We start from the raw sequence: 55,523 nt of genomic DNA, 5'->3' as shown, positions 1-55,523 counted from the left end.
CGCTCTGGCTGTCGGAGGGGTTCGCCGACTGGGTGGGCTACCGCACCCCCGGCCGCACCCCGGACCAGGTCGCCCCGGAACTGGCCGACTCCGTGGCCTCCGGCCGGACGCCGCGCGCCCTGCCCCGCGACGACGACTTCCGCTTCGGCAGCGACCCGGACCGGCTCTCCCAGGCGTACGAACAGGGCTGGCTGGCCTGCCGTCTGATCGCCGACCGGTGGGGGCGGCGGAAGCTGGTGGAGTTCTACCGCGAGGTCGGCCAGGCGCCGCGGCGGTCCGGGGCGGTGGAATCCGCCCTGCGCCGGGTGCTGGACGTGGACCTGGCCGAGTTCACCGACCGGTGGCGCGGCTATGTGGTGAAGGAGCTGGGCTAGCCGGATCGAGCCGGTCCGGGGGCGCGGTACTGTCGGCGGCGATGGACAAGACCCTGCTCGTGACCAACGACTTCCCGCCCCGCCCCGGCGGCATCCAGGCGTTCCTGCACAACATGGCGCTGCGCCTGGATCCGGAGCGGATCGTCGTCTACGCCTCCACCTGGAAGCGCGGCCAGGAGGGTGCCGAGGCCACCGCCCGGTTCGACGCCGAGCAGCCGTACCGGGTCGTCCGCGACCGTACGACGATGCTGCTGCCCACCCCGCGCGTCACCCGCCGCGCCACCGCGCTGCTGCGGGAACACGGCTGCACCTCGGTGTGGTTCGGGGCCGCCGCGCCGCTGGGGCTGATGGCCCCGGCGCTGCGCAGGGCCGGGGCCCGGCGGCTGGTGGGGACCACACACGGGCACGAGGCCGCCTGGGCGCAGCTGCCCGCCTCCCGCGCGCTGCTGCGGCGGATCGGCGAGGGCACCGACACCCTCACGTACCTCGGCGAGTACACCCGCTCCCGGATCGCCGCCGCGGTCGGCCCCGGGCCCGCGTCCCGGATGGTCCAGCTGCCGCCCGGAGTGGACGAGAAGACCTTCCACCCGGGGTCGGGCGGGGACGCGGTCCGGGCCCGGCTGGGCCTGGCCGGCCGGCCCGTGGTGGTGTGCGTCTCCCGGCTCGTTCCGCGCAAGGGGCAGGACACGCTGATCGAGGCCATGCCGTCGGTCCTGCGGCGGGTGCCGGACGCCGTACTGCTGATCGTGGGCGGCGGTCCGTACGCCAAGGATCTGCGCCGGCTGGCGGAGACCACCGGGGTGGCGGGGTCGGTGCGCTTCACCGGCGCCGTGCCCTGGGAGGAGCTGCCCGCCCACTACGGCGCGGGCGATGTGTTCGCCATGCCCTGCCGCACCCGCCGCGGCGGACTGGACGTGGAAGGGCTCGGCATCGTCTACCTGGAGGCGTCCGCGACCGGACTGCCGGTGGTGGCCGGGGACTCCGGCGGCGCCCCGGACGCGGTGCTGGACGGCGAGACCGGCTGGGTGGTCCCCGGCGGCTCCGCCGAGAGCTGCGCGGAGCGGATCGTGGCCCTGCTGGAGGACCCGGAGCTGCGGCGCCGCATGGGGGAGCGGGGCCGGGAGTGGGTCGAGGAGCGCTGGCGCTGGGATCTGCTCGCCGAGCGGCTGACGTCGCTGCTGTGAGGCCCCGGGCCCGTGTCCGGGCCCGGTCCGCTCCGATCCGTTCTCAGGGCCGCCCCGCGGCCGTGAGAACAGAGCGCGCGCGGGCGCCTCAGCCGCGGTAGATGGCCTCGATGTCGGCTGCGAAGTCCTTGGCCACCACGTTCCGCTTGAGCTTCAGCGACGGGGTGACATGGCCGGAGTCCTCGGTGAACTGGGCCGGCAGGATGCGGAACTTGCGCACCGACTCCGCCTTGGACACCGCCGCGTTCCCGTCGTCCACCGCGGTCTGGATCTCGGCCAGCAGCTCCGGGTCGTCCCGCAGCTCGGCCACCGTGACGCCCTCCGGCTTGCCGTGCTCGGCGGCCCACCGGGGCAGGAACTCCTCGTCCACGGTGACCAGCGCGGCGACGAACGGACGGCCGTCGCCGACCACCATGCACTCGGCCACCAGCGCATGGGCGCGGATCCGGTCCTCGATCACCGCCGGGGCGACGTTCTTGCCGCCCGCGGTGATGATGATCTCCTTCTTGCGGCCGGTGATGGTGAGGTAGCCGTCCTCGTCGAGGGTGCCGACGTCCCCGGTGTGGAACCAGCCGTCGGACAGCGCCTCGGCGGTCGCGGCCTCGTTGTTCCAGTACTCGGTGAACAGGTGGTCGCCGTGGAGCAGCACCTCGCCGTCGTCCGCGATCCGCACCACCGACCCCGGCATCGGCTGGCCGACCGAGCCGATCTTCTGCCGGTCCCAGGGGTTGAAGGTGGTCGCGGCACATGTCTCGGTGAGGCCGTAGCCCTCCAGGACCGTGAAGCCGATGCCCCGGTAGAAGTGGCCCAGCCGCGCGCCCAGCGGGGCGCCGCCGGAGATCGCGTGGGTGGCCCGGCCGCCGAGGACGGCCCGCAGCTTGCTGTAGACGAGCCGGTCGAAGACCTTGTGGGTGAAGCGCAGCCGGAAGGACGGCCCGGAGGGGGTGTCCAGCGCCTTGCTGTAGGCGATGGCGGTCTCGGCGGCCCGGTCGAAGATCTTGCCCTTGCCCTCGGCCTGCGCCTTGGCCCGCGCCGAGTTGAAGACCTTCTCGAAGACCCGGGGCACACCCAGGACCAAGGTGGGCCGGAACCCCGCCAGTTCATCGGTGAGCGTCTTGATGTCCGGGACGTGGCCCAGCTTGATCGGGGCCAGCACCGCCGCGATCTCCACCAGCCGTCCGAAGACATGGGCCTCGGGGAGGAACAGCAGTACCGAGGACTCCCCGGTGTTGAAGATCGGCTTCAGCCGGGCGACCGCGTTGCCGCATTCGGCGAAGAAGCTGCGGTGCGAGAGCACACAGCCCTTGGGTCGGCCGGTGGTGCCCGAGGTGTAGACGATGGTGGCGGGGGAGTCCGCGTTCGCGAGCGAGCCGCGCTCGTCGACCACCTCGTCGGATACGTCCGCGCCCAGTTTGCGCAGCGTCTCGATGGCGTCGCCCTCGATCCGCCAGATGTTGTCCAGCGCGGGCAGCGAGTCCCGGACGGACTCCACGGCCGCCTCGTGGACCTCGGTCTCCACCAGTGCGGCGACCGCGCCGGAGTCGCTCAGGATCCACTGGACCTGCTCCGGTGAACTCGTCTCGTACACCGGCACGGTGACGCCGCCCGCGCTCCAGATGGCGAAGTCCAGCAGCGTCCACTCGTAGCGGGTGCGGGACATCAGCCCCACCCGGTCACCGGGCTGCACTCCGGCCGCGATCAGGCCCTTGGCGGCGGCGCGCACCTCGGCCAGGAACTCGGTCGCGGTGACGTCCTCCCACCGGCCGTCGACCTTGCGGCCGACCACGGCGACATCCGGATGCTGGGCGGCATTGCGTCGGATGAGGTCCGTCAGATTTCCGTCGGCCGGAACCTCGTACAGGGCCGGAAGGCTGAACTCGCGCAAGACTGCTGCTCCTCATGGGCGCCGACGCCGCTGCAGGGCAAGGGGGGTGTGGTTGGACGGCCCGGACGTTACCCATCGGTACGGGCTCCGGGATAGGGGTTTCTGCCCAGATGTTTTATGCGTCACACACCGCCCTCTTACTGTCCGCAGACTAGTCGACCGGAACGACGGCTGCTAAGTAACCGCAGGTAGACGCGGGGCGGCGGAGACAGAACACCTTACGGCCCCATGGCCGCAGGTCTTAGGGTGACACGCATGCGAGTCCACGTGGTGAGCGACGTGCATGGCAACAGTGAGGACCTGGGGAAGGCCGGTGCCGGAGCGGATGCCCTGATCTGCCTCGGTGACCTCGTCCTCTTCCTGGACTACGCGGACCACTCCCGCGGGATCTTCCCCGATCTGTTCGGCGTGGAGAACGCCGACCGGATCGTCGAGCTGCGCACTGCCCGCCGCTTCGAGGAGGCGCGGGAGTTCGGCAACCGGCTGTGGGACGGGATCGACCGTCGAACCGCCATCGAATCCGCGGTACGCCGCCAGTACGCCGAGCTGTTCGCCGCGTTTCCCACCCCGACGTACGCCACCTACGGCAATGTCGACATACCGTCCCTCTGGCCGGAGTACACCCGCCCTGGGCTCACCGTCCTCGACGGTGAGCGCGTGGAGATCGGCGGACTGGTCTTCGGCTTCGTCGGCGGCGGACTGCGCACCCCGATGCGCACGCCGTACGAGATCGACGACGAGACCTATGCCGCCAAGATCGCGGCGCTCGGCGACGAGGTGGACGTGGTGTGCACGCACATTCCGCCGGACGTCCCCGAGCTCTGCTACGACACCGTGGCCCGCCGTTTCGAACGGGGCAGTTCCGCCCTGCTGGAGGCGATCCACGCGATCCGTCCCACGTACGCCCTCTTCGGCCACGTCCACCAGCCGCTCGCGCGGAGGATGCGGATCGGGGCCACCGAGTGCGTCAACGTCGGACACTTCGCCTCCTCCGGCACCCCCTGGACCCTGGAGTGGTGAGCGGCGCGCGGTAGCCTTCAGCGGCAGACACCCCATGCGGCGGACCGGTACGGAGGAGCCACGGCGATGGCGGAACACACCAGCTCGAGCATCACGATCGATGCGGCACCGGCCGACGTGATGGAGGTGATCGCCGACTTCGACCGTTACCCCGAGTGGTCCGGAGAGGTGAAGGAGGCGGACATCCTCACCAAGGACGACCGCGGCCGGGCCGAGCAGGTGCGGATGGTCCTCGACGCCGGGGCGATCAAGGACGACTACACCCTGGCCTACTCCTGGACCGGCGATGACGAGGTGAGCTGGTCCCTGGTCAAGTCCCAGATGCTGCGCGCCCTCGACGGCTCCTACCGGCTGGCCCCGGTGGACGGCGGCAAGCGCACCGAGGTCACCTACCAGCTGACCGTCGACGTCAAGATCCCCATGCTCGGCATGATCAAGCGCAAGGCCGAGAAGGTCATCATCGACCGCGCCCTGGCGGGCCTGAAGAAGCGCGTCGAGACCGTCTGACACCGGCGGGACCGTCCGACACCGGCGGGACCGTCCGACACCGGCGGGGCCGCCCGGCACCGCACACCCCGCACCACCCCGCCCGCCGGGGCAACGGAGGCTTCTTTCATGCGTACGGTCCTCGTCACCGGTACCGGCGGCGCGGGCCGCACCACCGTGGCCGCCGCGACCGCCCTGGCCGCAGCCCACGAGGGGCGGCGGACGCTGCTGCTGACCGCCGATCCGGACGGCACCCCCGAGGCCCTGCTCGGCATCGGCGCGCTGCGCCCGGCCCAGGGCCCGGCCGCCGACCGGCTGCCGTGGTCCGTTCCGGTCCAGGTCACCCCGGGGCTGTGGGCCGCCCGGATCGTCACCGACCACTGGTTCCGCGACGAGCTGACCGCGCTCCAGGAGCGCGGCCGCGGCGCCCTGGACATGGTCGGCGCCACCCCGCTGGACGGTGAGGAGCTGGCCGCCCTCCCGGGCGTGGACTCCTTCGCGCTGCTGCGCGCCCTGCGGATGGCCCAGGCCGCCCCGCCCGGCACCGGCTGGGACGTGCTCGTCGTCGACATGCCGCCCGCCCCGGAGACCGTCGGACTGCTGGCCCTGCCCGGGCAGCTGCGGCGCTATCTGCGGCGGCTGCTGCCCGCCGAGCGGCAGGCGGCCCGTGCGCTGCGCCCGATGCTCGCCCAGCTCGCCGGGGTGCCGATGCCCACCCAGAAGCTCTACGAGACCGCCGAGCGCTGGGAGGGCGAGCTCGCGGCGGTCCAGGACGTGATCGATTCCGAGGCCACGACGGTCCGGCTGGTGGTGGACCCCGGTCCGCTCGCCGACCGCGCGCTGCGCACCGCCCGCGCCGGGCTCGCGCTGCACGGCTGCCGGGTGGAGGCGGTCATCGCCAACCGGCTGCTGCCCGCCGCCACCGCCGACCCCTGGCTCGCCGCCCTCTCCGGTCAGCAGCAGGACGCGCTGAAGGAGCTGTACGAGCAGTGGGCGCCCGCCGTCCCGGTGCGCGAGCTGCCGCATCTGGGCCGTGATCCGCAGGGTCTGGGCGACCGGCCCGCCGGTGACGCGGGCGGTGCGCCGGACTCGGAGGGCACGGGTGCCGCCCGGCCCGCCGGGCTGGACGCCCTGGCCGGGGCCGTCGGGGCGCCGCCGCCCCTCCCGGACCGGCCCGCGGCCGACCCCTGGACCGTGGAGGACCGGCTCGCCGACGACGGCATCCTGCTGTGGCGGCTGCCGCTGCCCGGCGCCGACCGCGACACCCTCGCCCTGGTCCGCCGCGGCGATGAACTGATCGTCACCGTCGGCGCCTTCCACCGGGTGCTGACGCTGCCCTCCGCGCTGCGCCGCTGCACCGTCTCCGGCGCCGGACTGCGCGACGGATCGCTCCAGGTGCGCTTCACCCCCGACCCGGATCTGTGGCCCCGGGGGTTCTGACCGGGCCCCGCACCCTGGGGCTCCGACCGGGCTCCGGCATTCCGGTAACGTCGGTGGCAAGCCCGGAGATACGCACCGGACCGCCAGCCTCCCCGCCGCAGGAGTTCGTCATGAGCGATGCCACCGAGCGCCCCGCAGACACTCCGGACACCGAGATCCCGGTCTCCGAGATCGATCCCGATGCCTGGGAGCGGGCCTGCGCCGAGGACCTCGCCGCCGAGCGGGCCCGCCGGGCCGGGGAGTCGGCCCAGGAGCCGGGCAGTGCCGCGGAGGAGCTGCGCAAGCTGGCCGAGGCGCTGGCCGACCGGTTCACCGGGACACAGTCCCCGCTCGCCGGAACCCCGGTTCATGGGGCCGTACAACAATTGATCGCACAGGCCAAGGCGGCCGTGGAGCCGGTCATTGAGCGCAATCCGGACGTATTTGACCATCTCGCCAGCGCCGGAACGGAGCTGCTCGCCGCCTATCGCGCCGCTGTTGCGGGCCAGGAGGAGCGCTGGACCAAGGGCACCGACAGTGGCGGCAAGGGTCGCGATGATGGAGGCGAGAGTTCGAGTAGTGAACACATCGACCTCGATTGAGCGCTCCTCCGGTACCGTTAGCCACGGCGGGGTTCGACCAAATAACTGAGGGACTCATGGGACTCACCATCGGCGTCGACATCGGCGGCACGAAAATCGCGGCTGGCGTGGTCGACGAAGAGGGCTCGATTCTCGAAACGAGCACGGTATCGACCCCACCGACGCCGGAGGGGGTCGTCGACGCCATCGCGGACGCGGTGCGCAAGGTGAGCAGCGGGCACGACGTCGAGGCCGTCGGCATCGGCGCGGCCGGTTACGTGGACGACAAGCGCGCCACGGTGCTCTTCGCGCCCAACATCAACTGGCGGCACGAGGCGCTCAAGGACAAGGTCGAGCAGCGCGTCGGACTGCCCGTGGTGGTGGAGAACGACGCGAACGCGGCTGCCTGGGGCGAGTACCGCTTCGGCGCCGGCGCCGGCCATGACGACGTCGTCTGCATCACGCTCGGCACCGGTCTGGGCGGTGGCATCATCATCGGCGGCAAGCTGCACCGCGGCCGGTTCGGCGTCGCCGCCGAGTTCGGCCACATCAGGGTCGTCCCCGACGGTCTGCTGTGCGGCTGCGGCTCCCAGGGCTGCTGGGAGCAGTACGCCTCCGGCCGCGCGCTGGTCCGCTACGCCAAGCAGCGCGCCGCCGCCACCCCGGAGAACGCCAAGGCGCTGCTCGGCCTCGGCGACGGCACCGCGGAGGGCATCCAGGGCAAGCACATCAGCGACGCCGCCCGCGAGGGCGACCCGGTCGCCATCGACTCCTTCCGCGAGCTCGCCCGCTGGGCCGGGGCCGGGCTGGCCGACCTCGCCTCGCTCTTCGACCCCTCGGCGTTCATCGTCGGCGGCGGTGTCTCCGACGAGGGCGACCTGGTCCTGGAGCCGATCCGCAAGTCCTTCCGCCGCTGGCTCGTCGGCAATCAGTGGCGCCCCCACGCCCAGGTGCTCGCCGCCCAGCTCGGTGGCAAGGCCGGGCTCGTCGGAGCCGCCGACCTGGCCCGCCAGGGCTGACCGGGCCCGCCGCCGTGGCCCTCGCGGACCTGCCCGGATCCACCACCGGCCCGGACGGGGCCGTGGTGCGCGTGCTCAGCTACAACATCCGCTCGCTGCGCGACGACCGCGAGGCGCTGGTCCGGGTGATCCGGGCCTGCGCCCCCGACGTGCTGTGCGTCCAGGAGGCGCCGCGCTTCTTCCGCTGGCGCAAGGCGGCCGCCTGGCTGGCCCGTGAGACCGGCCTCGTCTACACCACGGGCGGGGCCACCGCCACCGGCCCCATGATCCTCACCTCGCTGCGCGCCCATGTGGAGCGCACCGAGGACATCCTGCTGCCCCGGGTCCCCGGACTGCACCGGCGCGGCTTCGCCACCGCCGTACTGCGCTTCGGGGACGGGCACCGCGACCCCGGCGGGGTGCGGCTCGGTGTGGTCAGCTGCCATCTGAGCCTGGCCGCCGCCGAGCGCCACGACCAGGCCGGGATGCTGCTGGACCGGGTCGCGGCCCTCGGCGTCCCGTACGCGGTCGCCGCCGGGGACATCAACGACCGCCCGGACGGCCGGGCCTTCCGCAGGATCGCGGAGCGGCTGCGGGACGGCTGGGCCACCGAGCCCTGGGGGAGCGAGGTCACCTTCTCCGCGGACGATCCCCGCCGGCGGATCGACGCGGTCTTCGCCACCGAGGGCGTGGAGATCATCGGCTGTGGGGTCCCCGTCGGGCTGCCGGGCGTCAGCGACACGGACCTGAGGGCGGCCACGGACCACCTTCCGGTCCTGGCCGCCCTCAGACTCCCCCGTGCGGCCCCCGTCCGGGGAGGCTCCCCGGTCTCCCCGGACGAGGGCCGTCCGCCGGTCTAGTGCGCCTCGGCCCCGCTGCCGGGGCGCTGCTTGGCCCGGTCCACCACGGCGTAGTCCGCCAGATACGAACGCTGGACGTACGACGTCGCGCCCGAGGTGCGGACGTTGCGCATCCCCAGGTACTCATGGCTGCCCGGGGCGAAGATGAACACCGAGGACGACACCGGTCCCCCGTCGTAGGAGATGGCGATCCCCGCCCGCCCCTTGGCGTCCTTCTCGCCCGGGGTCGCCTTCACCCCCGGGATCTTGGCCAGTGCCTCGAAGGCGGCGGGGCGCAGCCCCTTGGGCATCACCGGCACCCGGGAGAGCAGCCCCGCCAGCCCGAACTCGATGTCGTCCCACTGGTCCTTCGTGACGGGCTTGTCGTAGTGCGGCTTCTTGTACATCCAGTCCCGGACGGCGATGAGCAGTTTGTCCGGGTCGGTGGGGAGGGCTTCGAGACGCGTCCAGTCCTGCGGCGGCCAGTACGACTCGTTGGGCTTGGCCGGATCCGCCCACCAGCCACGGCCGATCTCCATGATCCAGGAGCGCCGGGAGTCGTCCACCGACCGCCAGCTCTCATCCGTGTGGGTGGTGGTCTTCCCGGTCTGCCGTGAGGTCTCCTTGATGATCTCCTTCGTGTAGATGAACTGGTCGTCGCGCGGGGCCAGGTTCTTCTCCCGCTTGCGCTCCGCCACCGCCGCGCCGCGCAGCACGGTCGCCGCGCTCACGTTCGTCAGCCGGGTCCCCTCGGCGCCCGGCCGGGCCTGGGCGCCGCCGTCGGAGCCGTGGTCCGCGGCGACCAGCACCCCGGCGGTCGCCGCCGCAGCGAGGCACGCGGCCAGCGCGACCCGCAGCACCGGACGGCGGCGCGGCCGGAGGGCGGCGGGCACGGCCCTGGCCGGGCCGCTCGCCGACGGGTCCATCACCGCGAGAAGCCGGTCGCGGGCCCGGTCACGGGCCCCGTCGGACAGCGGGGGTTCGCCCGTGTCCCACTCCCGCAGCAGCTCGATGTCGTCCCTGGAATGGTCATTCATGGCCGGAGTCCTCCCGGAAGGCAGATGGATCGGATCCGCCCAGCGCTTCGCGTAGTGTGCTGCGAGCCCGGTGCAGCCGTGACCTGACCGTGCCGACGGGCACCCCCAGCGCCTGTGCCGCCTCCTCGTACCCGAGGTCGGCCCAGGCCACCAGCAGCAGGACGTCACGGTGGCGTGCGGAGAGCCGGACCAGTGCCGCGGCCAGCTCCCGGCGCACTCCCTGCGCGCTGACCCGCGCCGCGACCCGGTCCGCGACCGCCTCCTCGTGCTCGGCGGGCGCGGGCAGACTCGCCAGCGCCTTGAACCGCCGTGCCTCGGCACGGCGGTGCCGGCTGATGAGGTTGGTCGCGATGCCGAACAGCCACGGGCGGGCGTCCTCGTGCGCGAGGTCGTAGCCATGACGCCGCTGGAACGCGGTGGTGAAGGTCTCCGCCATCACATCGTCCGCCGCCTCGGCGCCCAGACGGCGGGCCGCGTAGCGGTGCACCGCCCCGGCATGGCGATCGAACAGCACGGCGAACGCGTCGGGCTCGTCCCGGGACCGTTCGATCAGCGAGGCGTCGGTGCTCCGCGGCAGGCCGGGCCGGCCGACGCGGACGCCCGGTTCGACGGTCATCGGGGCTCCTCTCGTTCCTACGAACTCTTCGAAGGTGTGGGCTTGTTGTTCACCCGTACTTCGCCGTTCGCGGGAATCGAGTTCCCTTTTGCCGCCCGCGGGGGCATCCGCCGAGGTCAGCGGGGGTCAGACGACCGCACCGCGCCCCGGGTCCTCGTCCTCCTCGTCATCGCTGTCCCGCATCCGCATCACCAGGGTGGCGAAGCCGCCCAGGAAGCCGCCGACCCCCAGCGTGGTGATCCACCAGGTCAGCTCGACCTGGAACATCACCACACCGATCAGCAGCAGCGGTCCGCCCAGCACTCCCAGCCACGCGAAGCGTGAGGTGGTGTCGGCCTCGGGCAGCGGAGGCGGCTCGGGCGGTACGAAATGGCCCTCGTCGGCGTCGTCGAAGTCGTCCTCGGAGGGCTCGTCGGCCTCCCAGTCGCGCGGGCCGACCCCCGGTGCGTAGACGATGAAGCTGCCGACCGGCTTGTCGCCGTCACCCGGGGCCCCGGTGACCGGCTTGGTGACGTCGTCCGCGGCCTTGCCGTCGGTGGCCGGGCCGTCCGCGCCCGACTCGCCCTCACCCGGAGCGTCCGGACCGCCGCCGGTGCGCTCGGGCGCCTCCGGGGCGCCGTCCTCGCGGACCGGATCCGCGGCCGCCGGCGCGGGCTCCCGCCCCCACTGCTCGACCAGGTTCTCCGCGACGGGCCAGCGCTCCGCCTCCGGCGGGTCCGGCGGTTCCTCCCCGTACGCCGCGACGATCTCGGCGAAGGCGGCGTCGTCGTCGCGCCGCGCGTCCGCCTCGTTCTCGTTCGAGTCGCGCTCAGCCACTGGCCGCCGCCCCCTCCCTTCCGGTTCCCGTCCCGGTGTCCTCTCCCATACCCGCCGTCAGGCGGGTGATGAACGCGACCGTCTCGTCGAAGATGAACTCCGCGTCGTAGTCCAGAGTCGCCACGTGGTAACTCCGCTCCAGAAGCCGTTCGGTGGTGTCCCGGGAGGACACCTGGCTCAGGATCCGCTCGGAGTCGGCGGGCGGCACCACATGGTCCTGCGCGCTGTGCATCACCAGCAGCGGCTGGGTGACCTGCGGCAGCTCGGCGTCGACCAGCCGGAGGAAGCGCCGCAGCGAGTACACCGCGTGCAGCGGGGTGCGGTCGTAGCCCAGTTCATGTGAACCGGGCTTGGCGATATCGCTCGCGATGCCCTTCACCGACGGCACCAGGTGCCGCATCACCGGCAGCGCCACCGCAAGCGGGTCATGGATCCTGTTCGCCGGGTTGACCAGGGCCAGCCCGCTGATTTCCGCACCGTGCTGGGCGGCCAGCCGCAGCGCCAGCGCCCCGCCCATCGACAGACCGCAGACGAAGACCCGCTCACAGCGCTCGGTCAGCGTCCGCAGCTCCCGCTCGACCTCGGCGTACCAGTCCTGCCAGCCGGTGACCGCGAGATCCTGCCAGCGGGTGCCGTGGCCGGGAAGGAGTGGCAGCGAGACGGTGTAGCCCCGCGCCGCGAGATGATCGGCCCAGGGCCGGACCGACTGCGGGGAACCGGTGAAGCCGTGCGAGACGAGGACGCCGATCCGCCCGCCGTCGTGGCGGAACGGCTCGGCTCCGGGAAGGAGCGGCACCACGGATCTCCGTTCGGGGGGTGAGTCGGGCAGGGGGAGGAACCGGTGTTCGGGGCCGGGCGGCCCGGCACCTCAGCGTACGCGGCGCGCCGCACACGGGGTAGGCAGGTTAAGGTCTCCTCGTCGGATACAGGAGGTTCTCGGTTGTTCTACGGTGCGATGAAGCTGTCGGTGGGCGGGTCACTGAAGCTCGCCTTCCGGCCCTGGGTGGAGGGACTGGAGCACATCCCCGCCGAGGGGCCGGCCATTCTGGCCAGCAACCACCTCTCGTTCTCCGACTCCTTCTTCCTGCCCGCGATGCTGGACCGCAAGGTCACCTTCATCGCCAAGCAGGAGTACTTCACCACCCCCGGGGTCAAGGGACGGCTGACGGCGGCCTTCTTCAAGGGCGTCGGCCAGCTGCCGGTGGACCGCTCGGGTTCGCGTGGCGCCGGTGAGGCCGCGATCAAGGCGGGCATCGACGTGATCAAGAGCGGTGAGCTCTTCGGTATCTACCCCGAGGGCACCCGCTCGCCCGACGGCCGCCTCTACCGCGGCAAGCCGGGCGGTCTGGCCCGGGTGGCGCTGGCCACCGGCGCGCCGGTGATCCCCGTCGCCATGATCGACACGGAGAAGATCCAGCCGCCCGGCAAGGTCATGCCCAAGCTGATGCGGCCCGGGATCAAGATCGGCAAGCCGCTGGACTTCAGCCGGTACCACGGGATGGACGGCGACCGCTTCATCCTGCGCTCGGTGACCGACGAGGTCATGTACGAGATCATGAAGCTGTCCGGCCAGGAGTACGTGGACATCTACGCGACCGCCGCCAAGCGGCAGATCGCGGACGCCGAGGCCGCCCGGAAGCAGGCGGAGAAGGCCGAGAAGGCGGAGCGGGCCGAGAGGGAGAAGCACAAGGACAGGGCCGGGGCGTAGAGCCGCTGCCGGCACGGGGGTGGGGGGAACGTGGCGCAGCAGCCCGAGCACACGGGTGCGCCGGGGGAGAGCGGGCACGCGCCGGACGGTTCCGGGCGCGGACGTGAGCGGCCCCGGCGCGAGCGCGTGGTGCGGATGTCCGTCGAGCAGCCGCTGTGGCAGGCGCTGACCGCCTACCGGGTGCTCACCCTGCTCTACGCCCTCACCCTCTACGTCCTCTCGTTCCACCACTACGACCATCCGCTGGGCGCGGGCGCCTACATGGTCGTGCTGACCGTGTGGACGGCGCTGACCTTCCGCATGGTCTCCTCGGCCGAGCGCTGCACCCGCCGCTTCCTGGTCGGCGACCTCAGCGTGGCGGTGGTGGGCATCCTGCTCACCCCGCTCGTCGACACCCACGACCGGATCGCCGAGGGCACGCCCACCCTGCCGTCCATATGGACCGCGGGCGCCGTCCTCGGGTTCGCGGTCAAGGGCGGCTGGCGCTGGGCCGCGTGGGCCTCGACCGTCGTCTGCGCGGCCAACATCATCGAGCGCGGCGGCTTCGCCCAGGACACCGTCCATATGCTGCTGCTCGTCTGGGTGGCCAGTGTGGCCATCGGCTACATCGTCGAGGTGGCCCGCGCCAGTGAGCGGACCCTCGCCCGCGCGCTGCGCATCGAGGCCGCCACCCGCGAACGCGAGCGGCTGGCCCGCGACATCCACGACAGCGTGCTCCAGGTGCTCGCCATGGTGCAGCGGCGCGGTGCCGCGATCGGGGGCGAGGCGGCCGAACTGGGCCGGATGGCGGGTGAACAGGAGATCGCGCTGCGCACCCTGGTCTCCACCGGTCTGGTCACCCCGCCGCGCACCGCCCCCGAGCAGGGCGCGACGGCCCTCGTCCCGGACGACGCCGCCGAGGACGCCGGTGCCGGACCGTGCGATCTGCGGGTCCTGCTGGCGCCGCACGCCGGATCCCGGATCACCTTCTCCGAACCCGGCGCCCCCGTGATCCTCCCGGCCCACGCGGCGGGGGAGTTGGCCGCCGCCGTCGGCGCCGCGCTGGACAACGTACGGGTCCACGCGGGCGAGGAGGCCCGCGCCTGGATCCTGGTCGAGGACGAACCGGACGCCGTGATGGTGACCGTGCGGGACGACGGCCCCGGGATCCCCGAGGGACGGCTCGCCGACGCCGAGCGCGAGGGGCGACTGGGGGTGGCCCTGTCCATCCGGGGACGGCTGCGTGACCTCGGCGGTACGGCAGAGTGGATCTCCGCGCCGGGCCAGGGCACCGAAGTGGAACTCACGGTCCCGAAGGCGGCCGCGCCGCCGGTGACTCCGGGCAGTGATGACGTGAACAGCGACGGGGGGAAGGCGGCACGATGACCGAGCACCACGAGGACCGGCCGGTGACGGTGATGGTGGTGGACGACCATCCGATGTGGCGGGACGCGGTGGCCCGCGATCTGTCCGAGGCCGGGTTCGACGTGGTGGCCACCGCCGGGGACGGTCCGCAGGCCGTCCGCCGGGCCAAGGCCGCCGAGCCCGACGTCCTGGTGCTCGACCTCAACCTCCCCGGGCTGCCCGGTGTCGAGGTCTGCAAGGAGGTCGTCGCCGCCCACCCCCGGCTGCGTGTGCTGGTGCTCTCCGCCAGCGGTGAGCACGCCGATGTCCTGGAGGCCGTGAAGTCCGGTGCCACCGGCTATCTGCTGAAGTCGGCCAGCACCGGGGAACTGCTCGACGCGGTGCGCCGCACCGCCGCCGGGGACCCGGTCTTCACCCCCGGTCTCGCGGGTCTGGTCCTCGGTGAGTACCGGCGGCTCGCCGGAGAGCCCGCCCCCACCGCCGCCGACCAGCCGGTCGCCCCGCAGCTGACCGAGCGGGAGACGGAGGTGCTGCGGCTGGTCGCCAAGGGGCTGTCGTACAAGCAGGTCGCCGAGCGGCTGGTGATCTCGCACCGCACCGTGCAGAACCATGTGCAGAACACCCTCGGCAAGCTCCAGCTGCACAACCGGGTGGAACTGGTGCGGTACGCCATCGAACGGGGTCTGGACGACGCCTGAGGTTTGACCGCGGCCCAGCCCCTCGTACGGGTGAAGTTGCCGCGCCAACTCCCTTGTGGTGCGCGGCAATCGATCCGGGCCCCATCGCCTGTGACCTGGATCACCGTTAGCGTTGCCCTCCTCACCGGGCCCGACCACGGGTTCTCCACGGGAGAAGGGAAGAAGCGATGCGGGTCGGAGTGCTGACCGGCGGCGGTGACTGCCCCGGGCTCAACGCGGTCATCCGCGCCGTCGTCCGCAAGGGCGTCCAGGAATACGGCTATGACTTCACCGGCTTCCGGGACGGCTGGCGCGGCCCTCTCGAGAACGACACCGTCCCCCTCGACATCCGCGCGGTGCGCGGGATCCTGCCACGCGGCGGCACCGTCCTCGGCTCGTCCCGCACCAACCCGCTCAAGAGCGAGGACGGCATCCGCCGGGTCAAGGACACCCTCGCCAAGCGGGAGGTCGACGCGCTGATCGCGATCGGCGGCGAGGACACCCTCGGCGTCGCCGCCCGGCTCTCCGGCGAGTACGGCATCCGCTGCGTCGGCGTCCCCAAGACCATCGACAACGACCTCTCCGCCACGGACTACACCTTCGGCTTCGACACCGCCGTCAACATCGCCACCGAGGCGATCGACCGGCTGCACACCACGGCCGAGTCCCATATGCGGGTCCTCGTCGTCGAGGTGATGGGCCGCCACGCGGGCTGGATCGCCCTGCACTCCGGTCTCGCGGGCGGTGCCAACGCCATCCTCATCCCCGAACAGCGCTTCGACGTCGACCAGGTCTGCGGCTGGGTCGAGTCCCGCTTCAAGATCCGCTACGCACCGATCGTGGTCGTCGCGGAGGGCGCCATGCCGAAGGGGGGCGACGCCGTGCTGAAGGACGACACGCTCGACTCCTTCGGACATGTCCGGCTCTCCGGTATCGGGGAGTGGCTGGCCAAGGAGATCGAGCGCCGTACGGGCAAGGAGGCCCGTACGACGGTCCTCGGCCATGTGCAGCGCGGCGGCACCCCCAGCGCGTTCGACCGCTGGCTCGCCACCCGGTTCGGACTGCACGCGATCGACGCCGTGCGGGACGAGGACTTCGGCACGATGGTCGCCCTGCGCGGCACCGACATCGTGCGTGTCCCGCTGGCCGACGCGACGGCCCGGCTGAAGACGGTGGATCCGTCGCTGTACAAGGAGGCCGGGGTCTTCTTCGGCTGAGGCCGGGACCGGTCACCGGCCGCCCGTCACCGCAGTGTTCACAGGAGGTGAGCACTGTGGGGCCGAGGCGCTCCGAGAGGCCCATGTTGTCCGTGGGACGTGATTCGTTGACGTCATGCGTATGTCACGTCCCACGTACCGGCGGTCCCTGACGGCGTCGGCCGGTCTGCTCGCCCTGGCACTGACCGGCTGCGGCGGCGGAGACGGCACGGAGGAGTCCGCCACGCCGCCACCGGAGAAGAGCGCGTCGTCCACCACCTCGCCGTCCCCGTCGTCCTCACCGGCCGAGGAGCTGACCCCGCCGGAGCCCGAGCCGCCATCCGCGACGGACGACTCGGACCGGCCCGCCGATGACTCTGGCGGGTTCGGCGAAGAGGACCTCAGCATCACCGGGCCACCGAAGCTCGCCGACGCCGAAGAGGTCCTGGTCGGCGTCGGCCCGGTGAAGGGGAGCCGGACGATCGAGGTGAAGCCGGTGGCTCTCAAGGGCGTGACATGGCAGCTGAACTGCCAGGGCGAGGGAACCATCTCCATCGCCGTCGAGCCCTTCAGCCCGGAGCAGGAGGGTCCTTGCCAGGCCGGTGAGGTCAGTTTCATGGGAGAGGGCGGGCACGGGCCCGACACCGAGACCCTCCGGTCCGTCGTCGTCAAAGCCCCCGCCACGGTCCGCTGGACCCTGACCGTCGCCCGGTCCGCCTGACCGCCGCCCGGCGATCACACCCGCACCGCCGCCAGCAGCTCCGCGACCATCCCCACCCCGTCCATCGTCAGCACCGACTCCGGGTGGAACTGCACGCCCGCGAACCCCGGCCCGCGCAGCGCGAACACATCGCCGCTCACCGCGTCGCGGCTCAGCTCCACCCGGTGCATCGCCAGCTCCGTCTCCACCGTCTCGTCGCAGCGCGCCGTGAACGTGTTGTAGAAGCCCACCGTCTCCTCGCGCCCGAAGAAGCCGATCCGCTCCTGCGCCCCCTGGAACGGCACGTCCTTCCGCGCGATCTCCAACCCCAGCTCGGCCGCGATCAGTTCATGTCCCAGGCACACCCCCAGCAGCCCGTGCCGGTGCCCCGCCACCAGCTCCGCCGTCAGCCCCCGCAGGAACCGCATCTTCGGATCGGCGGTGTCACCCGGATGGCCCGGCCCGGGACCCAGCACCACCGGCCCCTCGTGCGCGAGCGCGGCCTCCCGTACGCCCGGCTCGTCGTACCGCCGCACCGTCACCGTCAGCCCGGCCGTCCGCAGCAGATGGGCGAGCATCGCGGTGAAGGTGTCCTCGCCGTCGATCACCAGGGCGTGTCCCGGCACCCCGCCCTCCGCGGTGTCCTCCGTCCGCATCCGCAGCCAGAACGGCGCCAGGTCGGCCCGCCGCGCGTCCAGCGCCGCCCGCACCCGGGGATCGTCGGCCAGCCGGGGCCCCGCGGGCGCCTCGTCCCGCCCCTCCGGCCGCGGCAGCACCCCCAGCGCGCTCAGCACACCCGCGGCCTTGGCGTGGGTCTCCGCCACCTCGCCCCGGGGGTCCGAGTGCCGCACCAGCGTCGCGCCGACCGCGACCCCCAGCGCCCCCGACCCGTCGATGTCGGCGGTCCTGATCAGGATCGGTGAGTCCAGCGTCTGCGCCCCGCCGCCGTCCCGCCCGATGAGGGCCAGCGCCCCCGCGTAGTAGCCCCGGCCCCCGGGCTCGTGGCGCTCGATCACCCGGCAGGCGTTCTGCACCGGCGACCCGGTGACCGTCGCCGCGAACATCGTCTCCCGCAGCACCTCCCGCACGTCCAGCGAGGACCGGCCGCGCAGCTCGTACTCGGTGTGCGCCAGGTGCGCCATCTCCCGCAGCCGGGGGCCGACCACCACACCGCCCCGGTCGCCGACGGTGCACATCATCTTCAGCTCCTCGTCCACCACCATGGACAGCTCCTCCACCTCCTTGCGGTCGTGGAGGAAGGCCAGCAGCCCGTCGGCGTCGGCCCCGCCGGCCGGGTAGCGGTAGGTCCCGCTGATCGGGTTCATCACGACCGTCCCCCCGGACATCCGTACGTGCACCTCGGGGCTGGCCCCCACCAGCGTCCGCCCGTCCGCCAGCCGCACCACGTACGTCCAGTACGCGCCCCGCTCACCCGCCAGCAGCCGTCGGAAGAGCGCGAGCGCGTCGGTACTCCCGAAGTCCGGGATCTGCCCCCGGAAGGTCCGCCGGATCACGAAGTTGGCGCCCTCGCCGGAGCCGATCTCCTCCGCGATCACCCGCCGTACGGTCCGCGCGTACGCGTCGTCGTCCATGTCGAAGGCCCCGCCCTCGACATCCACCCGGTGCGCGGGCAGCGCCTCCAGCACCTCGGCGAGCGGCAGCGCGTAGCGCTCCTCCGGCCGCAGCACGGCCAGCGGGGTGCCGTCGTCCCGTACGTCGAACCCCCGCTCCCGGATCTGCCGGAACGGCACCAGTGCCAGCGCGTCCGCCACCGCCGTACCGCCCTCGGGGGCACCGGCCGGAAGCGGGATGTCGGTCAGCCGCTCCACCTCGCTCACCGGCCCGGTCAGCACCTCCACGGTGTCCTGGTCATGCCCGGGGGTACGGCGGTGGATCAGGGCGAACGGGGAGTCGGCGGAGAGCAGCCGCGCGATGACGTCGTGCGCCGCGGGGTGCGTGTCGTGTGTGTCGTTCCGCATGGCGGGGTGTTCCTTCCCGGAAGGAGGAACGGCCCGCGTCAACGCCGAAGGCCGCCCCTCGGGCGGCCTTCGCGTGGTGTCTGGATGTACGCGCGATCAGTGGGCCGCCGGATGAGCGGTCCACCACCAGTTCATGTTCTGTCGCGCGTGCATGGCGGAAACCCTACACGAGCGGTCATGAGCGGTCGCGGGTGTCACGGTTCGGTGAGAGAACCTTCACGGCGCGGTGATCAGCGGCCCCGGGATGTCCCGAGATCGTCGTTCTTATGCGGGATGGCCGCCCCGGACCGCGTTTTGCGCTGTCGGCGGGGCGGGCTAACTTTCAGGGCCGCACATCGAATTGATGTGCGGAACTCGCCATCGCAACGGGGGAATCTCGCCATGTCCACACTCAGCCGTCAGACCAAGGTCCGGATCATCGCGATCCCGCTGGCCCTGATCATCGCGGGTGTCTGGTACTACAACAGCCGCGGCAACACCACCGGCCCGGACCAGCAGCGGAAGGTGGCTGCCCAGACCATCGACGAGGGCGACTGCGTGCAGAACAAGGGCACCGAGAGCGACCCGGACCTGAAGAAGGTCGACTGCGGTGGTGCGGCGGCCGACTACAAGGTCAAGGAGCACTGGCCGCTGGACCACGAGTGCGAGCCGGGCCTGAGCACGTACCAGGTCACGCGGAAGGGCCGGGCGCAGTACACGCTCTGCATGGAGAAGGTGGCCGGTTAGTCAGAGCGTGCGGGCCGCCGCCGCGGAGACGAAGTCGGCGAAGGCGGTGGCGGAGACCAGCAGGGTGGGCCCGTGCGGATTCTTGGAATCCCGCACGGCCACCCGGTGGTTGGAGGCCTCCGTGACCTCGACGCACTGGCCCTGGTCGGCGCTGTAGCTGGACTTGCGCCACCGCGCGGCTATCGAAACAGCGTCATTGTCCATAGCGGTCCTCCATCACGCGAGCGATCAGGTTGGCCGAGTCCTGGATGGACAGTGCGGCGGCCTGGAGGTGAGCGTATCGGAGGGTGCGGGCGGTGACGTCCTGTGGATTGGCGGTCAAGTGGCCGACTTCGTAGTCCTCGTTATAGGCCAGGTCAGGGCCGTTCCGGAAGCGGAACAGGCTGAACGCGCCTAAGAATCCGGCGTGCGCACCAGCAGTGAATGGCAGCACTTGGAGGTGCACCGAAGTGTGATCTCGGAAGTCCAACAGGTGGACCAGTTGGCTTCGCATGATCGCCCGGTCACCGACGATCTGGTGCAACGCCGCCTCACCGAGAACCACCCAGATCAGCCCCGGGTTCTGTCGTTCCAGGATGAGTTGGCGATCCAACCGGTTCTCCAGCCGAGCATCAAGGTCGTCCTTGTCGAGGACGCCGAGCACCTCGCGTGCGTAGTCCCTGGTTTGGAGAAGTCCGTGCACTACTGATGGCTCGAAGAAGTACGCCTGGGTGGCATCGGACTCCAGATCGGCGATTCCCTTGGCCTGGAGCGGCACTTGGTGGCGCAGTGCCATCTGGAGCAGCCGCAGGAGCGCCCCGCCCGTGTCCAGCGTCGTATCCAGCCGCATGGCGAAGTCATGAGTCGGGATCTTCCGGGCCGTCTCGTACTGACCGATCAGCGACCCCGTGCAGTACACCTTCCCGCCCAGCTGGTCCTGCGTGAGACCGGCCGCCTCCCGGTACCGGCGCAGCTCCGCGCCGAGGTGGTGCATTGGTGACGTGGTCGGGTCCAGCTTTCGGATGTTCGGCATGACGGCCCCCAACTACCTGCCCGTTGTATTCACGGCGTAGCCGAGCGTAATCGACCGGATCCACCCTTGTGGCGTGAACAAAGACATCGCGTACCCCCCGCCGCAGTACCACCTCACCCTGGCCGCCATGTCCCCGCACGCCGTCCGGCACATCCGCCGGATCGTCCGCACCTATGCCCTGATGTGGGAGATGCCTCACATCGCCGAGGTGGCCGAGCTCGCTGTCAGTGAGCTCCTCGCCAATGTGGTCCGGCACGTGCCGGACCGCTCGTGCACCGTGCTGCTGATCGCGGAGGAGGGGCGGCTGAGGGTCGAGGTGGGGGACAACTGGCCGCCGTTACCGGCGAGGCGGACGGCCGGGCCGTGGGAGGAGAACGGGCGGGGGCTGGACCTGGTGGACCTGATCACGGACGCCTGGGGCGTCGACCGGACCCCGGCCCGCACCGGGAAGACGGTCTGGTTCGAACTCAAGGCGTGACGGAAGGTGTCTCACCCAGTGGGCGCCGGAATGGACCACCGCAGCGACCCCGTAACCTTGGCGGCGTGACCGTGAACGCTGAAACCCACGCCGGTGGCAACACCTGGCAGTCTCTTCCCGCGGCGCAGCAGCCTGACTGGCCGGACCAAGCGGCTCTGCGCGATGTGATCGCTGAGCTCGAGTCCTATCCGCCGCTCGTCTTCGCGGGCGAGTGCGACGCGCTGCGGCACCGCCTGGGGGCCGTGGCGCGGGGTGAGGCGTTCCTCCTCCAGGGCGGGGACTGCGCCGAGGCGTTCGACGCCGTGGGCGCCGACCAGATCCGCAACAAGCTGAAGACGCTCCTTCAGATGGGCGCCGTGCTGACCTACGCCGGGTCCGTCCCGGTGGTGAAGGTCGGCCGGATCGCCGGGCAGTACAGCAAGCCGCGCTCGAAGCCGACCGAGACCCGGGACGGGGTGACCCTGCCCACCTACCGGGGTGACTCGGTCAACGGCTTCGAGTTCACCGAGGCGGCGCGGATCCCCGATCCGCAGCGCCTCAAGCGCATGTACCAGGCGTCGGCCTCGACGCTGAACCTGGTGCGCGCCTTCACCACCGGTGGCTACGCGGACCTGCGCCAGGTGCACGCCTGGAACCAGGACTTCGTGAAGTCGTCGCCGTCGGGTCAGCGCTACGAGGCGCTGGCGCGCGAGATCGACCGGGCGCTGAACTTCATGAACGCCTGCGGGGTGGACCCGGAGGAGTTCAAGACGGTGGAGTTCTTCGCCTCGCACGAGGCGCTGGTCCTGGACTACGAGTCGGCGCTGACGCGTACCGACTCGCGGACCGGTGACCTGTACGACGTGTCCGGGCACATGGTGTGGATCGGTGAGCGCACCCGGCAGCTGGACGGGGCGCACATCGAGTTCGCGTCCAGGATCCGCAACCCGGTGGGCGTGAAGCTGGGCCCGACGACCACGCCGGAAGAGGCGCTGACGCTGATCGACCGGATCGACCCGGACCGCGAGCCGGGCCGGCTGACCTTCATCACGCGGATGGGCGCGGACAAGGTCCGCGACAAGCTCCCCAACCTGGTGGAGAAGGTGACCGCGTCCGGGGCGCAGGTCGTGTGGGTCTGCGACCCGATGCACGGCAACACCTTCGAGGCGGCCTCCGGGCACAAGACCCGTCGCTTCGACGATGTGCTGGACGAGGTCAAGGGCTTCTTCGAGGTCCACAAGGAGCTGGGCACCCACCCGGGCGGTATCCACGTGGAGCTGACCGGTGACGACGTCACGGAGTGCGTGGGCGGCGGCGACGAGATCTTCGTCGACGATCTGCACCAGCGCTACGAGACGGCCTGCGACCCGCGGCTGAACCGCAGCCAGTCGCTGGACCTGGCGTTCCTGGTGGCGGAGATGTACCGGGACCAGTGAGTCCTGTGAGGTCGGCGGGGCCCATGAGGGCACCGCAAGATCGCTGAGAACGTGAATGGGGCACGGATCACATGGATCCGTGCCCCTCGGCGTTGTGAGGTCCGGCCATGACAGGTAAGGTAAGGGTTACCTCACTGATCATGCTGGTCAACGCTGGAGAGTTCGCGTGTACGTCTGCTCATGCTTCGGTATCACCGAGAAGCAGGTGCGCGAGCACGCGGATACGGGTGCTTGCACACCACGCCAGATCGCCGGCGCCTGCAAGGCGGGCACCGACTGTGGCTCCTGTGTCCGCAAGATCCAGGCATTGCTGGGGCGTGGTTCCTGCCCGCGGCGGGAGAACCTCGATCCGGTGGTGCTGACCCCGGCGGCCGCTGAGGTGTCCGTCGTGGAGCTGCCCGCGGCCGAGGCCGCCTGAGTCCAGGGGATCAGTCGCCCGGCTGCTCGATCTGCTGGGCGATGTAGAGCGCCTCACCGAGCTTCTCGATCAGCCCGAGCTGGGTGTCGAGGTAGTCGATGTGCTCCTCCTCGTCGGCGAGGATGTCCTCGAAGATGTTGGCCGAGGTGATGTCGCCCTTGCTGCGCATCAGCTCGATGCCCCGCTTGAGCCGGTCGATGGCCTCGACCTCCACCTGACGGTCGGCCTGGAACATCTCGGTGACGGTCTGGCCCACCCGGACGTGGAACATCCGCTGGTAATTGGGGAGACCGTCGAGGAGCAGGATCCGGTCGGTGATGATCTCGGCGTGCTTCATCTCGTCGAACGACTCGGACCGGGTGTATTTGGCGAGCCGGGTCCAGCCAAAGTTGTCCTGCATCTTCGAGTGCAGGAAGTACTGATTGATCGCGGTCAGCTCACCGGTCAGCTGCTCGTTCAGGAACTCAAGGACCTCGGGGTCGCCCTGCATCGAAGGGGCTCCTTCCCATCAGTACGGGGAATGCCAGATGCGCGCATCGTCGCATCGTCGCTGGTGGGGCGTCCAGTAAGTGCACGCTTAGTGCGAGTTGCCCCTGCGGATGATCCCCTGGTCACGACCACCCCCGGCGGTCTGAGACCATGGAGTCCATGGGTCAGTCGGAAAGCCGCGAGGGGGAGCTCGCGCAGCTGCCTCCGGGTCAGCGACTGCAACGCGGTTGGCCGGTTACGCACTACGGGCCGGTGCCGAAGTTCAGGCCGGAGCGCTGGGAGTTCCGCGTCTTCGGTGCGACGGCGGACGGCGAGAAGCACTGCTGGACGCATGAGGAGTTCTCGGCGCTGCCGTACTCGACGGTCGTGGCCGACCTCCACTGCGTCACCAAATTCAGCATGCTGGGCGCCGAATGGGGCGGGGTCTCGACGGCGGCGATCGTGGATCTGGCGCCGCCCGCACCGGATGTCACTCATGTGATGGTGTGGGCGGAATACGGCTTCAGCTCGAATATGCGGTTGTCGGACTTCACCGCCTCGACATCGATTTTCGCCACACACAAGGACGGCGAACTGCTGACGGCCGAGCATGGATTTCCGGCGCGTCTGGTCGTTCCCCATCTCTACGCGTGGAAAGGGCCCAAATGGGTCCGGGGCGTGGAATACATGAGGGCCGACCGCCGGGGTTTCTGGGAGGAGCGGGGGTACCACAACCTCGGCGACCCCTGGAAGGAGCAGCGCTACTCCTACCAGGAGGAACTGGGCGACGGGCCCGAGCTCTGAGGGCCGGCGGAAGGCTCAGTGGTGCCGGTGCGCCACGGCGTGCCCCTTGCCGCGCGCGATCATCCACTTGTTCACCGGTGTGGTCACCAGGAACGCGACCGCGAACGACAGGGCCAGACTGAGCCAGAACAGCGCGTCCGACAGGGTCGCCTCCATCGCACCCGGGAAGAGCAGGATCGTGCCGTTGTCGGCCAGTTCCATCACCGCGATGGAGACGGTGTCGGCGGCCAGTGCCACCCGTACCGCCGCGCGCGGTCCCAGTCCGGACCGCAGCACGCCCCAGACGGTGAGCGCGTAGCCGAAGGTGAACGCCAGCACGATCGCCAGCGCCATGGTCGGGACGTCGTGCCAGGCGAGGGCGGTGCCGATGGCCATGCCCAGGATCTCGCCGATGGCGCAGCCGGTGAGGCAGTGCAGGGTGGCCCGTACGGCGGTGGGCCAGCCCGTCGCGGCGGGTGCGCCGTGGTGTTCCATCGGGATCCTCCTGGGGAGCGAGTGACCGGTGGTGGTCCGTCGCCTCGGGGAACGCTATACCCCGGGGGGGTATTCCCGGGGAAGGCTCACCCTCGCTCGCGCCACTCTCACACCGGCCCGCCGTCCCGGAGCTCCTTCAGCCGCGCCACGTCCGCCGCATGCCCCTCCGTACCGCCGGGGGTCTCGATCACCAGTGGCACCCCCTCCGTCGCCGGATGGCCGAACAGCTCGCGGAACGGCTCCGCGCCGATGTGCCCGGCACCGATGTTGGCGTGCCGGTCCTTGTGGGCGCCGACCACGTCCTTGGAGTCATTGGCGTGGATCAGCCTCAGCCGCCCCGGCCCGGTGACCGCCACCAGCTCGTCCAGGGTCTGCTTCATCCCGCCCGTGGCGGCGAGGTCATGGCCCGCGGCGAAGACATGGCAGGTGTCCAGGCAGACGCCCAGCCGCGGATGCCGGTCCAGCACCTCGAAATACGGTCCGAGGTCCTCCACCAGCGCACACAGCGAGGTGCCCTGTCCGGCGGTGGGCTCCAGCAGCAGCCATGGGTCGTCGTCGTGTGTCAGCTCGTCCAGCAGCGGCAGCATCCGCTCCCGCACCTGGGCGAGCGCCGTGCCGCGCTCCCGTCCGCCGGTGGCCGAACCGGTGTGGACCACGACGCCCCGCGCCCCGATCTCCCGTCCGCGGCGCAGTGAATGGCGCAGGGAGTCCACCGAACGCTCGGCGGTGGCCTCGGTGTGCGAGCCGAAGTTGATCAGGTACGGGGCATGGACGTAGGCCGGTATCGACCCCTCGGCGCAGCCGGAGCGGAACGCCTCGTCCTGGGCGGGGGTGCCGGTCGGGGTGGCCCAGCCGCGCGGATTGGCGACGAAGACCTGGACGGTCTCCGCGCCGATGTCCCGGGCGTGGGCGAGGCCGACGGTGGCCAGTCCGCCCGCGACGCGGATATGGCCGCCGACGGGGTTGCGGGTGCGGTGCGTACTCACGGGTCCAAGGGTCCCAGGCATGACGGACGCCCGGGACCGCCGGGGTCCCGGGCGCCGTGGGTGCTGTCGGCGGGGGTGTTTAGAAGACGCCCTCCACCTCGATGGTGATGGTGCTGCCCTTGGGCGCCTTGTCCCCGCCGTCCACCGACTGGTCCTTGATCGTGTCCCCGGCGAACAGCGGCTTGTCGACGTCGACCTCGAAGCCCGCGTCCTCCAGCTCGGTGGTGGCGTCGTCGATGCTCATGCCCTCGACGTCCGGCACCTCGATCATCTGCTGGCCCTTGGAGAGCGTCAGGGTCACGGTGTCGCCCTTGGCGCCCGTCGCGTCGCTCCCGGGGCTCTGCCGGGCGACGGCGCTCTTGTCCTCGTCGGAGAAGACCCGCTGCTTGGCGAGCTTCACCTTGAAGCCCTCGTCCTCCAGCGCGGAGGTGGCGTCGCCGATCGTGTCGCCGACGACATCCGGGATGTCGATCTCGGGCCCGTTGCTGACCACGATCGCCACCGGGGTGTTCGGGCGGCGTACGGAGCCCTCACGAGGGCTGGTGGACAGCACGGTCCCCTGCGGTGTCTCGTCGCTGAACCGCTTGGTGATCCGGCCCACCGAGAGCCCCTGGTCGGCGATCTTCTTCTTCGCCTCGGAGAGACGGGTGCCGACCACATTGGGCACCTCGGCCCGCTCCGGGCCCGCGGAGACGGTGATCGTCACGGTGCCGTTGTCACGGATGCGCGCGCCCACGCCGGGCTTGGTGCTGATGACGTGGTTCCGGTCGACCACATCGCTGTACTCGGTGACGACCTTCACCTCCAGACCGGCGCCGTCCAGCTTCTTCTCGGCCGCCGACCGGCTCATCTTCAGCACCGGCGGGACCTTGGTGAACTGACCGGAGTTGATGTACCAGACCCCGGCGCCGATCCCGAGGGCCAGCAGCACCGCGGCGACGATCGTCACGATCCCGCGCCGCGGCATCCGCCCGCCTCCCCGGCCGCCGCGGTTGCCCCGGCTGCCGCGTCCGCGCCGCCCGGGCGGGTCCTGCGGCAGGTCCAGCCGGCTGGTGCGGTGGAGCTGGTCCTGATCGGCCGCTCCGGCGGCGGGCCGCGGGATCACCGTCGTACGGTTCTCCGCACCGCTGTCCCCGCCCGCGTCCCTGGCCTCCGGCGGAACCGCGTCGAGCTGGGCATTGGTCAGTGCGGCACGGGCCGAGCGGGCCTGGCCGAGCAGCGCGACGGCGTCGGCGGGGCGCAGCGCGATCTCGCGCGCGGTGGCGGAGGCCACCAGGGCGTCCAGCTCGGACGCCACCTCGGGAGCGAGTACGGACGGCGGCGGGACGTCCTCGTTGAGGTGCTGGTAGAGGATCTGGGCCGGGGTGCTGCCGCCGTGCGGCTTGGAGCCGGTCAGCATCTCGTAGAGCACCACGCCACAGGCGTAGACATCGGCCCGCGGATCGGCGGTGCCGTTCTCTATCTGCTCGGGCGCGAGGTAGGAGACGGTGCCCAGGACGCTGCCGGTGGAGGCGCTGGTGTTGGTGTCCACCGCCCGCACCAGGCCGAAGTCGGCGACCTTGACCCGGCCGTCGTCCCCGATCAGCACGTTCTCGGGCTTCATGTCGCGGTGGACGAATCCGGCCCGGTGGGCCGCGCCGAGCGCGGCGAGCACCGGCTCCAGGATGTCGAGCGCGGCGCGCGGCTGGAGGGCCCCGCGCTCGCGCAGTACGTCGCGCAGCGTGCAGCCCGCGACGTACTCCATCGCCAGGTAGACGTGCACACCGTCGGTGCCCTGGTCGTACACGCCGACCACGTTGGAGTGCGCGAGTCTGGCGACGGATTTCGCCTCGCGGATGAAGCGCTCGACGAAGGCGGCGTCGGTGGCGAGGCTCTGGTGCATCACCTTCAGGGCGATGACACGGTCGAGCCGGGTGTCGACGGCGCGGTAGACCGTCGCCATCCCGCCCACGGCGATGCGGGCCTCCACGCGGTAGCGGCCGTCGAGCACCTGCCCGACAAGGGGGTCCTGGAGCGTCGTATCCACGAGAGAGCAGTTTACGGACCGTCCCGGGGCGGTCATCACGCCCACCTGGGGTGGGGCCCGGTTTGAAGCCGAACGGTGACACCTGTGGGTCAGTTGTGCGACGCGGCGGCCAGGGCGGCCAGCTCCTCCAGGGCCGAGGTCCAGGCCAGGGCGGCGTACTCGGCGTGCCGTGCCCTGGCCTCCTCGGACACGTCCAGGGCGCGGATCCCGGATTCCGTCAGGCGGAGCCGGGTGCCCTCGCCCTCCGGGGCGATCCGGAACTCCACCAGGGTGGCGTCGCCCGCCTCGGTGCCGGGGCGGTCCGGTTCCCGGGCCAGCCGGAAGCGGAAGAGGGCGTCCGGTACCGCCTTCTCCACCCGGCCGTGGAACTCGCCGTGCTCGTCCCAGCGGAAGCGGAGGATGCCGCCGGGGCGCAGCTCCAGTTCACAGCCCCCGAAGGCGTACCAGGCGCGGATGTGCTCGGGCGTCGTCAGCACCCGCCACACCCGGTCGACGGGCGCGGCGATGTACACCTCGCGCTCGATCTGGTCGGCCACGGTCACGGTCACGGCGACCACCTCCGGCTTCCACGGTAGGCGGGGCGCCGTGCCCATGACGCGACGAGCCGCCGGGGAGGGCCCGGCCGGGCCGTGTGGCTCGCTCCCGCCCCGGCGACGCGAGCCACACGGCCCGCCGTCGGCACCGACACCGCGGGGCCGACCCGGTCCGGTCCGCGTGACGCGGTAGCGGTGCCGCGTCAGCCGGGGTCCGTCCCGCTCGCCCGCCCTGGCACGGCTGCCCCCGGCTACCGCTGGGCGGTGCCGCTGTGGCGCGGCCGGTCCGGGCGGGTCCTTCCCCCGGACTCCGTCCGGGGGTGCCCCGCGCGGCAGGTCCGGCGGTCGCGGGCCCGGCCGCATCACGACGCCGGGGCCCGGCTCCCTAGAAGGCGGGCCGCTCCGGGTCCAGCGCGGCCCTGCCCTCCGCCGGGGACGACGCCTCCGCGAAGTGGCGGCGCGGGATCCGGCCCGCCCGGCGGGCCAGCCGCCCCGCCTCCACCGCGTGCCGCATCGCCGCCGCCATCAGGGCGGGCTCCCGGGCCCGTGTCACGGCCGAGGCGAGCATCACCGCGGCACAGCCCAGCTCCATCGCGAGCGAGGCGTCCGAGGCGGTGCCCGCGCCCGCGTCGAGGATCACCGGCACGGTGGCCCGCTCGACGATCAGCTCGAAGTTATGCGGATTGCGGATGCCGAGGCCGGAGCCGATGGGCGAGCCCAGCGGCATGATCGCGGCGCAGCCCACGTCCTCCAGCTTCCGGGCGAGCACCGGGTCGTCACTGGTGTACGGCAGCACCGTGAAACCGTCGTCCACCAGGGTCTCGGCGGCGTCCAGCAGCTCCACGGGGTCGGGGAGGAGGGTGCGCTCATCGGCCACCACCTCCAGCTTCACCCAGTCCGTGCCCAGCGCCTCCCGGGCCAGCCGCGCGGTCAGCACGGCCTCGCCCGAGGTGAAACAGCCCGCGGTGTTGGGCAGCGGGCGGATGCCGTGCCGGTCCAGTACGGAGAGCACCGAACCCTGCACCGTGGGGTCGAGACGCCGCATGGCCACGGTCGTCAGCTCGGTCCCGGAGGCGAGCAGGGCGCGCTCCAGGATCTCCAGACTGGGCGCCCCGCCGGTGCCCATGATCAGCCGGGAGCCGAACGCGGTCCCGGCGATGGTCAGCGGGTCGGCGGCGGGCGCGGCGGCCCCGTTCCCGGCGGCCGCGGTGTCCCTCGTGGTGGTGGTCATGGCTCAGCCTCCCTGGACCGCGGTGAGGACCTCGACGCGGTCGCCCTCGCCCAGCGCCGTCAGCGGCCACTGGCCGCGCGGCACCACCGTCTCGTTGACGGCCGCGGCGACGCCCGAGGGCGCCCGGGTGAGGGTGGCCACCAGCAGGTCGAGGGTGGTGCCCTCGGTGATCTCGCGGGGTTCCCCGTTGACGGAGACGGTCATGCGGGCTGCTCCTGTGGTGCGGTGATCGGGGACCGGGCGGCGCCGTCGAACCGGTGCGGGGTGAACGCGCGCGCCACCGGCGGGAGTTCTCCGCCGGTCAGCGCCTCGGCCATGACATCGCCCGTGACCGGGGTGAGAAGGACGCCGTTGCGGAAGTGGCCGGTGGCCAGCTGGAGCCCCGGCAGCGCGGTCGGCCCGAGGAAGGGGCCGTTGTCGGGGGAGCCGGGGCGCAGCCCGGCACAGCTCTCCACGAGCGGCAGTTCGGTGATGCCGGGGATCAACTCATGGGCGTCGCGCAGCAGCTCGTAGACCCCGCCCGCGGTGACCGTGGTGTCCCAGCCGGACTCCTCGGAGGTGGCGCCGATCACCAGCTCGCCGTCGAGCCGCGGGACGAGGTAGACGTCGGTGCCGCGCACCACGGCCCGCACCACCCGGGACAGGAACGGCCGGCAGGGGGCGGGCACGGTCAGCCGCAGCACCTGGCCCTTGACCGGACGCACCGGCGGCAGCACCTCCGGGGGCACGCCCGCCAGCCGCGCGCTCCGGCTCCCGGCGGCCAGGACGGTCTGCCCGGCGGACAGCCGGGTGCCGTCGGCCAGCTCGGCGCCCGTGGCGCGGCCCCCGCCGACCGTCAGCCGCTCGGCCAGGACACGGTGGAGGACCACCCCGGCCCGTTGGCAGGCGCGCAGCAGGGCCGCCGTCAGCCGCCGCGGATCCACCTGGTGGTCGCCGTCGATGCGCATCCCGCCGCGGACGCCGGGGGCCAGCATCGGCTCCAGACGGCGGCATTCGCGTCCGGTGAGCCACTCCACGGGCAGCCCGTGGCGCTGGTGCCGTTCGTGGAGGTCGCGCAGATGGGCGCGGTCGTCGGCGTCGAGCGCCACCATGAGCGTGCCGCAGGCGCGGTAGCCGACCTCCTGGCCGCCCGCCTCCTCCACCTCCGCCACGAACTCCGGATAGCGGGCCGCGGAGGCGAGGTTGAGATCCAGCAGCGCGTGCTCGCCGTACTGGAACTCGCCGACGGATCCCAGCATCCCGGCCGCCACCATGGCCGCCCCGCCGCCCGGTGCCGGGTCCACGAGCGCGGTGCGCAGCCCGCGCTGGGCCGCCCGCCAGGCGGTGACCAGACCGATGGTGCCGCCCCCGATGACCAGGGCGTCGTACGAGGTCCCCCCGGTGACCGATGCGCGCATGGGCATACTGCCTCTCCCTTCGCCGGCATGACCCGGATCAGGTTCGTACGGTCGGAGGCCGTCCCAGCCTCCCTCTCAGCCCGGTGCGTCCGAACTCCCGCGAGTGCTCTGTGGCGCCACCCTAGTACGAGCCCCGAAGGGCCCGGAAGGGCGAACCGGACGAGCCGGGAATCACGGCGGCAACCCGCCCATCCCCGCGCCGATCTTGTAAGGGAGATCTCGCCCCGCGCTCTGCGGTGCGCCCCGCGTACCGCCATACAGTGATCGTGTGAGCGATGAGACGACGAGGACGGCGTCCACGGTGGGCAGCGGGCAGCGCGTGGTGATCGTCGGCGCGGGCATGGCGGGGGTGCAGACCGCCGTCGCGCTGCGCGAGGAGGGCTGGGCCGGGGAGATCCTGCTGCTGGGGGCCGAACCCCACCAGCCGTACGACCGGCCCCCGCTGTCCAAGGCCGTGCTGCTCGGCAAGGCCGAAGGGTCCGCGTTCGACGTGGACTTCCAGGCCCTCGGCATCGAGCTGCGGCTCGGGGTGACGGTCTCCGCGCTGGAGGCCGGGGCGAAGCGGCTGGAGACCGAGTCCGGACCGGTGCCCTACGACGTCGTGGTGCTCGCCACCGGCGCGGAGCCGGTGGCCCTGCCCGGCAGCGAGGGCGTTCCCGGCGTCCACCTGCTGCGCACCCTGGACGACGCCGAGCGGCTGCGCCCGGTGCTCGCCCGGCAGCACGAGATCGTGGTGGTGGGGGCGGGCTGGATCGGCGCGGAGTTCGCCACCGCCGCCCGGGAGGCGGGCTGCGCGGTCACCGTCGTCGAGGCCGCCGACCGGCCGCTGGCGGGCGCCCTCCCGGCCGAGGTGGCCGCGCCGATGGCCGGCTGGTACGCGGACTACGGCGCCACCCTGGTCACCGGCGCGCGGGTGGACGGCGTGGACGAGACCGGGCTGCTGCTCGGCGACGGCACCCGGCTGCGGGCGGGCGCGGTGGTGGTGGGGATCGGGGCGCGGCCCGCCACGGGCTGGCTCACGGGCTCCGGCGTGGAACTGGCGGACGACCGGTCCGTCGCCGCCGACGAACGGCTGCGCACCTCGGTGGAGGACGTCTACGCGGTCGGCGACTGCGCGTCCTTCCCCTCCGCGCGCTACGGCACCCGGCTGCTGGTGCACCACTGGGACAACGCGCTCCAGGGGCCGCGCACGGTCGCCGCCAACGTCGTGGGCAGCCGGACCGCCGCCCACACCGGCGTCGCGGTCTACGACCCGGTGCCCTACTTCTGGTCCGAGCAGTTCGGGCGGTTCATCCAGTACGCGGGTCACCACGAGGAGGCCGACGAACTGGTGTGGCGGGGCGATCCGGCCGGGGCGTCCTGGGCGGTCTGCTGGCTGCGGGACGGGGCGCTGGTCGCCCTGCTGGCCGTCGGCCGTCCGCGCGATCTGGCCCAGGGCCGCAAGCTGATCGAACGCGGCGCCCGGCTGGACCGGACCCGGGCCACGGACCCCTCGGTGCCGCTGAAGTCCGCCGTTTCCTGACCGTTCCCGTGCGTCCCGCCGGCGCGGGGCGTGACGGGGGGCGGGGGCCGTGCGGGACGGGCGGTGCGGCCCGCACGGCGGACACCCGGCTACCCACTGTCAGTCCCAGATGGCAGGCTTGTTCCCGTGACCGAGATTGACGCAAAGATCGATGCTCTCGTCCCCGCCTGGCTCACGCTCCCCGACGCCGCCGAGAAGCTCGGTGTCGAGGTGACCCGCGTCCGGCAGCTGGTCAAGGAAGGCCAGCTGATCGCGGTGCGCCGCGGCGAGAACCGGGTCCTCCAGGTGCCCGAGGAGTTCATCGGTGACGGCAAGGTCGTCAAGGGCCTCGTGGGGACCTTGACGCTTCTGAAGGACGACGGCTTCAGTGACGAAGAGATGCTGGAGTGGCTTTTCACCCCTGACCCGACCCTGCCCGGCACCCCGGCGCGGGCCCTGACCGAGAACCGCGGCACGGAAGTGAAGCGCCGGGCGCAGGCCCTGGCCGTCTGACCGCGTTCCGCATCATCACCTCGGCGTACGGGCGGGGCATGGATCCCGCCCGTACGCCGCCGACCCGGGGGGACCCGCCACACCCATGGCCGCCACCAGCCCGTCCACCGGCACCTCCGCCGGCCCGTCCGCGTCCGCCGGCTCCGTCCGGGAGAAGCTCGCCGACGCCCGGCTGTACCTGTGCACCGACGCCCGGAAGCGCCAGGGCGACCTGCCGGAGTTCCTGGACGCCGTGCTCTCCTCCGGGGTGGACATCGTCCAGCTCCGTGACAAGGGCATGGAGGCGGCCGAGGAACTGGACCACTTGGCCGTGCTCGCCGAGGCGTGCCGCCGCCATGGCACCCTGCTGGCCGTCAACGACCGCGCGGACGTCGCCCACGCCATCGGCGCCGATGTCCTCCACCTGGGCCAGGGCGACCTCCCGGTTCCGGCTGCCCGCGCGATCCTCGGCCGGGACGTGCTGATCGGCCGCTCCACCCATGCCGAGGCGGAGGTGGACGCGGCGGTCTCCCAGCCCGGTGTGGACTACTTCTGCACCGGCCCCTGCTGGCCCACCCCCACCAAGCCGGGCCGCCCCGCCCCGGGGCTGTCGCTGGTGCGGTACACGGCCGCGCTGCGCCCGGCCCGCCCCTGGTTCGCCATCGGCGGTATCGACGCGTCCAACCTGGACGAGGCGCTGGAGGCGGGGGCGCGCCGGATCGTGGTGGTCCGGGCGATCACCGCCGCCGACGACCCGGCGGAGGCGGCGGCGGGGCTGGCCAAGCGGATCCGGGCGGCATAGTTCCACCGGGCGGACCGGACGGCCGCTCCTGGGCTGCGACGCAGGTGAGGGCGGACGGCGGGGGTGTCCGCACTGCGGGACGCGCCCCCGGCAAAAGGTAAATATCGGCCTCTCGGGTGGGCGTGGTCCACCCCGCTGGCTAACCTTCCCAATATGGCCCTAGGCACCGCTTCCACCAGGACCGATCGCGCGCGGACCGTGCGTGATCTGCTCGCGTCGGGCGAGCAGTCGTACTCCTTCGAGTTCTTCGCCCCCAAGACGGCGAAGGGTGAGCACACGCTGTGGAACGCCATCCGCCGGCTGGAGGCCGTCTCGCCGACCTTCGTCTCCGTGACGTACGGCGCCGGCGGCTCCTCCCGCGAGGGCACGGTGCGCGCCACCGAGCGCATCGCGACCGACACCACCCTGACCCCCGTCGCCCATCTGACCGCGGTCAGCCACTCCCGCGCCGAGCTGCGCAACATCATCGGCCAGTACGCCGACGCCGGGATCCGGAACATGCTCGCGCTGCGCGGCGACCCGCCGGGCGATCCGCTGGGGGAGTGGGTCCGGCACCCCGAGGGCCTGGACTTCGCCATCGAGCTGGTCCGGCTGATCAAGGAGTCGGGCGACTTCTGCGTGGGCGTCGCGGCCTTCCCCGAGATGCACCCCCGCTCCGCGGACTGGGACACCGATGTCCGCCACTTCGTGGACAAGTGCCGGGCGGGCGCCGACTTCGCCATCACGCAGATGTTCTTCTACCCGGAGGACTATCTGCGGCTGCGCGACCGAGTGGCCGCAGCGGGCTGTACGACGCCCATCATCCCTGAAATCATGCCGGTCACGAACGTGCGGCAGATCGAGCGGTTCGCCAAGCTCAGCAATGCGGCTTTCCCGCCCGAGCTCGCGGAGAGGATCCTGGCCGTCAAGGACGACGCCGCCGCTGTACGCTCGATCGGGATCGACTACGCCACCGAGCTGTGTGCGCGGTTGATGGCCGAGGAGATCCCCGGGCTGCACTTCATTACCCTGAACCACTCCACGGCGACGCTGGAAATCTACGAGAACCTGGGACTGCATCAGCGGTCCTCGTAACGGCAGCCGACGGGCGGCCGCACTGAGAGGGGCGGGCATGGGCTGGACGGTCCTCTACATCGCGTTCGGGATCGTCGCGCTGTGGCTGCTGGGCGAGGTCCTGCTGCAGTACAAGGCGCGGCTGCGCTGGCGGCTGCTGGCGTTCGTCGGCTTCCTCGGCGTGGTGGCCGGGGTGCTCGTCCCGTCCGTACTGGTGATCGTGATCGGCGCGGTCGCCTTCGCGACCGGCCAGACCTATGTGACCCTCTCGTTCCGGCGCGGCTTCGCGGCCGGGTGGGCGCTGCGCGGCGGACTGCCGGGGCTGAGCCGGGGCCGGGACGAGGAGCGTGCCGGACCGCCCGAGCCGGAGCCGATCCTCCAGGTCTCGGACCTGGAGGACGTCCCGGTCGCCCCCATGGAACCGCCCACCTACCGGCCCGAGCCGATGCCCGACGACACCGGTGAGTACGGCGTCTACGACGATGCCTCGCCCTTCGCGCCCTCCCAGCCCGCCGGGGCGGCGGCGTACGGCGGGGGCGCCGACGACGGCTACAGCGCCTACGAGACCTACGGCGGCTATGGCTCACAGGACACCGGCCAGGGCCACGCCTACGGCCAGGGCGCGTACGCCGACGCGGGCCAGATGGGTCAGATGGGCCAGCAGCAGGCCCCGCAGGGTCAGCAGGGCGCCTACGACTACGGCAACGAGGCGTACGCGGCGTACGGCGATCCGTACGGCGGTGCCCAGCCCCAGCAGCAGCCGCACGCCGACCCCTACGCACAGGCGCAGCCGTACGGCCAGCAGCCGTACGCCGATCCGTACGCCGCCTACGGGCAGGACCCGTACGGCACCGACCCGTTGGGCGGCGATCCGCTCACCGGTGACCACTGGGCGGCAGGCGGCGGGTACCCGGCACAGGGCCAGTACGCCCCGGGCGGTGACGCGATGCAGCCGGGCGGCACCTGGGTCCCGCAGCAGCGCGACGGGGAGACCCAGCCCCCGGCCGAGCAGCCGTACCCCTACCAGCAGCCGGGGTTCCAGCAGGGCTACGACGAGCAGTACCGCTACTGAGCGCCCGGGGCGCCTGAGCGCCCGTCACTGCGAACCGCGGAAGTCCTCGCCCTCGACGATCAGACCGGCGACCAGCGCGCCGGACATCCCGGTATGGGCCAGACCGCCGCCCGGATGGGCCCAGCCACCCGCCAGGTACAGCCCCGGCAGCCGGGTGAGGTTGGCCGGGCGCAGCAGACGGCCCCCGGCGCCCGCGAGCGCCGGGCCGGGGACCGCGCCACCACGTGCGCCGGTGTCCGCCTCGGTGTCGACCGGAGTGCGGACCTCCCGCCACAGCACCCGTTCCGCGAGGTCCGGGATCACCATCTTGGCCGCCGTCATCAGACCGTCCGCGTCGTCCTCGGCGGCCTCGCGGTCGGTCCAGTCCACCGGGCCGTGCGGGGCGACCACGGCGGTGAGCGTGACCGCCTCGTGGTCCGCGTCCGGGCACACCGTGGGGTCGTCCGGGCGGAGCACGGTCACCGTGGGGCGCAGACAGGGCTTGCGCAGGGCGCGGCCGTCACCGAAGACCCCGGCCAGCTCCGCGGTGCGGTCCGGGGCGTGCACCACGGTGCGGTGCGGGGTGTCCGCGGGGCGGGCCCCGCGCAGCGCCAGATACACCGTGAGACGGCCCGGGGTGCCGTTGCCGGGGCCGAGTTCGGGGGAGACGTCGCCCTCGTCCCAGGGGTGCCGTCCGCCGAGCATCCCGGGCAGCAGCGCCGGGTCGACGGCCGCGACCACCGCGTCCGCCTCCACGGCGGTGCCGTCGGCCAGTTCCAGGCCCGCCGCGCGGCCGTTCTCCTCGATGACGCGGATGACCTCGGCGCCGAACCGGAACTCCACGCGCCGCCGGCGGCAGCGCTCGTACAGCGCGTCGGCCAGGGCCCGCATCCCGCCGCGCACGTACCAGGTGCCGAAGGTCTGCTCCAGATAGGGCAGCACGGTGGCCGCGGCGGGGGCGGTGCGCGGGTCGAGGCCGTGGGCCAGGACGTGGCTCTCCAGCAGGGCGACCGCCCGCGGGTCCCTCAGCTCGCGCCGCGCCACATCGGCGAGGGTGGCCGGGCGCCGGGCGCCGTACCAGCGCCGCACCGGGGCGGCCGGATACGGATCGCGGCCCAGGACCCGCCAGTCGGCGCGCAGCGGCTCCTCCAGCAGCGGTCTGCGGGTGGCGTCCCAGACCTCACGGGCCCGGTTGACCAGATCGCTCCAGCGCTCGCCCGCGCCCGCGCCGAGGGCGGCGTCCATGGCCTGGCTCACCCCGCCGTGCGAGGCGTTGGGCAGCACCAGCGCGGTGCCGTCGGCGAAGAGGTGGCGGGCGGCCGGATCGACCTGGACCAGCTCGACGCTCCGCTCCAGCGGCTCCTTGCCGGTCTTCACGAACAGGTCCCGGTAGACGGCGGGCAGGTGCAGCAGCCCCGGGCCGGTGTCGAAGGAGAAGCCGTCGCGCTCGAAGCGCCCGACCCCGCCGCCGTGGGTCGCGCCGCGCTCGTGGACCACCACCTGGTGGCCCGCGACGGCCAGCCGGGCCGCCGTCGCCATGGCGCCCATCCCCGCGCCGATCACCGCAATCCGTGCCATGACCACGACTTTATCCGCCGCCGCGGACACCGGTGGACGGTGGCCGGGGGCACGGCCGTGGGGAGGAGCGCGGGGGGTCTGAGTACGCGTACTCAGACCGGGAGATGAGTAGCCGCGCGGATGGGCCGGATCCCGTCCGGACGGGAGAGTGGAGCACACGGAAGGGCGCTCGCCGGACCGCCGACACGGGGCGGCGGAACGGCGGGGGCCCGGACATACCGGGGGCGTACGGGGGAGCCACCGCTGCCACGGTGGCTCTTACGGGGGAGTTACGGGGGGAGGCGCTGTTCCGGCGCGGGACCGATGGGGGTCGAAACCGCGCCGGGACAGCGCCTTCTGCCGTGTCCGCGTGTCCTGGTGAGCCGTCAGCCCGGGGCAACGGCGCCGCCGCCCACCCGGCCCTGGAGCAGCAGCGAGAGCGCCGCGTGCACATCGTCCAGCGACCGTTCGGGCTGGTACGACTGCCAGTCCAGCGCGGCCACCAGGACCATGCCGAACAGCGCCGAGGCGGTCAGCGGGATGTCGATGTCCTCGCTCAGCTCGCCCGCGGTCACACCGTCCCGCAACTCGGCCTCGATCACCGCTATGGCGCGCTGCCGGACCATCATCAGGGTGGACTGCCAGGCGCGGTTGGTGCGCCACAGCTCGGCCACGTACAGCTGGGTGAGGGCCGGATAGCGGGAGATGAAGTGCAGCCCGGCCCGGATCATCGCGTCCAGGCCGTCCACATGGCCGCCGCCGCGTTCGGCGTTCTCGTCGGAGGCGTGCTGGAGCGACGTGGTCAGCAGCTCCACACCGTGCCGCAGCAGCTCCTCGAAGAGGACGGTCTTGCTCGCGAAGTTGTAGTAGACCGTGCCCTTGGCGACCCCCGCCCGCTCGGCGATCTCGTCCACGGTGGTGGAGGAGAAGCCCTGTTCCGCGATGAGGGTGACCGCTGCCTCGAAGAGCTTCTGCCGGGTGGCCTGGCGGCGTGTGTTGCTGCTGTCCATGGCGCCGATTGTGCCCGGTGGGTACGTGGCCCCGCGCACAGGCCGGGTGCCGGGAGCCGCGTCCACCGGACCGGGGCTCACAGGGTCAGCTCCGGATGCAGCCGGTCGACCGACCACACCTGCTTGTTCCGCGCCGACCAGGCGGTGAGGGCGAGGGCGGCCACGGTGTAGCCGATCAGCACCGCGCACGCCAGCCAGACCGGACCGAGCCCACCGCCGGTGATCAGGCGGCGCAGCCCGTCCACGACGTAGCTCATCGGCAGGAAGGGGTGGATGACGTTGAAGAAGTGCGGGCTGGTCTGCACCGGATAGGTGCCGCCCGCCGAGGTCAGCTGGAGCATCAGCAGCGCCAGCACCAGGATTCTCCCGGCCGGTCCGAAACGGGCGTTGAGCCACTGCACGATCGCCACGAAGCACGCCGTCACCAGCGTCAGGAAGCCGATGGTGCCCGCCGCGCGCGCCATCTGGAGGCCGATCGCCCAGTGCAGTACGGCCATCAGGGCCACCGTCTGGAGCACTCCGATCGCGGCGACCGGCAGCCAGCCCGCCAGCGCCACCCGCCAGGAGGCGGCGCCCGCGGCGAGCGCGCGCCGGTTGAGCGGCTGGATCAGCATGTAGGCCACCATCGCGCCCACCCAGAGGGAGAGCGGGATGAAGTACGGGGCGAAACTGGTGCCGTAGTTGGGTGCCTTGTGCATCGCCTGGTTGACGAGCTGGACCGGGTCCGACATCACGTCGGTGCGCCGGTCCCGGTCGTGCTTGTCGTAGTCGGGGATCTTCGCGGCGCCGTCGTGCAGTCCGCCGGAGAGCTCACCGGAACCGTCGACCAGCCGGAACATCCCGCCGTTCAGCGTGTTCGCGCCGCTGTGCAGGGTGCCGACGCCCCGGTCGAGGTCGGACGCGCCGGTCTTGGCGGTGGTCAGCCCGGTGTGCAGGGTGCCGGCGCCCTTGGCGACCTTGTGCGCCCCGGAGTTGAGCGCGTTGATCTTCCGCACGGCGGAGTCGAGGTCCTTGCCGAGGTGCGGGGCGTTGTCGGCGAGCCAGGTCGCCTTGGTGTGCAGATCGTCCAGCCGGGTGCCCAGGAGATCGAGCTGATCGGTGTTGTCCTGGACCAGCTCATCGACCTGCTCGGCCACATCGGCGGCGGTGTCCGCCGCGGCCACCGACTTCTTCAGCGCCGGACAGTCCGGGTCGAGGGTCACCACGCCCGTGCAGCGGGTGCGGTAGTCGGCCGCCAGGTCGTCGGCCGCCGTGCGGGCCTTGGTGGCCGCGCCGGAGGTCGTCTCCGGGAGGGTGTCGAGCTGGTCGGAGGCGGTCTTGGCGGCGTTGGCGACCAGCCGGGAGACCCTGCCGATCTCCGTGCCGTTCTTCTTCAGGAACGGACCGACCTTGACCGAGACGTCATTGACCTTGTCGGAGAGGGTCTGGGTGCCCTCGGCGACCTTGCCCGAGCCCTTCTCCAGCCTGCCCGCGCCCTTGTTGAGCTTGCCGAGCCCGGATGTGAGGTCCTTGCTGCCCTTCTTCGCCTTGCCGAGGCCCTTGGCGAGGTCACCCGCGCCCTTCCTGGCTTTGGAGATGCCGTCACCCAGTCTGTCGGCGCCCTTGGCGGCCTTCTCCGTCTTGCCGTGGATGTCGGAGAAGGAGATGAAGATCTTGTCGTAGAAGCCGCGGGACGCCTTGGTGGAGGCGGCGGCGCGCACCTCGGTGAAGACCGAGCGGGAGATCTGGCCGACGATGTAGTTGTTGGCGTCGTCGGTGCGCACCTGGAGGGCACCGGTCTCCGGAGACTTCCCGGAGCTGGACGCGATCCGCTCGCTGAAGTCCGGGGGCACGGTCAGCGAGAGGTAGTACCGGCCGTCGGCCACACCGTCGCGGGCGTCGGCGGCACTGGTGGTGTGCCAGTCGAAGGTGTCGCTGTCGAGCAGCTTCCCGGTGATGTCGTCACCGGCGTGCAGGCTCTTGCCCTTCACGGTGGCGCCCTCGTCGGCGTTGACCAGGGCGACCGGGATCTTGTCCAGCTTGCCGTAGGGGTCCCAGAAGGACCACAGGTAGAGCGCGCCGTAGAGCAGGGGGAGCAGCAGCAGGGCGGCGAGCGCCGCCCGGGGCATCTTTCCCCTGCCGAAGCGCTTCAGCTCAAGCGCGGCCAGTTTCGGCGAGCGCATCCGCCGCCCCCTCCTCGTGCTCGTGCGCGTCCGCGCGCTCTTCGTCGTCCGCGCGGTCCTCGTCGTCCTCGCGCTCGTGCCCGGTCCCGTCGACGGGATCCGGAGTGCCGCCGTCGGCCGCCTCGGCCGGCCGGGTCGACACCACCACGGCGTCCTGGGGGGCCTGGCTGCACACCGCGAGCACGGTGGTGCCGCTCGCCGCGAGCTCCCGCAGCAGGGCCCACGCCTCGTCCCGTTCGGTGTCCGAGAGCTTCAGATCGGTGTCGTCGACGGCCAGCAGCCGTGGCCGGGAGATCAGTGCGAGGGCCACCGAGAGGCGCAGCGCCTCCAGCCGTTCGAGGTCCCGTACGGCCGTGCGCGGCCCCTTGGGCAGCGTCTCCAGGTCCAGCCCCGCGGCCCGTACCGCGGTGTCGATCGCGGCCCGGGAGGCGGCGGCGCGTTCGCGGCGGGGCCGCAGCAGCCCGCGTGCGGTGTCACCGAACCGGCGCTGCAACAGGGCGCGTTCCCGCAGGTGCTCGGCCACCGTGAGCACCGGATCCAGCTCGCTCACCCCGGGCACATGGGCCAGTGCGCTGATCCGGCGTATGCGCGCCATCTGTTGGGGAACACGGAAACCACCGACGCTGCCCCGCCCCGCGGCGGGGCGCATCCGTCCGGTGAGGGTGAGGAGCAGACAGGTGCGACCGGAGCCGGAGGGGCCCTCGACCGCGATCAGCGCTCCGGGCTCCGCGGTCAGGGCGACCTCGCGGAACGCCCAGCCGCGCGAGCCCTTGACGCCGAGTCCCTCGGCCGTCACCGCCGCCCCGGTCCCCTGGTCCGGGGTGCCCTCCACAAGAACCACTCCCCTCTGCGCATGCTGGAGTACGGAAAAAATTGAACTGACCAGTCAGTTCAAAAGCAAGAATAGGGGTAGCTCGTCCCGGTTGCCGCACCGGGGTCATCCGCGCAGGTCAGGGGCGATTGTCAGTGGTGTGCCCCACGATGGCCCCATACGGCGGTCGCTCTACCACACGACCGACCGCCACGCGACGACAGGAGGTTCGTCATGGCCAGTACCGCCGCGGCGCGCCGGCACCATGCCGCCGTCCCCGCCCCTTCGTTGACCGGCCCCGCGACCGACGTCCACCCCGTGCTGCGCCGCGCGGCCGCCCCGCCGGCCGCCCTCGATCTGCTCGCCCAGGCCCATCAGGGGCTGGAGGAGGCTGCCGGCCTCGAAACCCCCAACGAGGCGTACTCCACGGCCCATCTGGCCGCCCTGCGCACGGCCGCGGCCGTGCTCGCGGTGCGGGGACGGCCCGAGCCCTCGGCCCGCCGCCGCGCCCGTATCCGCAGCGCCTGGGAGGTGCTGCCGGAGGCCGCCCCCGAACTCACCGAATGGTGCGCGCTGTTCGCCTCCGGCGCCGACCGCCGGGCCCGTGCCGAGGCGGGCATACAGGGCGCGGCCACCCGGCGGGACGCCGATGACCTGCTACGTGACGCGGCCGTGTTCCTGCGGCTGGTCGAGCGGATGCTCCAGCTCCAGCCCGTGCTCCCCCAGCAGGCGCCACCGGGGAGGTGAGCGCCCGGCGGGGGCCGGGGGGAGTGGTTCCGGTCCGGCGGGTGAGATGTGCCCGGTGCCTGTGGGCGGCCCGGGGCCCCGGAGGCAATAGGCTGGGGCCGACGTCAGTAAGTCGTCGTCATCGCCCCCGGGCGGTGGCGGCACCGCGCCGAGGAGCCACCCGCCGTGTCAGACCCGCAGCGCCCCCGAGCGTCCCTCCGTACCGCCGTGGTGTGGGAGGTCCTGGAAGCGGCCCTGGACCGGCGGGCCAAGGCCACCGGCCGGGACGGGGCGCTGGATGTGCTGGACACCGGCGGCGGCAGCGGGAACTTCGCCGTTCCGGTCGCCCGCCTCGGCCACTGCGTCACGGTGGTAGACCCGAGCCCGAACGCGCTGTTCGCCCTGGAGCGGCGGGCCGCCGAGGCCGGGGTCGCCGAGCGGGTGCGCGGGGTGCAGGGCGATGCCCATGGACTGTTCGACGTGGTCGAGCGCGGCGGCTATGACGCGGTGCTGTGCCACGGCGTCCTGGAGTACGTGGACGACCCCGCCGAGGGCCTGCGGAACGCGGTGGCCGCGCTGCGCCCGGCCGGGACGCTGAGCGTCCTGGCCGCGGGGCTGGGCGGCGCCGTGCTGGCCCGTGCCCTCGCCGGGCACTTCACCGAGGCCAAGCAGGCGCTGACCGATCCTGAGGGCCGCTGGGGCACCGGAGACCCCATGCCGCGCCGCTTCACCGCCGAGCAGCTCACCGCGCTGGTGGCGGGGGCCGGGCTGGAGGTCGGCCCGGTGCACGGGGTGCGGGTCTTCGCCGATCTGGTGCCCGGAGTGCTGGTGGACACCGAGCCCGGGGCCCTGGACGCGCTGTTGCAGCTGGAGGCCGCCGCCGCCGAGCTGCCCGCCTTCCACTCCGTCGCGACCCAGCTCCATGTGCTCGCCGAGCGTGACTGACCCTCCCACCTGCACGGCCGCCGGAAGGACGGACCAGGTGGAGTAGGCCACAGGCCCCCCGACAGGCCTCTCGGCCCCGTATGATCGGGGTACACCGTCCGGCATGGTGAATCGGCGGGAGGGGAATGGACGTCTCAGCGTCAACTTTCGCTACGGATGGAACGGTGGGCGAATTGGCGCTGAGGGGCGGGTTTCACGGGGGCGATTCCCTGCCTATCCTGAAAGGGTCGCACCCGGTCGCCCCCCGCGACCGACGAGTAGGAGGACTCCGTGCCGCTCTCGGAGCACGAGCAGCGCATGCTCGAGCAAATGGAGCGAGCGCTGTACGCCGAAGATCCCAAGTTCGCGACAGCGCTTGAGGGAAGCGGCCTGCGCACGTACACCCGGCGACGGGTCTACCTGGCGGTCGCGGGTTTTCTGCTGGGCATCGCGCTCCTGATGGTCGGAGTGATCCTCCCGAAGACGTGGATCAGCGTGGTGGGATTCCTGATCATGCTGGGCTGTGCGGTGCTCGCGGTGACGGGCTGGCGCAAGGCGCCCAAGCCCGGTGAGGCACGGCGCCCCGGCGCGGCGGCCCCCCGCCGTCAGAGCCGTCAGCGTCGTTCGATGATGGACCGTATCGAGGAGCGGTGGCAGCGCCGCCGCGATGAACAGGGCCACTGAGCACCACCGAGCACCACTGAGACGCCGAGGGGCGACCACCATCCGGTGGTCGCCCCTCCTCCGTGCGCCCCGGCGCGCCGCCGCCTCCCCGGCCAGGGCGGCAGCCCTCCGGGCCACCGGTCCCCGAGCCGTGGAACTGCGCGGTTCGGCGACACGAGGCCCTGCCGCCCCCGCGCCCCGGGCGGTGGTGCCGGGCCGGTGCGGCCGCCCTGTTCGCGGGTACCGGCTCCCGCACCCCGCGGCTGTGCGGTACGGCGACACGGGCCCGCCGCCCGGAGCCCGGACGGCGGGCGGGCCGTCGCCGGGGCACGGGCCCGCGTGCTGCCGTTCCTGTCGTGGGTGTTCGCCGAGGCCCGGGCCGCGACGCTCCGCGTCGACCGGAGCTGGGTCGTCCGTCTCGCGTCCTGCCCGTGGCCAGAGCCCGGCTCCCCGCTGACGGGCACGCCCCGCATACGCGCTCGCCCCGCTCCGGGGCGGGGCCGGAGCGGGGCGAGCGGGGGCGGGTCAGCCTCGTTGGTTGCGGAGGCGGGTGGCCCAGCGGGGCCAGCTGGGGGTGGCCCAGCGGCTCACCAGCCTGGCGCGGCGGTCCGCGGCCGCCCAGACCAGCCGGGCGGCCGAGCGGGGCAGCAGCAGGGCACGCAGACGCTCCCAGCGGGTGGCGCCGGACCGGAGCCCGGCCAGCACCCGGCGGACGTCGTCCGCGACCCCCGCGACCGGGCGCGGACGCGGTGCGTAGAGCACCTGCTCCACCGCCGTGGCCACCCGGTGCGCCGCCTCGGCCGCCTCGCCCTCGAGACCGGTGATCCGCACGATGCGGGCCACCGCGTTCCGCGAGGTCTGGGAGTCGTCCGGCACCACGCCGAAGTCCCAGGCCGAATCGACCAGTTCACACCAGGCCGCGAGGGTGCGGTCAGCCGCGTCCTGGTCGGTGCGGCCGGCGGAGCCGCTCAGGCGGCGGGACCGGACCTGGCGCCGCCACACCATCGGCAGCAGGGGCACCACGAGCAGCAGCAGTGCCAGTGAGGCCCAGCCGGCGACCTTGGACGCGGACCAGCCGCCGCCCGAGGAACCGCTGTCCGGCTGCTGGGCCGCGGGGGCCTCGCAGCCGCCCTCCTTCTTCATCCGCGGGGGGCAGGTGTCGGCGGTGGTCGGCGCGGCCGAGGGCTCGGTGGAGGCGCTGGGCTCGTCCGAGGGCTCCTCGCTGGGCTCGTCGGTGGGCGTCTGCTCCATCGTGTAGTCGGGCTGGGTGCCACGGCTCGGGGTGGGCTCGAAACGGGTCCAGCCGACGCCCTCGAAGTACAGCTCGGGCCAGGCGTGCGCGTCCTTGAGCCCGACCGAGACCGAGCCGTCCGCCTGGGTGGTGCCGGGGGTGAAGCCCACGGCCACCCGGGCCGGGATGCCCAGCGTCCGGGCCATCGCCGCCATCGAGAAGGAGAAGTGGACGCAGAAGCCTTCCTTCTGCTTCAGGAAGCGGACGATGGCGGCCGAGCCGCTGCCGGACTGCACCTGGGTGTCGTAACGGAACCCGCCGTTCACCGCGAACCAGTCCTGGAGCTTGACCGCCTTCTGGTAGGTGTTGTCCGCGCCCTTGGTGACCTGGCGAGCCGTGCGCGAGACCACGGGCGGCAGCGACTCCGGCACCTCGGTGTACTCGCGGAGCAGCCGCTTGGGCGGCGCCGGGGCCCCGGCCAGCTGTTCGGCCGTGGGTTCCACCAGCAGGCTGCTGACCCGGTAGCGCGCGCCCCGGGTGGTCTGGCCGCGGTCGCCGACCAGCGTGCGGCCCTCCGGCTCATAGCGCCAGCGCCCGTCGATCTCCACCCGGGAGGCCGGGTAGGGGAGGGGCAGCCAGTTCTGCGCGTACCAGTCCGCGGCCGTGATGGTGGTGTCGATGGAGGAGACCCGCACCGAGGGGCCCAGCCCGATCGGCGCGGGGATCTGGTCCGGCACGTCCGTGACATGACGCTCCGAGGACTTCCACGAGGTGCCGTCGAACTTGTCCAGCGCGACGATCCGCAGATAGAGGTCCTGGGTGGTCTGGGAGGAGGTGCGGTACCGCAGCACCTCCTTGTTCTCCGGCTGGTTCAGGCTGTCCTGGAGCGACACCAGCGGATTCACCGCGGAGATCGTGCCGCCGCTGCTGCCCGCGCCGCTGCCGCCGTTCTTCTGGTCCAGCAGCCCGCCGTCCAGGGAGGGCAGTGCCGCGGGCACCGCCAGCGCGATGCCCAGGGCCAGCACACCGATCCGGCGGCCGTTGCGCACCGCGGCGAGCGTCTGGCCGCCACCGGCCCCGGCCAGCCCCGAGGGTGGCGCGCCGCCGGGATGGCGGGCGCCGCCGCTGAACACCCGGCCCCACTGGGACAGCCGGTCCCGGCCCTCGGCCAGCAGCAGCACCAGATATCCGGCCGCGGCCACCAGGAACCACAGCCAGTCGCCGCTGTCGTCGGACAGCCCGGCGGCCACCGAGTACAGCGCCAGCAGCGGCAGCCCGGCCGGGGCCGCGCTGCGGTAGGTGACGGCCAGGGCGTCCACCACCAGGCCGATCACCAGCACGCCGCCGACCAGCAGCAGCCGGATGCCGTCGGTGAGCGGCGCCGGGATGGCGTACCGCCCGACGTCGTCCGCACCCGCGCGCAGCAGCAGGGTGAACTCGTGCAGGGCCTGCGGACTCGGCAGCAGTCCGCCGAGCGCCTGACCCCGCGCGAAGACCAGGGTGAGCAGCACCAGCGAGGTCAGGGCCTGGGCCACCAGGGTCAGCGGGCGGGCCAGCGGCACCCGGCGGGCGGCCACGCCCACCGCGCTCTGGACCGTCAGCAGCAGCACCGCCTGCACCAGCCAGCCGGACGCGTCCACCAGCGGCAGCAGCGCACAGCCGGCCGCCACCGTGGCGAGGGTCGCGCATATCGCGAGCCGAACACTTCCGCTCATCCCGCGCCCCCCTCCGTCACCCGCGCCGCGCCTGCGTCACTCATGACCAGCTCCCTGTCATCCCGCCGACCACCGGCGGCCCTGCGTCGGTGGTCGCCGCGCCCATGGTGTCCGCATGCCGCCACAGCTGCGGCAGTGAGGCGCCGGGGCCCACCGGAAGCGCCGTCCAGCCCGCCTCCCGCAGCCGCCGCAGCCGATCCTCCAGCAGATGCTGCCCCGCGCCCGGCACGCCGCGCGCCCACGCCGCGCCGTCCAGGACGAAGGCCACCGCGGCGGTGGTGCGCTGCCGCATCCGGGCGGCCAGCGCCGCCTGCTCCTCGTCCAGATCGCCGAAGAAGGCCACCAACAGCCCTTCACCGCCGCCGCGCAGCACGTCATACGCGGCGGAGAGCCCGGCGCCGTCCGAATGGTCCACCACCGCGAGGGTGTCCAGCATCAGCCCGGCCGTCTCCGCCGAGTCATGGGTGGAACCGGTGAAACCGCCCCCGCCGTCGGGACCGGGCACCGAGCTCCCGGTGTCGGTCAGCAGCCGCACCGCATAGCCGCGCTCCAGCAGGTGGACCGCGGCCGAGGCTGCGCCGGAGACCGCCCATTCGAAGCCCGAATCCGGTCCCGAGCCCTGATGGGCCGTGTACCGGGTGTCCAGCAGCACGGTGCAGTGGGCGCGCCGCGGCTGCTCCTCCCGGCGGACCATCAGCTCGCCGTAGCGCGCGGTGGAACGCCAGTGGACCCGGCGCAGATCGTCGCCGTGCCGGTAGCCGCGCGGGATCACGTCGTCCTCACCGGCCAGCGCCAGCGAGCGGTGGCGACCGTCCCCGTATCCCGCGGCCTCGCCCGTCAGCCGCACCGCGGGCAGCGGCTCGACCCGCGGCACCACCGTGAGCGTGTCGTAGGCGCTGAACGCGCGGGTCAGCTCGCACATCCCGAACGGGTCGTTCAGCCGGAGCTGGAGCGGGCCCAGCGGATAGCGGCCGCGCAGATCCGAACGGACCCGGTAGGACACCTCACGGCGGCCGCCCGGCTCGACCCGGTCCAGTACGAAGCGGGGGCGCGGCCCCAGCACATACGGAACGCGGTCCTGGAGCATCAGCAGCCCGGTGGGCAGCCGAGAGACATTGTCGATCCGCAGATGCACCCGGGCCTCGGAGCCCGCCGGGACCCGGGCGGGCGACAGCCGTCTGCTGCCCGCCACCCGGTACCGGGTGCGGTAGACCACGGCCACGCACACCAGCGGCAGTGCGGCGAGCAGCAGCCCCACCCGCAGCAGATCCGCCTGGCCCAGCACATAGCTGCACACCGCGGCGGCGATTCCGGCGGCGAGGAAGGACCGGCCACGGGTCGTCAGCCCGGCGAGCGCGGTCCGCAGCGCTCCCTTCTCCTCCTCATCGGAGCCATCGGGGTCCGCGTCCATCCCCCCTGCCGTCATCACAGCCTCCGCGCGCCCGGGTGCTGCTGGCCGTAACCGGTCGGCGGCACGGGCGGCACCGGCGGCATGGGGCCGGAGGAGGGCGGTACGGGGCCCGACTGCGGCACGGCGCCCACGCCGCGCGGGGCGGCCGTGGGCACCGCGGTGCGCTGCACGATCTCGGCGACCACCTGCTCGGAGGTGCGGCGGTTCAGCTGGGCCTGTGCGGTGGGCAGCAGCCGGTGCGCCAGCACCGGCACCGACAGGGCCTGGACATCGTCCGGCAGCGCGTAGTCCCGCCCGGCCAGCGCGGCCGCCGCCTTGGCGGCCCGCAGCAGGTGCAGGGTGGCACGGGGCGAGGCGCCCAGCCGCAGATCGGGGTGGTTGCGGGTGCTGGACACCAGGTCCACCGCATACCGCCGGACGGGCTCGGCCACGTGCACCGAGCGCACCGCCTCGACCAGCTTGACGATGTCATGGGCGTGGGCGGCCGGCTGGAGGTCGTCCAGCGGGGAGACACCGCCGTGGATGTCCAGCATCTCCAGCTCGGCCTGCGGGCTGGGGTAGCCGATGGACACCCGCGCCATGAAACGGTCCCGCTGCGCCTCGGGCAGCGGATAGGTGCCCTCCATCTCGACCGGGTTCTGCGTGGCCACCACCATGAAGGGGCTGGGCAGCTGGTAGCTCTCGCCGTCGATGGTGACCTGGCGCTCCTCCATGGACTCCAGCAGTGCCGACTGGGTCTTCGGGGAGGCGCGGTTGATCTCGTCACCGATCACGATCTGAGCGAAGATCGCGCCAGGTTTGAACTCGAATTCCTTGCGCTGCTGATCGAAGATGCTCACCCCGGTGATGTCCGAGGGCAGCAGATCCGGCGTGAACTGGATTCTGCGCACCGTGCAGTCGATCGACCGCGCCAGTGCCTTGGCGAGCATGGTCTTGCCCACGCCCGGGACATCCTCGATCAGCAGATGTCCCTCGGCGAGCAGCACGGTCAGCGAAAGCCGCACGACCTCGGGCTTGCCCTCGATCACACCCTCCACCGACTGGCGGACACGATCCGCTGTCGTGGTCAGATCGCTGAGGCTCGCTCGCTCGTCATAGGTCGTCACCCGGCCCTCCTCGGCCCGTTCTCAGGGCCGTTGCCCTCGGGAACGGACCGGCCCACCGCATACGCTGGCATCGATCCCCCCGCAGGGTGCGGGGGGCGATGTCACATACGCATTCTTGCGGTCTTCGCGGCCTCGCGTCACTCGGCTGTGGATAACCGGGGGTTATTTGTCACCTCTGCACGAGTTCGGGGGGTAAATCCCTCTCAGCCGCGTGGCTCGATCTCGCGCAGCAGACCCGTCTTGACGTCGAACACGAAGCCGCGGATGTCGTCCGTGTGGAGCAGGAACGGGGAGGTGCGCACCCGCTGCATCGACTGGCGTACATCGCCGTCGAGGTCCTTGAACGCCTCGACCGCCCAGGACGGCCGCTGGCCCACCTCGTTCTCCAGGTCGTGCCGGAAGTCCTCGGTCAGGTTCAGCAGACCGCAGCCGGTGTGGTGGATGAGCACCACGCTGCGGGTACCCAGTGCGCGCTGGCTGATGGTCAGGGAGCGGATGACGTCGTCGGTCACCACGCCGCCCGCGTTCCGGATGGTGTGGCAGTCGCCCAGCTCCAGGCCGAGCGCCTCGTGCAGATCGAGTCGTGCGTCCATACAGGCGACCACGGCGACGCGCTGCACGGGGCGGGCGTCCATGCCGGGGTCCTTGAACGTGTCGGCGTACCGCCGATTGGCTTCGACAAGGCGGTCGGTGACCGTACCTCCTGAGTGGGCGTCGCGGTCGGCGGATTCCTGAGGCTGCGGCGCTGCTATCGACATGGCCACGACGGTAGTCCCACCAGGGGACTTTGTCCTTTCTTTAGGCTGCGCAAACGAGGGCATCAGGTGCGCCGAAGGGGTGATTGTGATGCGATCCACACCCCCGCGCCCCCGCCGGGCGCGCCCCTGCGGACGGCGTGTGCGCCGGTGGCGGAACGCGCGAACCGGTTGGTTGACCGAAGGGACGAGTGGACTAAAGTGGCGCGAAGTGGGAGGCGTGACGCTCCCCTTGGATTCCGGATTTTCGCGTGAGCGCGGTGCGTACGTACCCCTCGGCCTCCTCCCGCTCCGGTCGCCTGACGTCACTTCCCCGGCGCCAGTAGGCCGCTTCCCCTTCAGAGCGGGCGGGGACCCGGAGGTGCGTACCCTCCTCGCCCGACCCTCAGAAGGGCGCACGAGCAGCGCAATGAGCAGTAACGCTCTCCATGTTCCCGTCATGCTCCAGCGCTGTCTGGACATGCTGGCCCCCGCTCTCGCCCAGCCCGGTGCGGTCGTGGTCGACTGCACCCTCGGGCTCGGCGGCCACAGCGAGGCGCTGCTGAGTAGCTTCCCGGCGGCCCGCCTCATCGCCCTCGACCGCGATCCGGCAGCCCTCCGGCTCGCCGGTGAGCGGCTGGCTCCCTACGGCGACCGGGCGACGCTCGTCCATGCCGTCTACGACGAACTGCCCGAGGTGCTGGAGCGCCTCGGCGTACCGCGCGTCCAGGGAGTCCTCTTCGACCTCGGAGTGTCGTCCATGCAGCTGGACGAGGCCGGGCGCGGCTTCGCCTACGCGCAGGACGCCCCGCTGGACATGCGGATGGACCAGACGACCGGGGTCAGCGCCGCCGAGGTGCTCAACACCTATCCACCGGGCGACCTGGTGCGGATCCTGCGCAGCTACGGCGAGGAGAAGTTCGCCAAGAAGATCGTGGACGCCGTGGTGCGCGAGCGCGCGAAGGAGCCGTTCAGCAACAGCGCCCGGCTCGTGGAGCTGATCCGCGACGCGCTGCCGCAGGCCGCCAAGCGGACCGGCGGCAATCCGGCCAAGCGCACCTTCCAGGCGCTGCGCATCGAGGTCAATGGTGAGCTGGCGATCCTGGAGCGGGCCGTCCCGGCGGCCGTCGGGACGCTCGCGGTCGGCGGCCGGATCGCCGTGCTGTCGTACCACTCACTCGAGGATCGTCTGGTCAAGCAGGTGTTCGCGGCGGGTGCGACCAACACCGCCCCGCCGGGCCTCCCGGTCGTCCCCGAGCGCTACCAGCCGCGGCTGAAGCTGCTCACCCGCGGTGCGGAGCTGCCGACCGAGGAGGAGATCGCGGAGAACCGCCGCGCGGCCCCGGCCCGTCTGCGCGGCGCGGAGCGCATCCGCGAGGAGGCCCTGTGAGCGACGCGGCCGTGAGCGGCGGCCGGACGGGGCGGGACGGCGAGGGGGAGAGGCCATGAGCGCAGCCGGGTCCGGGGCGGCGTCCAAGGGGCGGCCGGCGCCGGGAGCCACGACGGCGCGGCGCACCCCCTTCGTGCTGCTCGTCGTCGTCCTGCTCGGCTCCGGCCTGATCGGCCTGCTGGTGCTCAACTCCTCGCTCAACCAGGGCTCGTTCGAGCTCAGCCGGCTGGAGAAGCAGACCGACGAGCTGACCGACGACCGGCAGGCGCTCGAACAGGAAGTGGACCGGCTCTCCGCCCCCGGCGCCCTGGAGCGGCGCGCCCGTGAGCTGGGCATGGTGCCCGGCGGCAGTCCGGCGTTCCTCAAGCCGGACGGCACCGTCAGCGGGGTGCCCGCCCCCGCCACCGCGCAGCCCACCACCCTCGGCACCACCGGCATCTGGGTGCCGCCCGCGCTGGACCCGACCCCGGCGGCGCCGCTGATCCCGACGCCGGCCACGCCGGCCACGCCGACCACCCCGGCCACTCCGTCCCCCACGGCCGCCGTCTCAGCGAACTCCATCCCGGCTCCCCAGTAGGTGACACGGTGACGCGATCCCCTGTCCGCGCCCGGCCCCGCCCGTCCGCGCACCGCTCCCGGCCCGTGGCGGCGAGCTGCCCCGCGGCGAGCTGCCCCCGCCCCGCGGAGCCGACGAGGGCGGTCGCCGTATGACCCCGCCCCAGGAACCGCGCCGCCGCCGGGTGCCCGGCCCGGCGGATCCGCGTGCCGAGCGCCGCCCGCGCCAGGGGACGCCCCGGCGTCCCGGCGACCGTCCGGGATCCTCCGGCCGCCGTCCCGGGCAGCGCCCCCGCCCCGGGACGTCGCGGCAGCTGCGGCTCGGCAGCCCGCGACCCCGGCTGCGGCTGATCAGCCTCGGCCTCACCCTGGTGATGCTGGTCTTCGTCGTACGGCTGCTCCAGGTGCAGGCCGTGGACGCCGACGCGTACGCGGCCAAGGCCAATGTGAACCGCTACATCCCGGTGAAGCTGGCCGCCGAGCGCGGCTCCCTCATCGACCGGGACGGTGTCGAGCTGGCCACCACGGTGGACGCGTACGACATCACCGCCGCGCCCGACCTGCTGACGCCCAAGACGGCCAAGAGGGACGACGCGCCCCGGCAGGCGGCCTCCCTGCTCGCGCCGATCCTCGGCAAGGACCGGGCGGACCTGGAGAAGAAGCTCACCGACAACCCGAAGTCGAAGTACGTGGTCCTGGCCCGGCAGCAGTCTCCGCAGGTCTGGAAGCAGATCAAGGACCTGAAGAACGCCCTGGACGAGGCGGCCGAGAAGGGCAAGGGCACCAATGTGCTGGCCGGGGTCAACCGTGAGGCCCACAGCAAGCGGATCTATCCCAACGGGGACCTCGCCGCCGGACTGCTGGGCTTCGTGGGAGCCGACGGCCGGGGCTCCGCGGGCCTGGAGCAGCAGCTGAACAAGAAGCTGGCGGGCCAGGACGGCAAGCGCGTCTACGCCCAGTCCGGCGGCCACCAGGTGCCCACCGGTGACGTCGAGGAGCAGCCCGCGGTCCCCGGCAACGACGTGGAGCTGACCATCGACCGGGACATCCAGTGGGCGGCCCAGAGCGCCATCGCCTCCCAGGTGTCCAAGTCCGGGGCCGACCGCGGCTACGTCATCGTCCAGGACACCCGCTCCGGCGAGATCCTGGCGATGGCCAACGCCCCCGGGTTCGACCCCAACGACCTCTCCCGGCAGAAGGCGGACGCGCTGGGCAACGCGGCCGTCTCGGACGCCTACGAGCCCGGCAGCGTCAGCAAGCTGATGTCCATGGCCGCGGTCCTGGAGGAGGGCGCGGCGCGCTGGGACACCCATGTGGAGGTCCCCAACCGGCTGCCGCGCGCCGACCGGGCCTTCGCCGACGACATCGACCACCCCACCTGGTACCTGACGCTCAACGGCGTGCTCGCCAAGTCCAGCAACATCGGCACCATCCTGGCCACCGAGCAGCTCGCCAAGACCCCGCGGCAGAAGAACCGGATCCTCTACTCGTACCTGCGGAAGTTCGGCATCGGGCAGCCCACCGGGCTCGGCCTCCCCGGTGAGACCCGGGGCATCCTGGCGGCACCGGAGAAGTGGAGCGCCTCGCAGCAGTACACGATCCCGTTCGGCCAGGGGCTCTCGCTCAACGCCGTCCAGGCCGCCTCGGTGTACTCCACCATCGCCAACGGCGGCCAGCGGATCGCCCCCACCCTGGTCCGCGGCTCCAAGGGCCCCGGCGGCGACTACACCGCGGCGCCCAAGCCGGAGAAGACCCGGGTGGTGAGCAAGAAGACCGCCAGGACGCTGTCCGAGATGCTGGAATCGGTCGTCGACGACGAACAGGGCACCGGCACCAGGGCCAAGATCCCCGGCTACCGGGTGGCGGGCAAGACCGGCACCTCCAACCGCGTGGATCCCGAGACCGGACGCTACCGCGGCTACACCGCCTCGTTCGCCGGATTCGCCCCCGCGGACAAACCACGGCTGACCGTCTACTGCGCCGTGCAGAACCCGACCAGGGGGAGCTACTTCGGCGGCCAGGTCTGCGGACCGATCTACAAGAAGGTGATGGAGTTCGGGCTCAAGAGCCTCCAGGTCGCACCCTCCGGCACCAAGGCCGAGCGGCTCCCCGTGAGCTACGGCCCGGGTCAGTGAGCGGACCCAGTCGTGACGACGATCACGCCGGACCACGGGAACCGCGGGCCGGTACCGCCTGGGTTCGCCCTCTCATTTCGCGGGGGACCGGGTGTCCCGGGTACGCTCACCGCCGTGCCCCACGCTGATCAGTCGCAAACCCCTCAGAAGGACGTTTCTGTGGAATATCCAGGAGCGCCGCGCCCCTTCCAGGTCCGCCCGGTCCCACTGGCGGAACTCGCGGATCAGCTGGGCGTCGATGTGCCCGAAGCGCCGGCCGAGGCCGCGGTCACCGGAATCACCCATGACTCGCGCGCCGTACGCCCCGGCGATGTGTACGCCGCCCTGTCCGGCGCCCGGCTGCACGGCGCGGACTTCGCCGCCCAGGCCGCCGACCTCGGCGCGGCCGCTGTGCTGACCGACCCGGCGGGCGCCGAGCGCGCGGCCGCCACCGGTCTGCCGGTGCTGGTGGTGGACAACCCGCGCGGCCGGATGGGCGCGCTGGCCGCCACGATCTACGACGAGCCGGGCCGTGCCCTGTTGCAGCTGGGCATCACCGGCACCTCCGGCAAGACCACCACCGCGTACCTCATCGAGGGCGGTCTGCGGGCTGCCGCGAAGGACAAGGGCGGTCTCACCGGTCTCATCGGCACCGTCGAGACCCGGATCGGCGACGAGCGGATCAAATCCGAGCGCACCACCCCGGAGGCCACCGACCTCCAGGCGCTGTTCGCCGTGATGCGCGAACGGGACGTCCGTTCGGTCGTCATGGAGGTTTCCAGCCACGCCCTCGTCCTCGGCCGGGTCGACGGCTGTGTCTTCGACGTCGCCGTCTTCAACAACCTCAGCCCGGAGCACATGGAGTTCCACTCCGGGATGGAGGACTACTTCCAGGCCAAGGCGCAGCTGTTCACCAAGGCCCGCAGCCGGGCCGCGGTGATCAACTACGACGACGAGTACGGCAAGCGGCTGGTGGAGCAGGCCGAGGTGCCGGTCACCACCTTCTCCGCCGAGGGCCACCCCGACGCCGACTGGCGCGCCGACGGCGTCGAGGTCGGCCCGCTCGGCTCGACCTTCACCGTCCTGGGCCCGAACGGTGAGACGGTGCGGGCCGCGGCCCCCCTGCCCGGCCCCTTCAACGTGGCCAACGCGCTCGCCGCCGTCGTCGCCCTCGTGGTCGCCGGGGTGGACCCGCAGACGGCCGCCGACGGCGTGGCCGCCGTCCCCGGGGTGCCGGGGCGGCTGGAGCGGGTGGACGCGGGCCAGCCGTACCTCGCCGTGGTCGACTACGCCCACAAGACCGACGCCGTGGAGTCGGTGCTGCGCGCCCTGCGCAGGGTCACCGACGGCAAGCTGCACGCCGTCCTCGGCTGCGGCGGCGACCGTGACCGGCTCAAGCGCGGCCCCATGGGCGCCGCGGTGGCGCGGTACTCCGACACCGCCGTGCTGACCTCCGACAACCCCCGCTCCGAGGACCCCCTCGCGATCCTCGCCGCCATGCTCGCGGGCGCCGCCGAGGTGCCCGCGCACGAGCGCGGTGAGGTACTCGTCGAGGAGGACCGGGCGAACGCCATCGCCGCCGCCGTGGCCCGCGCCGAGCCCGGTGACACCGTCATCGTCGCGGGCAAGGGCCATGAACTCGGCCAGGACATCGCCGGAGTGGTCCGCGCCTTCGACGACCGCCAGGT

General features: G+C 72.4%; 55 protein-coding genes and 1 riboswitch (2 of these 56 running past the window's edge). Of the genes, 30 read left to right on the top strand and 25 right to left on the bottom strand.

What is annotated here, in order from left to right; translation table 11 throughout:
• Both AC07FT_RS00545 and AC07FT_RS00540 read left to right on the top strand, forming a co-directional pair.
• Positions 1-374, top strand: the end of a protein-coding gene (locus AC07FT_RS00545) for a hypothetical protein (RefSeq protein ID WP_479172833.1). 904 nt of this gene lie to the left of the window's left edge; only the last 374 of its 1,278 coding nucleotides appear in the window; its start codon lies beyond the left edge, outside the window; it ends in the stop codon at positions 372-374.
• 41 nt (positions 375-415) lie between these two features.
• A complete protein-coding gene (locus AC07FT_RS00540; RefSeq protein ID WP_471195658.1) occupies positions 416-1,558 on the top strand; it encodes a glycosyltransferase family 4 protein in 1,143 nt (380 codons plus the stop codon).
• Between the two features lie 88 nt (positions 1,559-1,646).
• On the opposite strand, the gene AC07FT_RS00535 is transcribed toward AC07FT_RS00540, so the two are convergent.
• A complete protein-coding gene (locus AC07FT_RS00535) occupies positions 1,647-3,443 on the bottom strand; it encodes an AMP-dependent synthetase/ligase (RefSeq protein WP_479172831.1) in 1,797 nt (598 codons plus the stop codon).
• A 255-nt stretch (positions 3,444-3,698) separates the two neighbouring features.
• On the opposite strand from AC07FT_RS00535, the gene AC07FT_RS00530 reads away from it, so the two are divergent.
• The 6 genes from AC07FT_RS00530 to AC07FT_RS00505 all read left to right on the top strand — a co-directional run bounded on the left by AC07FT_RS00530 (position 3,699) and on the right by AC07FT_RS00505 (position 8,807).
• Positions 3,699-4,463 (top strand): metallophosphoesterase family protein, encoded by a 765-nt coding sequence (locus AC07FT_RS00530; RefSeq protein WP_479172829.1) that lies wholly within the window; start codon positions 3,699-3,701, stop codon positions 4,461-4,463.
• Between the two features lie 66 nt (positions 4,464-4,529).
• Entirely contained in the window at positions 4,530-4,970 is a 441-nt protein-coding gene (locus AC07FT_RS00525; protein ID WP_254743243.1) for an SRPBCC family protein, read from the top strand.
• A 108-nt stretch (positions 4,971-5,078) separates the two neighbouring features.
• Positions 5,079-6,389 carry an ArsA family ATPase gene (locus AC07FT_RS00520; RefSeq protein ID WP_479172827.1) on the top strand — a complete coding sequence of 437 codons (1,311 nt, stop codon included), beginning with the start codon at positions 5,079-5,081 and terminating at the stop codon, positions 6,387-6,389.
• 110 nt (positions 6,390-6,499) lie between these two features.
• Positions 6,500-6,970 carry a DUF5304 domain-containing protein gene (locus tag AC07FT_RS00515; RefSeq protein ID WP_471195671.1) on the top strand — a complete coding sequence of 157 codons (471 nt, stop codon included), beginning with the start codon at positions 6,500-6,502 and terminating at the stop codon, positions 6,968-6,970.
• 56 nt (positions 6,971-7,026) lie between these two features.
• On the top strand, positions 7,027-7,968 hold the full coding sequence (locus AC07FT_RS00510; protein ID WP_479172825.1) for an ROK family glucokinase: 942 nt from the start codon (positions 7,027-7,029) through the stop codon (positions 7,966-7,968).
• A 14-nt stretch (positions 7,969-7,982) separates the two neighbouring features.
• A complete protein-coding gene (locus AC07FT_RS00505; protein WP_479172823.1) occupies positions 7,983-8,807 on the top strand; it encodes an endonuclease/exonuclease/phosphatase family protein in 825 nt (274 codons plus the stop codon).
• Here AC07FT_RS00505 and AC07FT_RS00500 read toward each other — a convergent pair.
• From AC07FT_RS00500 to AC07FT_RS00485, 4 genes are all read right to left on the bottom strand, one after another.
• Entirely contained in the window at positions 8,804-9,823 is a 1,020-nt protein-coding gene (locus AC07FT_RS00500) for a CU044_5270 family protein (protein ID WP_479172821.1), read from the bottom strand. The two genes, AC07FT_RS00505 and AC07FT_RS00500, sit on opposite strands and share 4 nt — an antisense overlap.
• Entirely contained in the window at positions 9,816-10,439 is a 624-nt protein-coding gene (locus AC07FT_RS00495) for an RNA polymerase sigma factor (protein ID WP_479172819.1), read from the bottom strand. The genes AC07FT_RS00500 and AC07FT_RS00495 overlap by 8 nt, the downstream gene beginning before the upstream one ends.
• Before the next feature lie 126 nt (positions 10,440-10,565).
• Complete coding sequence (locus AC07FT_RS00490) at positions 10,566-11,255, bottom strand: hypothetical protein (RefSeq protein ID WP_479172817.1); 690 nt, start codon at positions 11,253-11,255, stop codon at positions 10,566-10,568.
• A complete protein-coding gene (locus tag AC07FT_RS00485; RefSeq protein ID WP_479172815.1) occupies positions 11,248-12,051 on the bottom strand; it encodes an alpha/beta hydrolase in 804 nt (267 codons plus the stop codon). The genes AC07FT_RS00490 and AC07FT_RS00485 overlap by 8 nt, the downstream gene beginning before the upstream one ends.
• A gap of 159 nt (positions 12,052-12,210) precedes the next feature.
• Here AC07FT_RS00485 and AC07FT_RS00480 point away from each other — a divergent pair, with 159 nt between their 5' ends.
• From AC07FT_RS00480 to AC07FT_RS00460, 5 genes are all read left to right on the top strand, one after another.
• Complete coding sequence (locus AC07FT_RS00480; RefSeq protein WP_479173353.1) at positions 12,211-12,963, top strand: lysophospholipid acyltransferase family protein; 753 nt, start codon at positions 12,211-12,213, stop codon at positions 12,961-12,963.
• A gap of 135 nt (positions 12,964-13,098) precedes the next feature.
• The gene (gene macS / locus AC07FT_RS00475; protein ID WP_479173351.1) at positions 13,099-14,328 is read left to right on the top strand and encodes a MacS family sensor histidine kinase; all 1,230 of its coding nucleotides are present in this window, start codon (positions 13,099-13,101) and stop codon (positions 14,326-14,328) included.
• Positions 14,325-15,005: a response regulator gene (locus tag AC07FT_RS00470; protein ID WP_479172813.1), complete on the top strand. Its 681-nt coding sequence runs from the start codon at positions 14,325-14,327 to the stop codon at positions 15,003-15,005. The genes macS and AC07FT_RS00470 overlap by 4 nt, the downstream gene beginning before the upstream one ends.
• A 167-nt stretch (positions 15,006-15,172) precedes the next feature.
• Positions 15,173-16,201, top strand: coding sequence for a 6-phosphofructokinase (locus AC07FT_RS00465; RefSeq protein WP_471195690.1), 1,029 nt, complete (start codon positions 15,173-15,175; stop codon positions 16,199-16,201).
• A gap of 121 nt (positions 16,202-16,322) precedes the next feature.
• Positions 16,323-16,901, top strand: a complete 579-nt coding sequence (locus AC07FT_RS00460) for a hypothetical protein (protein ID WP_479172811.1) — start codon at positions 16,323-16,325, stop codon at positions 16,899-16,901.
• Between the two features lie 14 nt (positions 16,902-16,915).
• Here the strand turns inward: AC07FT_RS00460 and AC07FT_RS00455 are convergent, their stop codons facing one another.
• Both AC07FT_RS00455 and AC07FT_RS00450 read right to left on the bottom strand, forming a co-directional pair.
• Complete coding sequence (locus AC07FT_RS00455; RefSeq protein WP_479172809.1) at positions 16,916-18,859, bottom strand: anthranilate synthase family protein; 1,944 nt, start codon at positions 18,857-18,859, stop codon at positions 16,916-16,918.
• Positions 18,860-18,955: 96 nt separating this feature from the next.
• Positions 18,956-19,012: a trp operon leader peptide gene (locus AC07FT_RS00450; protein ID WP_176187470.1), complete on the bottom strand. Its 57-nt coding sequence runs from the start codon at positions 19,010-19,012 to the stop codon at positions 18,956-18,958.
• Positions 19,013-19,240: 228 nt separating this feature from the next.
• Here AC07FT_RS00450 and AC07FT_RS00445 point away from each other — a divergent pair, with 228 nt between their 5' ends.
• Entirely contained in the window at positions 19,241-19,585 is a 345-nt protein-coding gene (locus tag AC07FT_RS00445) for an LppU/SCO3897 family protein (RefSeq protein ID WP_479172807.1), read from the top strand.
• On the opposite strand, the gene AC07FT_RS00440 is transcribed toward AC07FT_RS00445, so the two are convergent.
• On the bottom strand, positions 19,586-19,789 hold the full coding sequence (locus tag AC07FT_RS00440) for a DUF397 domain-containing protein (protein ID WP_479172805.1): 204 nt from the start codon (positions 19,787-19,789) through the stop codon (positions 19,586-19,588).
• Positions 19,779-20,597: a helix-turn-helix domain-containing protein gene (locus AC07FT_RS00435; RefSeq protein ID WP_479172803.1), complete on the bottom strand. Its 819-nt coding sequence runs from the start codon at positions 20,595-20,597 to the stop codon at positions 19,779-19,781. Before AC07FT_RS00435 ends, AC07FT_RS00440 begins: the two co-directional genes overlap by 11 nt.
• A 73-nt stretch (positions 20,598-20,670) precedes the next feature.
• Between AC07FT_RS00435 and AC07FT_RS00430 the strand changes: the two genes are divergently transcribed.
• The 3 genes from AC07FT_RS00430 to AC07FT_RS00420 all read left to right on the top strand — a co-directional run bounded on the left by AC07FT_RS00430 (position 20,671) and on the right by AC07FT_RS00420 (position 22,908).
• Positions 20,671-21,075 (top strand): ATP-binding protein, encoded by a 405-nt coding sequence (locus tag AC07FT_RS00430; protein WP_479172801.1) that lies wholly within the window; start codon positions 20,671-20,673, stop codon positions 21,073-21,075.
• A 65-nt stretch (positions 21,076-21,140) separates the two neighbouring features.
• A complete protein-coding gene (locus AC07FT_RS00425) occupies positions 21,141-22,490 on the top strand; it encodes a class II 3-deoxy-7-phosphoheptulonate synthase (protein ID WP_431776033.1) in 1,350 nt (449 codons plus the stop codon).
• Between the two features lie 166 nt (positions 22,491-22,656).
• Positions 22,657-22,908, top strand: a complete 252-nt coding sequence (locus AC07FT_RS00420; RefSeq protein ID WP_432039730.1) for a (2Fe-2S)-binding protein — start codon at positions 22,657-22,659, stop codon at positions 22,906-22,908.
• Between the two features lie 10 nt (positions 22,909-22,918).
• Here the strand turns inward: AC07FT_RS00420 and bfr are convergent, their stop codons facing one another.
• Complete coding sequence (gene bfr / locus AC07FT_RS00415; RefSeq protein ID WP_254743185.1) at positions 22,919-23,398, bottom strand: bacterioferritin; 480 nt, start codon at positions 23,396-23,398, stop codon at positions 22,919-22,921.
• A gap of 149 nt (positions 23,399-23,547) precedes the next feature.
• On the opposite strand from bfr, the gene AC07FT_RS00410 reads away from it, so the two are divergent.
• Entirely contained in the window at positions 23,548-24,180 is a 633-nt protein-coding gene (locus AC07FT_RS00410; protein ID WP_254743183.1) for a sulfite oxidase-like oxidoreductase, read from the top strand.
• Positions 24,181-24,195: 15 nt separating this feature from the next.
• Here AC07FT_RS00410 and AC07FT_RS00405 read toward each other — a convergent pair whose 3' ends face one another.
• From AC07FT_RS00405 to thiO, 7 genes are all read right to left on the bottom strand, one after another.
• Complete coding sequence (locus tag AC07FT_RS00405; protein ID WP_479172798.1) at positions 24,196-24,654, bottom strand: DUF4396 domain-containing protein; 459 nt, start codon at positions 24,652-24,654, stop codon at positions 24,196-24,198.
• A gap of 107 nt (positions 24,655-24,761) precedes the next feature.
• Positions 24,762-25,661, bottom strand: a complete 900-nt coding sequence (locus AC07FT_RS00400) for a deoxyribonuclease IV (RefSeq protein WP_479172796.1) — start codon at positions 25,659-25,661, stop codon at positions 24,762-24,764.
• Between the two features lie 58 nt (positions 25,662-25,719).
• Positions 25,720-27,666, bottom strand: a complete 1,947-nt coding sequence (gene pknB / locus AC07FT_RS00395) for a Stk1 family PASTA domain-containing Ser/Thr kinase (protein ID WP_479172795.1) — start codon at positions 27,664-27,666, stop codon at positions 25,720-25,722.
• Between the two features lie 89 nt (positions 27,667-27,755).
• Positions 27,756-28,214 (bottom strand): SRPBCC domain-containing protein, encoded by a 459-nt coding sequence (locus AC07FT_RS00390; RefSeq protein ID WP_479172794.1) that lies wholly within the window; start codon positions 28,212-28,214, stop codon positions 27,756-27,758.
• A gap of 370 nt (positions 28,215-28,584) precedes the next feature.
• Entirely contained in the window at positions 28,585-29,430 is an 846-nt protein-coding gene (locus AC07FT_RS00385; protein WP_479172793.1) for a thiazole synthase, read from the bottom strand.
• 3 nt (positions 29,431-29,433) lie between these two features.
• Entirely contained in the window at positions 29,434-29,634 is a 201-nt protein-coding gene (gene thiS, locus AC07FT_RS00380) for a sulfur carrier protein ThiS (RefSeq protein WP_254743168.1), read from the bottom strand.
• Positions 29,631-30,833 carry a glycine oxidase ThiO gene (gene thiO / locus AC07FT_RS00375; protein WP_479172791.1) on the bottom strand — a complete coding sequence of 401 codons (1,203 nt, stop codon included), beginning with the start codon at positions 30,831-30,833 and terminating at the stop codon, positions 29,631-29,633. The genes thiS and thiO overlap by 4 nt, the downstream gene beginning before the upstream one ends.
• Positions 30,825-30,938: riboswitch (TPP riboswitch) on the bottom strand. It overlaps the preceding gene by 9 nt.
• 229 nt (positions 30,939-31,167) lie before the next feature.
• On the opposite strand from thiO, the gene AC07FT_RS00370 reads away from it, so the two are divergent.
• The 5 genes from AC07FT_RS00370 (at position 31,168) to AC07FT_RS00350 (ending at position 35,747) form a co-directional block, all read left to right on the top strand.
• The gene (locus AC07FT_RS00370; RefSeq protein WP_479173349.1) at positions 31,168-32,349 is read left to right on the top strand and encodes an NAD(P)/FAD-dependent oxidoreductase; all 1,182 of its coding nucleotides are present in this window, start codon (positions 31,168-31,170) and stop codon (positions 32,347-32,349) included.
• Positions 32,350-32,475: 126 nt separating this feature from the next.
• Positions 32,476-32,841 carry an Rv2175c family DNA-binding protein gene (locus tag AC07FT_RS00365; protein WP_254743163.1) on the top strand — a complete coding sequence of 122 codons (366 nt, stop codon included), beginning with the start codon at positions 32,476-32,478 and terminating at the stop codon, positions 32,839-32,841.
• Positions 32,842-32,926: 85 nt separating this feature from the next.
• The gene (gene thiE / locus AC07FT_RS00360) at positions 32,927-33,622 is read left to right on the top strand and encodes a thiamine phosphate synthase (RefSeq protein WP_479172788.1); all 696 of its coding nucleotides are present in this window, start codon (positions 32,927-32,929) and stop codon (positions 33,620-33,622) included.
• A 153-nt stretch (positions 33,623-33,775) separates the two neighbouring features.
• A complete protein-coding gene (gene metF, locus AC07FT_RS00355; protein ID WP_471195733.1) occupies positions 33,776-34,696 on the top strand; it encodes a methylenetetrahydrofolate reductase [NAD(P)H] in 921 nt (306 codons plus the stop codon).
• Positions 34,697-34,733: 37 nt separating this feature from the next.
• Positions 34,734-35,747, top strand: a complete 1,014-nt coding sequence (locus tag AC07FT_RS00350; RefSeq protein WP_479172786.1) for a hypothetical protein — start codon at positions 34,734-34,736, stop codon at positions 35,745-35,747.
• Positions 35,748-35,771: 24 nt separating this feature from the next.
• Here AC07FT_RS00350 and AC07FT_RS00345 read toward each other — a convergent pair whose 3' ends face one another.
• The 4 genes from AC07FT_RS00345 to AC07FT_RS00330 form a co-directional block, all read right to left on the bottom strand.
• On the bottom strand, positions 35,772-37,304 hold the full coding sequence (locus AC07FT_RS00345) for a phytoene desaturase family protein (RefSeq protein ID WP_479172784.1): 1,533 nt from the start codon (positions 37,302-37,304) through the stop codon (positions 35,772-35,774).
• Positions 37,305-37,669: 365 nt separating this feature from the next.
• Positions 37,670-38,293: a TetR/AcrR family transcriptional regulator gene (locus tag AC07FT_RS00340; RefSeq protein ID WP_479172782.1), complete on the bottom strand. Its 624-nt coding sequence runs from the start codon at positions 38,291-38,293 to the stop codon at positions 37,670-37,672.
• A 77-nt stretch (positions 38,294-38,370) separates the two neighbouring features.
• A complete protein-coding gene (locus AC07FT_RS00335; protein ID WP_479172780.1) occupies positions 38,371-40,455 on the bottom strand; it encodes a YhgE/Pip family protein in 2,085 nt (694 codons plus the stop codon).
• Positions 40,427-41,287, bottom strand: coding sequence for an ATP-binding cassette domain-containing protein (locus AC07FT_RS00330; RefSeq protein ID WP_479172778.1), 861 nt, complete (start codon positions 41,285-41,287; stop codon positions 40,427-40,429). Before AC07FT_RS00330 ends, AC07FT_RS00335 begins: the two co-directional genes overlap by 29 nt.
• Positions 41,288-41,500: 213 nt before the next feature.
• Here AC07FT_RS00330 and AC07FT_RS00325 point away from each other — a divergent pair, with 213 nt between their 5' ends.
• The 3 genes from AC07FT_RS00325 to AC07FT_RS00315 all read left to right on the top strand — a co-directional run bounded on the left by AC07FT_RS00325 (position 41,501) and on the right by AC07FT_RS00315 (position 43,600).
• Complete coding sequence (locus tag AC07FT_RS00325) at positions 41,501-42,013, top strand: SAV_6107 family HEPN domain-containing protein (protein WP_471195750.1); 513 nt, start codon at positions 41,501-41,503, stop codon at positions 42,011-42,013.
• 165 nt (positions 42,014-42,178) lie between these two features.
• Positions 42,179-42,937 carry a methyltransferase gene (locus AC07FT_RS00320; protein WP_479172776.1) on the top strand — a complete coding sequence of 253 codons (759 nt, stop codon included), beginning with the start codon at positions 42,179-42,181 and terminating at the stop codon, positions 42,935-42,937.
• 270 nt (positions 42,938-43,207) lie between these two features.
• The gene (locus tag AC07FT_RS00315; protein WP_432013344.1) at positions 43,208-43,600 is read left to right on the top strand and encodes a DUF3040 domain-containing protein; all 393 of its coding nucleotides are present in this window, start codon (positions 43,208-43,210) and stop codon (positions 43,598-43,600) included.
• A gap of 504 nt (positions 43,601-44,104) precedes the next feature.
• Here the strand turns inward: AC07FT_RS00315 and AC07FT_RS00310 are convergent.
• The 4 genes from AC07FT_RS00310 to AC07FT_RS00295 all read right to left on the bottom strand — a co-directional run bounded on the left by AC07FT_RS00310 (position 44,105) and on the right by AC07FT_RS00295 (position 49,800).
• Positions 44,105-46,525, bottom strand: a complete 2,421-nt coding sequence (locus AC07FT_RS00310; RefSeq protein ID WP_479172774.1) for a transglutaminase TgpA family protein — start codon at positions 46,523-46,525, stop codon at positions 44,105-44,107.
• A 40-nt stretch (positions 46,526-46,565) separates the two neighbouring features.
• Positions 46,566-47,951 carry a DUF58 domain-containing protein gene (locus AC07FT_RS00305; protein ID WP_471195760.1) on the bottom strand — a complete coding sequence of 462 codons (1,386 nt, stop codon included), beginning with the start codon at positions 47,949-47,951 and terminating at the stop codon, positions 46,566-46,568.
• Entirely contained in the window at positions 47,951-49,042 is a 1,092-nt protein-coding gene (locus AC07FT_RS00300; protein WP_479172772.1) for an AAA family ATPase, read from the bottom strand. Before AC07FT_RS00300 ends, AC07FT_RS00305 begins: the two co-directional genes overlap by 1 nt.
• Before the next feature lie 203 nt (positions 49,043-49,245).
• Positions 49,246-49,800 (bottom strand): beta-class carbonic anhydrase, encoded by a 555-nt coding sequence (locus tag AC07FT_RS00295; RefSeq protein ID WP_479172770.1) that lies wholly within the window; start codon positions 49,798-49,800, stop codon positions 49,246-49,248.
• A 406-nt stretch (positions 49,801-50,206) separates the two neighbouring features.
• On the opposite strand from AC07FT_RS00295, the gene rsmH reads away from it, so the two are divergent.
• The 4 genes from rsmH to AC07FT_RS00275 form a co-directional block, all read left to right on the top strand.
• Positions 50,207-51,166 carry a 16S rRNA (cytosine(1402)-N(4))-methyltransferase RsmH gene (gene rsmH, locus AC07FT_RS00290; RefSeq protein WP_471195768.1) on the top strand — a complete coding sequence of 320 codons (960 nt, stop codon included), beginning with the start codon at positions 50,207-50,209 and terminating at the stop codon, positions 51,164-51,166.
• A 55-nt stretch (positions 51,167-51,221) separates the two neighbouring features.
• On the top strand, positions 51,222-51,743 hold the full coding sequence (ftsL, locus tag AC07FT_RS00285; protein WP_479172768.1) for a cell division protein FtsL: 522 nt from the start codon (positions 51,222-51,224) through the stop codon (positions 51,741-51,743).
• Positions 51,744-51,873: 130 nt separating this feature from the next.
• A complete protein-coding gene (locus tag AC07FT_RS00280) occupies positions 51,874-53,856 on the top strand; it encodes a peptidoglycan D,D-transpeptidase FtsI family protein (RefSeq protein WP_479172766.1) in 1,983 nt (660 codons plus the stop codon).
• A gap of 12 nt (positions 53,857-53,868) precedes the next feature.
• Positions 53,869-55,523: the 5' portion of a UDP-N-acetylmuramoyl-L-alanyl-D-glutamate--2,6-diaminopimelate ligase gene (locus tag AC07FT_RS00275; protein ID WP_471195777.1), read on the top strand. 106 nt of this gene lie beyond the right edge of the window; only the first 1,655 of its 1,761 coding nucleotides appear in the window; its start codon is at positions 53,869-53,871; its stop codon lies beyond the right edge, outside the window.

The sequence above is a fragment of the Streptomyces sp. NPDC045899 genome (assembly GCF_056431485.1).
This window is presented reverse-complemented; position numbering and strand designations above follow the sequence as displayed.

Excerpts from the sequence above, each read along its gene's own strand:
- AC07FT_RS00540 (WP_471195658.1), top strand. The coding sequence starts at position 416 with ATGGACAAGACCCTGCTCGTGACCAACGACTTCCCGCCCCGCCCCGGC.
- AC07FT_RS00530 (WP_479172829.1), top strand. The coding sequence starts at position 3,699 with ATGCGAGTCCACGTGGTGAGCGACGTGCATGGCAACAGTGAGGACCTG.
- AC07FT_RS00525 (WP_254743243.1), top strand. The coding sequence starts at position 4,530 with ATGGCGGAACACACCAGCTCGAGCATCACGATCGATGCGGCACCGGCC.
- AC07FT_RS00520 (WP_479172827.1), top strand. The coding sequence starts at position 5,079 with ATGCGTACGGTCCTCGTCACCGGTACCGGCGGCGCGGGCCGCACCACC.
- AC07FT_RS00515 (WP_471195671.1), top strand. The coding sequence starts at position 6,500 with ATGAGCGATGCCACCGAGCGCCCCGCAGACACTCCGGACACCGAGATC.
- AC07FT_RS00510 (WP_479172825.1), top strand. The coding sequence starts at position 7,027 with ATGGGACTCACCATCGGCGTCGACATCGGCGGCACGAAAATCGCGGCT.
- AC07FT_RS00500 (WP_479172821.1), bottom strand. The coding sequence starts at position 9,823 with ATGAATGACCATTCCAGGGACGACATCGAGCTGCTGCGGGAGTGGGAC.
- AC07FT_RS00495 (WP_479172819.1), bottom strand. The coding sequence starts at position 10,439 with ATGACCGTCGAACCGGGCGTCCGCGTCGGCCGGCCCGGCCTGCCGCGG.
- AC07FT_RS00480 (WP_479173353.1), top strand. The coding sequence starts at position 12,211 with ATGAAGCTGTCGGTGGGCGGGTCACTGAAGCTCGCCTTCCGGCCCTGG.
- macS (WP_479173351.1), top strand. The coding sequence starts at position 13,099 with ATGTCCGTCGAGCAGCCGCTGTGGCAGGCGCTGACCGCCTACCGGGTG.
- AC07FT_RS00470 (WP_479172813.1), top strand. The coding sequence starts at position 14,325 with ATGACCGAGCACCACGAGGACCGGCCGGTGACGGTGATGGTGGTGGAC.
- AC07FT_RS00465 (WP_471195690.1), top strand. The coding sequence starts at position 15,173 with ATGCGGGTCGGAGTGCTGACCGGCGGCGGTGACTGCCCCGGGCTCAAC.
- AC07FT_RS00460 (WP_479172811.1), top strand. The coding sequence starts at position 16,323 with ATGTCACGTCCCACGTACCGGCGGTCCCTGACGGCGTCGGCCGGTCTG.
- AC07FT_RS00455 (WP_479172809.1), bottom strand. The coding sequence starts at position 18,859 with ATGCGGAACGACACACACGACACGCACCCCGCGGCGCACGACGTCATC.
- AC07FT_RS00445 (WP_479172807.1), top strand. The coding sequence starts at position 19,241 with ATGTCCACACTCAGCCGTCAGACCAAGGTCCGGATCATCGCGATCCCG.
- AC07FT_RS00440 (WP_479172805.1), bottom strand. The coding sequence starts at position 19,789 with ATGGACAATGACGCTGTTTCGATAGCCGCGCGGTGGCGCAAGTCCAGC.
- AC07FT_RS00435 (WP_479172803.1), bottom strand. The coding sequence starts at position 20,597 with ATGCCGAACATCCGAAAGCTGGACCCGACCACGTCACCAATGCACCAC.
- bfr (WP_254743185.1), bottom strand. The coding sequence starts at position 23,398 with ATGCAGGGCGACCCCGAGGTCCTTGAGTTCCTGAACGAGCAGCTGACC.
- AC07FT_RS00410 (WP_254743183.1), top strand. The coding sequence starts at position 23,548 with ATGGAGTCCATGGGTCAGTCGGAAAGCCGCGAGGGGGAGCTCGCGCAG.
- AC07FT_RS00405 (WP_479172798.1), bottom strand. The coding sequence starts at position 24,654 with ATGGAACACCACGGCGCACCCGCCGCGACGGGCTGGCCCACCGCCGTA.
- AC07FT_RS00400 (WP_479172796.1), bottom strand. The coding sequence starts at position 25,661 with ATGCCTGGGACCCTTGGACCCGTGAGTACGCACCGCACCCGCAACCCC.
- AC07FT_RS00385 (WP_479172793.1), bottom strand. The coding sequence starts at position 29,430 with ATGACCACCACCACGAGGGACACCGCGGCCGCCGGGAACGGGGCCGCC.
- thiS (WP_254743168.1), bottom strand. The coding sequence starts at position 29,634 with ATGACCGTCTCCGTCAACGGGGAACCCCGCGAGATCACCGAGGGCACC.
- thiO (WP_479172791.1), bottom strand. The coding sequence starts at position 30,833 with ATGCCCATGCGCGCATCGGTCACCGGGGGGACCTCGTACGACGCCCTG.
- AC07FT_RS00370 (WP_479173349.1), top strand. The coding sequence starts at position 31,168 with ATGGCGGGGGTGCAGACCGCCGTCGCGCTGCGCGAGGAGGGCTGGGCC.
- thiE (WP_479172788.1), top strand. The coding sequence starts at position 32,927 with ATGGCCGCCACCAGCCCGTCCACCGGCACCTCCGCCGGCCCGTCCGCG.
- metF (WP_471195733.1), top strand. The coding sequence starts at position 33,776 with ATGGCCCTAGGCACCGCTTCCACCAGGACCGATCGCGCGCGGACCGTG.
- AC07FT_RS00350 (WP_479172786.1), top strand. The coding sequence starts at position 34,734 with ATGGGCTGGACGGTCCTCTACATCGCGTTCGGGATCGTCGCGCTGTGG.
- AC07FT_RS00345 (WP_479172784.1), bottom strand. The coding sequence starts at position 37,304 with ATGGCACGGATTGCGGTGATCGGCGCGGGGATGGGCGCCATGGCGACG.
- AC07FT_RS00340 (WP_479172782.1), bottom strand. The coding sequence starts at position 38,293 with ATGGACAGCAGCAACACACGCCGCCAGGCCACCCGGCAGAAGCTCTTC.
- AC07FT_RS00335 (WP_479172780.1), bottom strand. The coding sequence starts at position 40,455 with ATGCGCTCGCCGAAACTGGCCGCGCTTGAGCTGAAGCGCTTCGGCAGG.
- AC07FT_RS00325 (WP_471195750.1), top strand. The coding sequence starts at position 41,501 with ATGGCCAGTACCGCCGCGGCGCGCCGGCACCATGCCGCCGTCCCCGCC.
- AC07FT_RS00310 (WP_479172774.1), bottom strand. The coding sequence starts at position 46,525 with ATGAGCGGAAGTGTTCGGCTCGCGATATGCGCGACCCTCGCCACGGTG.
- AC07FT_RS00305 (WP_471195760.1), bottom strand. The coding sequence starts at position 47,951 with ATGACGGCAGGGGGGATGGACGCGGACCCCGATGGCTCCGATGAGGAG.
- AC07FT_RS00295 (WP_479172770.1), bottom strand. The coding sequence starts at position 49,800 with ATGTCGATAGCAGCGCCGCAGCCTCAGGAATCCGCCGACCGCGACGCC.
- rsmH (WP_471195768.1), top strand. The coding sequence starts at position 50,207 with ATGAGCAGTAACGCTCTCCATGTTCCCGTCATGCTCCAGCGCTGTCTG.
- ftsL (WP_479172768.1), top strand. The coding sequence starts at position 51,222 with ATGAGCGCAGCCGGGTCCGGGGCGGCGTCCAAGGGGCGGCCGGCGCCG.
- AC07FT_RS00280 (WP_479172766.1), top strand. The coding sequence starts at position 51,874 with ATGACCCCGCCCCAGGAACCGCGCCGCCGCCGGGTGCCCGGCCCGGCG.